The sequence below is a fragment of the Sneathia sp. DSM 16631 genome (assembly GCF_014892235.1).
Classification (GTDB): domain Bacteria; phylum Fusobacteriota; class Fusobacteriia; order Fusobacteriales; family Leptotrichiaceae; genus Sneathia; species Sneathia vaginalis.
Genome location: NZ_JADBHL010000008.1, coordinates 1 through 55,635 on the forward strand (window position 1 = coordinate 1; position 55,635 = coordinate 55,635).

Sequence of the window (55,635 nt, forward strand, 5' to 3'; positions counted from 1 at the left end):
CAGTAATGGTGCAGAAGTATCATTAACTTCAAAGACTACATTCCCATTCGAAAAGAAAGATGGAGAATATGGTAAAGCAGCTTCATCAGAACACACATTAAAATTAGGAGCAAAGAAATTAAATAAATTTGAAGACTTAGAAGCAAGCTTAAAATTAAATCATACATATGCAAAAGAAGAAGCATTTAAGTTTGTTGATCTTTTGGCAAAAGGAACATATGCAGGATTAAAAGATACTAAGTTAACAGGTAAAGTAAACTTCAGATACCAAGTAAATGGAACATCAGATGTTAAAGACTTATTAACAGATGGAAAAATCAAATTAAACAAAGACGCATATGCACACTCATATGAATTAGATGGTAAATACACAGGAGTAAAAGACCTAGAATTAACAGCAGGAGCATTCGTACAACATATACACTTTGATGAAGGTGGAGTTAATGAAAATTCTTTAGAAAAACTTTACACTCAAAGCTTAATATCAAATGATCCTAATTTCATAACTAATTCACAATTAGAATTAGCTGAAATCGAAAAAGAATACAAAGAAGCTTTAAAAGATCTTGAATCAAAATCATCTACGAAAGAACAAGTATATAGAGATGCAAATACTAAGTACGAACAAGAATTAAATGTCCTAAAAACTGAATCAGATAATGAAGATAAAAAAATTAAAAAAGATTACAACGACTTCAATGATGAAAAAGAAGATGTAAAAAAAGGATATGACATTCAAGTAAAAATTAATAATCTAGAAAAAAAAGCAGAAGAATTAGAATCAACAAAAAGAAAACTTGAAAATGACCATACTTTCTTAAAAACAAAAGTAAAATCTGAATACATAAATGAAGAAAAATATCAAAACGAAATAAGTAGAATCAATGAAGAAATAGAAGAAACTAGAGCACAAATAGCAAAGCTAACATTCTCATTTTATGATACTTTTTCACAAGCTCTTTTTGGAGGAACAGTTACTGCAGGTAAAGATTTTGCTATAGCAGAAAATAACGTTAAAAAATTTGAGGAAAATAAAGAAAAATTTATAGCAGAAAAAATTATGACAACCGAATATGGAAAAGCATTAGATAAAGTAAAAAACCTTGAGAAAAAAATTGAACAAACTAGAAATGGAATAATAAATGCTGTAAATATACAAAAATATAATTCAGACCTAGTTAACTTTGGATTCAAATTAGGTGCTAAGTACACTGGTATTAAGAATCTAACATTAACTGCTGATGGTGTATTTGCTGGTAGACATCATTCATTATTCGATAAAACTATTAAGTACACAACAGGATATGTTAAATTACATACTGGTGCAAAATATGACTTCAAATTATTAAACGATAAGTTAGTTGTAAGTCCAGAAGCTAATGTTACAGCTACATTCACTGATATTTATGCTGGAATGGTTAACCCAAGCTTAGTATTAGCACCAAAAGTATCAGCTGAATACAAACCAACTGACACATTAACATTAAAAGGAAGTGTTGAAACTCCAGTTAAATTTAAGACAGTTGGAAAAGAATTTAAGTATACAGATACTCAAATTAAAACAAGTTTAAACTTAAAATATGAATGGAAATAACCCCCTTAAATTAGTGAGATTAGAAATAGTCTCACTTCTTTTTTTTGGTTAAAAAAGACTCTCACATTTTACCTGCACTTTATCTATCATACATATCACTTTGTGTTTTAGGTTAAAAAATTTTCTTTATCATCTCTAAAAACATCTTTCATTTCATCCGTATATGATTAAGATATAGTATATTAATGATAAGAGGCGATAATTATGAAAAAGTCACTACTGTCCTTTTGCTTGATAGCTTCAGTAATATCAATGGCTGCAACAGAAGGTCATATTACTTACACATTTAAAGGAGATTCCTCTGCAAAACCAGAAACTTTCATTGAAACAAAAGTTAAAGTCAAGGATACAGGTTTAAGCTTTGGTGGTAAATTTAGAGTTAAAGGCTTTAAAAAGAAAGCAAACTTTTTAAACCACTCTAAAGTTTTTGTTAAATATGAGATGCCTGAAACAAATGGTATCAATGCAAGTATTAAAACAACACTAAAACCTAAATTTGTAAAAGATGATGAATTTTGTTTTCATGGACTGGCTAAACTTTCTGGAAAATTAAGCTACAAACACAATGATTTAACAATGGGAATACATTCAAAAAATAATTTTTCTCTTGGAAAAGATAAAGAAATTACCTCAACTAACAAGCTATTTGTTGAAAGTGATAATGGTTCAAAGGCAAGTATTGAAGTAAAAAGTGAATCAAAAAACCCTATAGACTATGTTGAAGGAAAAATGATAGTAAAACGTGATAACATGAAAGTTAATGCAGGTTTCAAAGTTAATGTGTCTGAATTTAATGAATATTATGATGATTTTATAAAAGAAGATAGTGATCACGATGTTATTATAAGTGGAATCAAATTAAATGACTACCTCGATAACTTTCATTCAGAATGGATTAGGCAAGTAAAGGGTTTACATAGAGAATATGTTAATGTTAAATTGTATAACAAAACCAAAAACTTAAAACTATCAGCTACTCCGTTTATAGACTACACGAAGGGATATGCAAATGAAAGTAATTCTGGTTACTTACTTTTTTATGGAACTTCATTAGGTGCTAAATACACGTTATTAGACGATAAATTAACATTAAAAGGTAAATGCCTATTATCTAGTATAAGGTCAGTAAAAGACCAAAAAATTGTAAATAGTGGTATCTATGCACTAAATTTATATGCTAAATATGACTATACACCTAGTCCTAAATTAGATATATCGCCAGAATTAGAAATAGACTCAGCAATACTTACAAATGATTTTACAAAGAAAAAATCCATATTTAACACTATATGCAATAAAACAACAGTATCATATAGTGTAACTGATAAATTAACACTAAAAGGTATATTAAAATTAAAAGCTAAATTTTTAAATACCAACATTTTTGTAGTTAAACCTACTCTTTCATTTGAATATGATCCACTAGATAGCTTAAAACTTGATGGTAAAATTAGCTTTAAAAATTTCTCAACTGTTAAAACTGAATTTAATATGAACTATACTTGGAATTAATTAAAGTATCAAAATATTATACAAAACCGTTAAAAATTATAGTGAAAATCAAGACTTTATGGTATAATATAATTATAAATTTAAAAATTGTTGTACATTGATGTAATGGAAATTTCAAAGATGAAGTAAAAGTAAAAAAAGGAGGCATATCATGAAAAAAATGATAATATTCTCAACTTTATTAACAAGTCTATTAACAATTGCAGGTCCAAAAGCCGACCTTGAAAGAGCAAATAAACTATTCGATGAAAACAAACAAGAGGAAGCAATTAAAATTCTAAAGAAAAGTAAAAACGCTAAAGGTGAAGAAGAAATATATGAACACATTAACTATATTTTATCACTTCGATATTCAAGTTCACTTGAAGAAATGATTGGATATTTAAAAAAAGCTGTCGAAAATCCAAAATCAACTAGTCAAGACGCTGTAAATGCAAATTATAGACTAGTACATTTTGTTCTAAATGAAGAAAAAATTAAATATTTAGAAATTTTAATAAATAGAATTGCTCTAATGAATAAAAAAGATCCTTATATTGAAGGAGTGTTAGCTGGAGAATACAAAGTAAAAAACATGAAAGATAAATTTAATAATCTTCTAAAATCTATAGAAAATTCAAAAGATCAAATCTTCATTGATAAATTTAATTTATCACTTGGAAATTATTTATTAGTCCACTACGGTAACATAGAAGGACAAATATATTTATACAAAGCAATAGACTCAAAAGATATTAATGTTAAATCTGGAGTATATTTAAGTCTTGCAGACTATAATATACGAAACAACAATTTTGAAATGGCCTCTCGTCGTCTAAAGGAAGCTAGTATAAGTGAAGAAAAATACGCTAGTATAGCGAATAGATTTAAAGAAATAGGAGATTTTAAATCTGCATATATATATTCAGAAAAAGCATATAATTTCCAACCTGATAGACTACTGTATTTAGAAAATGCTTTTGCATTTGCATACAAAGTTAATGATAGTAAAGCTATAGAAAAATACCAAAATATGATGAAGAAAAAAGGTGCAAAAAATATTCATTTTGCATACGCACTATTTAATCAACAAATTTATCAAGGAGCAGAAGAATACGCCAAATTAGCACTTAAAGATGGGTCAAAAAATGCATCAAGCCTTTTGAAATATATAGAACAAGAAAGAGAAAGAGCAAAAAAAAGATAATTTTTTTCACAAAGATACATTGATCCATCTGTATCTTTTTTAGCTCATTTTCTGTACTTTTTTTCATTTTTTTTGTATAATAAGGAGAAAGGTGGGTATAAATATGAGAGTAATAATATTAAAAGACAAAGAAGAAATTGGAAAATGGAGTGCATACCTAATTGCAAAGCGTATTAATGAATTTAAACCTACTGAACAAAGACCTTTCGTATTAGGATTGCCAACTGGTTCTACACCACTTGTTACATATAGGGAACTGATAAACTTGTACAAAGAAGGATTAGTTTCATTTAAGAACGTTGTAACTTTCAATATGGACGAATACGTTGGATTAAGTCCTAGTCACAAGCAAAGTTATCACTATTTTATGTTCGAAAATTTCTTTAATCACATCGACATAAAAAAAGAAAATATCAATATACTTGATGGACTTGCAAGTGATCCTGATAAAGAATGTTTAAGATATGAAAACAAGATAAAAAGCTATGGTGGAATTAACTTCTTCTTAGGCGGTGTAGGTGAAGATGGTCATATTGCATTTAATGAACCTGGTTCTTCTCTTGCTTCAAGAACTAGAGATAAAGAATTAACACAAGATACTATTCTAGCTAATTCAAGATTCTTCGATAATGATATAACTAAAGTTCCAACTTTAGCACTAACAGTCGGGGTTGGTACAATAATGGACAGTGAAGAAGTAATGATAATGGCTAATGGTTACAAAAAATCACTGGCTGTAAGACATGCTATTGAAATGGGTGTTAATCATATGTGGACAGTTTCAATGTTGCAAATGCATAAAAAAGCTATACTTGTAATAGATGAAGATGCTGCACTAGACTTAAGACTTAAAACATACAAATATTTCAAAGACATTGAAGCAAAGAATTTAAATTTGGAAAATCTAAAAAAATTAATATTAGGAGGAAATTAGATGAAAAAGATTCTAATCGGTATAAGTATGCTAATAGCACTTAATGCTTTCTCTTTTACATTGCGTGAATTCTATCTTTCAAATACAGTTTCACAAGAAGCATTCGATCAAAATGCTAATGCTGTTAATAAGAAAATATGGGAAGAAGTTGAAAAAAAAGCAAAAGAAGTTAATGGTAATTTACAAGTTAAAGCTAATAATGACTATTTCAAAAGCTTTTTAATCACTTCTAAGGACAAGTATTATGGTTTAACTTTTGACAGCAAAACAGGAGAAAAAGTAAATCTTAAAGATTTATTTGTTAAGGGATATGCAGATCCTATAAACGGAATTATTAAAGAAAGAATTGCTGATTTAGGAATAACAGATTCTAAATTTAATGGTATTTCTACATGGTTTAACCAAGAATACTATTTAGAAGATTTTACTATAAATATTCTATTAAATAACGTTACAAGTTTAGCGGATAAAAATCTTTCTATTCCAATATATCCAATTGAAGTGAGAGGAATTATAAAATAGTATGCAAAACACTAAATGGAATTTAAGAGAAAAGGTATCTCGTATATCTACTCTTAACATCGATAAAGATGTTTTAAATATCCTTGCTTCTAGAGGAATTACAAAAAAAGAAGACATTATTAATTTTATACACCCTGATATTAAGGCCCTAAGCTCACCTAGTCTATTAGTAGATCTAGATAAAGCTGTGGATAGAATATTAAAAGCTATAGATAATAATGAAAAGATTTGTATATATGGTGATTATGACGTGGACGGTATTACTTCCACGTCTATTCTATACTTAGCCTTTAAAAAGCTAGGTGCTAAAAATCTTGACTTCTACATTCCAATAAGAGACGAAGGATATGGACTTAATAATCAAGCATTAGATCAAATAAAAGCTAATGGTACAGATCTTGTAATAACAGTTGACTGTGGTATTACATCATATAAGGAAATTAACTATGCTAATTCTATAGGTCTTAGTGTAATAATTACAGACCATCATAACTTACTAGATCCAGTTGTACCTAATGCATATGCTGTTATAAACCCTAAAAGGCTTGAAAATAAATACCCTTTTAGAGAACTAGCAGGTGTTGGTACAGCATTTATGGTAGTACTTGCACTATTTAAAAGAAAAGGTATATATGAAGAAGCTTTCTCATATATAGATTTGGTTTGTCTTGGTACTATTGCAGATGTTGTTCCATTAATTAAAGAAAATAGGATAATTGTTAAATACGGTCTTGAAAGACTAAAAAACACACAAAATCTAGGACTTAAAATGCTCCTTAAAAAAGTCTTTCCAGATAAGCTTGATGAATATTCTTCAGGTGATGTAGGATTTACAATATCCCCAATATTTAATGCAGCTGGTAGATTGCAAGATGCAAAACTTGTGGTATATCTTTTAATTTCTGACAATGAAAGAGAAATTAGCACTATAATAGACGAATTACTACTTAAAAACAAAGAAAGAAAAGAAATACAAAATAGCATCTTCGATTTAGCAAAAGAAGAAATAGAAAAGTATTCACAAACTGACTATGTATTAATTAGTTCAAGCCCTAAATACCATCATGGTGTAATAGGTATAGTGGCAGCAAAATTAGTAGATATGTATTACAAGCCTTGCATAATATTAGAAGAAAAAAGTGATGAAAATATAGCTGTTGCATCTTGTCGTAGTATACCTAATTTTGATATAACAAAGGCACTACAATATTGTGGAGACTTACTTGTAAGATATGGTGGGCATACTGGTGCTGCAGGTTTTACAATAGAAATACAAAATATACAAAAATTTAGAGAAAAAATTAATGAATACGCTAAAAAAACACTTAAGGAAGAAGATTTCTATAAGGTAATAGATATAGATAAGGTCTTACCTATACAAAAAATTTCATATGAATTCTTTAAAACCTTAGAATTACTTAAACCTTTTGGCTTTGGTAATCCTACACCAACATTTTTAACTAAAAATGTTATCGTAGAAAATGCAAAGTTAATAGGGCAAGATAAGTCACACCTAAGTTTTGACTTCTCAAAAAAAGGATTTGCTACAAAAGGAGCTATATGGTTTTCTAAAGGTGATAAAATTAATGAAATGAATTCTAGTATATTTTATGATATCGTTTTTAAGATAAATATTAATCTATTTAAAGGAAAGTTCTATACTAAAGTTTTAATAGATGATATGAAAGAATCTACACTTAAATCTAGTGATAAATTTACATTTTTAAAATCTTTATTTGAAACAAGTTTCCCTATGAAATCTGTATTCTATTCATATATTTATCTTGAAAAAGATAGTATGTTAAATATTGAATATACAAGTAATCGTGTTGTATTATCTAATACAAGAATCGTAGGTAAATTAGATGAAAATATTTCAAGACTTTTAACTTGCCTTCACACATTTTACGCTTTTAACTTCAAAGTTAAAGTTGAAAGTACCAATGTATATGATGGTGTTAATAACGTTGGGATTATTATCTACAGGGACTATGGAATAAGTACGTATAAGAAGAATGACAAGAACATTTTTAACTATATTAAATCTAATCTAATAGGTCCATTAGAATATGACTCAACAACAAAAAAAGCCTTATCTTGTTTGTATAAGGAAAATATGAATATACTTTTATCTAAAAAAAATATCACTGGCCCTATAAGTCACAATATATTACTTACTTTTTGTATGTATAACATGGTTAAAGGTTTTAAGACTCAAATTTTAAGTAGTGATAAAGATATCTTAAATGACAAAAGACTTGTGTTCTATATGTCTAAAGAAAAAAGTCCATATTTAATATTAGATAAGAATACGTATAAAGAAAAAGTAGACTTAACTAATTTTAAAAAAATAATACTCTTAGACGATAGTATTTCAGAAAAAGATAACTTTATGTCTGTTAAAAATGAGGTTATTTTACCTAAAAATGTGCTAGAACTTAATAATGAAAATATTAAAAAATATGGTATGGAAAATATATATACAAAATTTCTTCCACTAAAGGAAAAGAAGGAATTTGTAGATAAAATAAATAACAATGAGATTATACTATCAGATGATAGTATTTATGAGATAATATAAGGAGGGAAAATGTCTGTTGGAATTTTTTATGGGACAACAACTGGTGTAACTGAAGAAGTTGCACAAATATTATGCGATAAAATTGATGGTGCACAAATGTTTGATGTCGCAAATGGTATAGATAATATGAACGATTTTGATTTTTTAATTTTCTGTTCTTCAACTTGGGGTCTTGGAGACTTACAAGATGATTGGATGGCTGTAATTGATGACTTACCTAAATTTAACGGTAAACCCGTTGCTTTATTAGGTACAGGAGACTGTGTTGCATTTGCAGATACGTTTATAGACGCAATGAGATTGCTATATGATAAGTGTAAGAAAAATGGTGCAAATATTGTTGGAATGGTACCAACAGATGGTTATGATTTCGTTGCTTCACTTGCGATTATAGACAACAAGTTTATAGCTCTTCCTATAGACCACATGAATGAAGCAGAAAAAACAGAAGAAAGAATAAATAATTGGCTAGAAATATTAAATAAATATATACATTAATGAAAGGATAACGTATGAATACGAAAAGAATAAATTACAACCTTAGAACTTATGCGATAGATAAACTCTTTTATACTTCAAAAGAACTAGGCCCTATCTACACAAATAGTAAGACTACTTTCAATGCTTGGGCACCAACAGCAACAGAAATGAATTTAATTGAGTACCTAGACAATGGTCAAACTATACTGCATCCTATGAAAAAAGATAATGAGGGTGTGTTTAGTATAACAATAAAGGGAAATTTAGATGGTTTTGTGTATAATTACCAAATTAAATTTGATAATTTAGTTAATGAAGCTGTTGATCCATATGTAAAAGCTACTACAGTAAATGGAAAAAAAGGTGTAGTTGTAAACTTATTAAAGACTAATCCTAAAAAATTTACAAGATTAGCTCCTTTTACTAATCCTGTTGATGCCGTTATTTACGAACTAAGTATTAGAGATTTTACTGTTGATCCTAATGCAAAATTCAAAAACAAAGGTAAGTTTCTAGGTCTTTGTGAGAATAAGGCTATTAAATATTTAAAGTCTCTAGGTATTACACACGTACAAATGATGCCTATATACAACTTTAGTTGTGACTCAGTAGATGAACTTCACCCTTTTGATAAGTATAACTGGGGATACGATCCTGTAAATTACAATGTTGTAGAAGGTGCTTTTGCAACTGATCCTACAAAGCCTACTGTACGTATAAAGGAACTAAAAAAATTAATAAAGACTTTACACGATAATGGTATACGTGTAATTATGGATGTTGTTTACAACCACGTTTATGATGCAATGCAACATAGTTTTGAAAAACTTGTACCAGATTATGGATTTAGAAAAGATGAATTTTGTAACTTTTCTAATGGTTCTGGTTGTGGTAATGATGTTGCAAGTGATCACTTAATGATTAGAAAATACATAGTTGATAGTGTTGTGTACTGGGCAAATGAATACAAACTTGATGGATTTAGATTTGATTTAATGGGTATACTTGATGTTACAACAATGAATGAAATACGTAAAAAATTAGATGAAATTGACCCTTCTATTATCATGCTTGGTGAAGGTTGGCATCTAAATACAGATTTAGATAAAGATAATATGGCTACACAAACTAATGCTGGTAAAATGTCTGGTATAGCATTCTTTAATGATGACATTAGAAATGATTTAAAAGGTTCAACATACGAACAAATTACTACAGGCTTTGTTAATTCATGGAAGTCAAAAAAAGATAGTTTAGTAAAATCTATTATGGGAGGTATGGATCTTTATTCATACACTAGTCCAAATCAATTAGTACAATATGTAGAATCACATGATGACTATACCTTATTTGATCAATTAGGTATTTCAAGTGATAAAAACAAAATTAATGAAATTAAAAAAATGCATAAAATGGCTACTTCTATTGCACTTTTAGCACAAGGTATTAGTTTTATACACTCTGGTCAAGAGTTTTATAGAACGAAGTATAATATAGAAAATTCATATAAGTCTAGTGATAAGATAAATAAATTTGATTGGTCTAGAATGAAGAGTAATAAAAAGTACGTTAATTATGTTTCTGACTTGATTAAGTTTAAGAAAAACACTCCTGTATTTAGACTAAATACTTACGAAGAAATTAAAAAAGCCTTTAAGTTATTGAAATACTCAAAAAGCTTTATTGCATACCAATTAGGGGAATATTTAATACTTGCAAATACATCTAAAAAAACAAAAGTCTTTAATATATCTTCTAAATATGCTATTATTAGTTCAAACTATAAGTTTAACGATGAAAAAAAGATATTAACTGGAAATATTAATGTCACATCTCTAAACTTTATGATTTTAAAAAAGGAGAAATAGTTTATGAAAAAGATCTTATTAGCAATCTTTTTTGTAGCTCTGCTTTTTTCCTGTGCGAAAAAAGCCAAAAATGACCCAGATAGACCACTAAAAATAGGTGTAATACAATTTGTAGCACACCCTGCATTAGATAGATCATTGCAAGGGTTCAAAGATAGCTTAAAAAAAGATCACAAAAACATTACTTTTATTGTAAAAAATGCAAATGGTGAAATAAGCACAGCAAATATTATTGCAAGTTCATTTGAAAGAGAACATGTTGATTTAATATATGCAATAGCAACACCTAGTGCTCAAGCTGCAATGCATGCTACAACAAACATCCCCATAATTTTCTCAGCAGTTACAAATCCAAAAGATGCTGGAATTGTAGCCCCTAATATTACAGGTGTTAGCGATTATGTTGATATACAAGAACAACTATCAATGGTTAATAAAATAGATAAAAAGATTAAGACTATTGGTGTGTTATACAATTCATCTGAGGCTAACTCACTTGCAACTGTTACACTACTTAAAAAAGCTTGTGCAAATCTAAATCTTAATTTAGAATTAAAAAGTGTAACACAAATAAGTGAAGTGCCACAAGCAGTTAAATATCTTGTAACAAAAGTAGATGCAATTTATACACCTACTGATAATTTAATAGCTTCTGTTTTACCTATAATCTCAGATGAAGCAATAGCTCAAAAAAAGATAATTATAGGTTCAGAAAAAGCACACGTTGAAGCTGGTGCTTTAATAACTAAAGGTATAGACTACTTTAAGTTAGGTCAACGTGCAGGTAGTATGGCAAACGATATATTATTTAAAAACATAAAGGTCTCTAGCATACCTGTTGCTACTATGCCTTTATCTGATATATCTGTTAATAATGATACTCTTAAAAAATTAGGTATAACTCTACCTAGTGATTTGAAATAAGGTGAAAAATGAAAAAGTTAATATATCTTTTAATACTTATTCCTTTCTTTTTCACTTCATGTAAAAAGCAAGAAAAAGCTATTACAATAGGTATAGCAAAGGTTGTTGATCATCCATCAATAAATGAAATTGAAAAAGGAATAAAAGATGGTTTAAAAGATAAAAATATTAAAATTGAAGTTAAAAGTGCTAATGGAGAAATAGCTACTGCTGATTTAATCGCTAAAAGCTTTAAAATGAGCAATATGTCTGCTGTTATTGGTATAGGTACACTTCCTAGCCAAGCACTAAAAAGTGCAAATACAGATACACCTGTAATTTTCTCATGTGTTACAGATCCTGTTAGTGCTAACTTAAAAGGTGATAATATTACTGGTATTTGTGATAGACTTGATACTACTTATGATGAGTTAAAATTACTAAAAAAAGCTTTCCCTAAAGTAAAAAATATTGGTATTATTTATTCAACTTCAGAATTGAATTCTCTAGCACATATTAAAGATATTGAAACTAATGCTAAAAAGTTAAATTTAAATGTTATAAAACTGGGGGTAACTAATTCATCTGAGATTCCACAAGTTACAACTAATTTACTTAATAAAGCAGATGCAATATATGTACCTATAGATAATTTAGTTGTTGCTAATATATCTTATCTAATAACTAAAGCAAATGAAAAAAGAAAACCTTTAATTGCTTCTGATAGTTCATCAGTTAAATTAGGTGCTCTATTTTCAATAGGACTTGATTACTATGAATTAGGTAAACAAACTGCTAATATCTTACTAGAAGTTTTAAATGGTAAAAAAACTAGTGATATCCCAGTGCAAATGGCAAAAAATACAAGACTTTTTGTAAATAAAGAAACAGAAAAATTATTAAACGTTAAAATAGGAGACTAGCATGAAGAAAATATTTATTATTCTATTACTTCCCTTATTAGTATTATCGTGCCTCGGTAAACCTAAAAAAGATACTAAAGTAAATGGTGTTATAAAAATTGGAATATCTAAAGTTGTAGCACATCCATCACTAGACTTAGTTGAAAAAGGTATAAAAGATGTTTTAGAGGGAAAAAATGTACAAATAGAGGTTAAAACTGCAAATGGAGAACTTGCAACAGCTGATTTAATAGCTAAAAACTTTAAAATTAGTGGTAAAAACGCTGTCATTGGTATAGGTACATTATCAAGCCAATCGCTTAAAAATATTAATGACACTACACCAGTACTATTCAGTGCTGTATCTAGTCCTGAAGATGCCAACTTATTAGCTAAGAATGTAACTGGTACATCTGATAAATTAGTTTGTGTTGACAAACAATTAAAACTACTTGTAAAGTGTTTTCCTAATATAAAGAAAATAGGGGTACTTTATTCAAACTCTGAATTGAATTCTGTATCACAAGTAAATGAAATAGAAAAACAAGCAAAGAAATTAGGACTTAGTGTTGTACGTGGAGGTGCAACAAATTCTAGTGAAATACCTCAAGTAGCAAAAAATGTATTAGAAAGAGTTGATGCTTTATACATTCCAACAGATAATCTAATGGTTGCTAATATATCTTACTTAATAGATGAGGCTAATAAAGTTAAAAAACCATTAATAGCTTCTGAACCATCATCAGTAAAACAAGGTGCATTATTCTCTTATGGTGTTGATTATTACGAATTAGGTAAAAAAACTGGTTCTATGTTATTAGAAATATTAAATGGTAAAAAGCCTTCTGATATACCTTATGTAACTGCAGAACCTAAGCTATATGTCAATAAAGAAACAGAAAAATTACTAAACGTAGTCATACAAGAATAGAAGGAGGATAAAATGAATGAACTATTAATTTTTATTAATGTCATCCCTGAGTCAATAAAAATTGGATTAATCTATTCAATTATGGCTATGGGGGTGTACATAACATACAAGATACTTGATTTCCCAGATTTAACAGTTGATGGATCATTTCCATTGGGAGGGTTTGTATTTGCATACTTTGCACTTAGTTCATATTCTCCCTTTGTAGGACTTGTATTCTCAATTATAGCAGGTGCTATTGCTGGGCTTCTTACTGGTGTTTTCCATGTTAAATGTGGTATAGACAAGTTGTTAGCTGGTATCTTAACAATGATAACTCTTTACAGTGTTAATGCAAGAATTGTGGATAAACCTAGTGTATTTATTGATGCAAATAAGAGTATTTATGGAGTCATTTCATATGAACAACATTTCTTATTATTCTTTATAATAAGCATAGTCTTATTAGCTTTAAAAGTCATATATGATTACAATATTAAAAAGAATAAATATGTTATTAAAAGCTTTTTAATCTATGTTGTCATACTATTAGTTCTTTGCTATTACACATATTATACAGAAGACATTAGTATGTATCTAACTGTATTAATCGTATTTATCATTAAACTTGTAATGGATTACATACTAACATCAAAGTTTGGATTCATTTTAAGAGCTTTAGGTGATAATGAAAACATAGTAACAGGTCTTGGTGTTAACAGTGATAAATTAAAGATTTTAGGTCTTATGTTATCTAATGCCTTAGTTAGTTTATCAGGTGCCTTATTCACACAATACATACGTGTTATAGACCTATCTTCTTCAGTAGGTACTATGGTTATTGGACTTGCCTCTATAATCTTTGGACTAGGTATAATTAAAAAATCTAATATTATTAACCACATATCTATAGTAATTGTTGGATCTATTGTTTACTATATTGTAATTAACTTTGCACTTAACTCATCAGGAATAACAGAAATATTACTTACAACATTACACTTTAGCGAACAAACAATATCTAAATTCTCAGTTAAACCGACTGATGTTAAGATAATAACAGCACTGCTATTAGGTATAATACTTGCAATAGATAACAAGAAAAAGAAAAAGAAGGTGAAGTAGATGTTAGAATTAAAAAATATTAATAAGACCTTTTATACAGAACTCGGCCATTCTAAAACTGTTTTTGATAATCTAAGCCTTGTAGCAAATAAGGGAGAATTTATAACAATAATAGGAAGTAATGGTGCTGGTAAATCTACTCTACTTAACATTATTAATGGAAATGTAGAAGTTGACTCTGGTAGTATAGAGTTAAATGGTGTTGATATAACTACCCTAAAACCTCATAAAAGAGCTAAGTGGATTTCACAAGTATATCAAGACCCTACTCTAGGTACATCTCCTTCTATGGTAGTTTTAGAAAATTTATCTATGGCTATGAATAAAGGTAAACCATTTAATCTACATTTTGGTCTTGATATTAAACACATAGACTATTTTAATGAACAACTAAAAGACTTAGGTTTAGGTCTTGAAAAACAACTTTATACAAGAGTTGGTTCATTATCTGGAGGTCAAAGACAATGCTTATCACTTTTAATGGCTACATTAAAAAAACCTGATATACTTTTACTAGATGAACATACAGCAGCCCTTGATCCACAAACTAGTCAAATAATATTAGAAAAAACAAAAGAAATTATTGAAAAGAATCATCTAATTGCCTTTATGATTACTCATAATATGCAAGATGCTATTAAATATGGTAATAGATTAATAATGTTCCATAAAGGAAAGATAATATTCGATATTAAAGGTGAAGAAAAGGAAAACTTAACAGTCGAAAAATTGCTTAACCTATTTAAACAAAAAGAACTTAAATTATCAGATTTATCTGATAAAGATTTATTCTAATAAAAATGCTATCAAAATGGTAGCATTTTTTCAGTTATATATTTTTTTTCACTTAAAAACCCTTTATTTTCAATGTTTGTACAAACACGCCCAGTTCAGTTATCAATTAAAAATCTTTTGTAGGCTTTTATTTCAGGGCTTTTTAGTTTTGTTATAAAAGCATTTTTAACTTGAAAAATATAAATCAAAGTGATAAAATTATTAAGGATTGGTGGTGATTATAATAAAAAAGGAACTTATAAAACCTGCTAGCCCGAAGTCGGAAACTATAAATATTATTATTACAATAATTTTATTGATTCTCTTCGCAGGTATTTTATTACATTTTACAAACACAAAGCATTATACTAAATCTGTGACTAGTGCTCAGATATCTAGTATAGATTTAAATAATGAAGAAATTTCGATATTTACGAATTTAGGACTTTTCGCACAAGATTACAAAGATCTAAAGAGCGATAATAAGGACCTAAGTCCTAAGGTATTGGATGAACAGTTATTCTACGCACCTTTTTGCAAAGATGCGTCATGGGAAGATTCTGGTAAACACAAATGGACCATGTTTACACATGAAAATTATGTGTACTATGTGGGTATCAGTTCTGATAAGAACATTGCTGGAGATTTCTTCTTGGTTATTAACGCCAAAACCTTTGAATACAAAATTAGATACACAAAAAACTTTAAAGATTATGACAAATTAAGTAACAATAAAGAAACCTTGGCACATGCTATTAATCAATTTAAAGAAATTGTCGCCTACACTGGTGATGATTTAGCAAAGGAAACGAAAGGAAATTAAAATGAAATCATTCAAATCAACTGTGCTTATTTTGTTAGGAACATTTCTATGTTCTTTTTTAGGATTTAGTAAATATAGGGTTGGAATAACTCTTTTACCTTATTATAGTTATACAAAGAATATAGTAAAAGATAAGATGGATGTAGTTCCAGTTATACCTAGTAATGTTGATGTACACACATATCATCCAACAGCAAATGACATGAAAAAAATAACTAACTTAGACTTCATAGTAGTAAATGGTATAGGACATGATGAATTTGTAAAACCAATGATACGTTCTGCTATGAAAAATAATAGAAAATTAAAGATAATAAATGCAGACACTGAAACTTCTATAATGAACGTTGCAGGTCAAAAAAGAGGTTCTACAAAGAATCCACATACCTTTATTTCTATTACTCAAAGCATACAACAAATTAGATATATTGCCAAAAGATTAGGTCAATATGACCCAGCTAACAAGGCATACTATAACAAAAATGCAATGCAATATATTTCAAAATTAAGAAGTATAAAAAACCAAGAATTACGTAAAGTTAGAGGATGTAATCTATCTAATATTAAAGTTGCAACTACACATGCTGGTTATGACTACTTGTTAAATGAATTCGGTTTAACAGTTAGCCTAGTTATAGAACCACACCACGCACAAGCACCAAATGCTAGCGACCTTGCATATGCAATTAATAAGATTAAAAAAGATCATATAGCTGTGCTATTTGATGAAGAAGGTGGAAACCCTAAAAATGCTATGACTTTACATAATGCAACAGGTATAAAGATTGCAAAACTTTCACACATAACAAAAGGTAATTATACTGCTGACTCATTTGAAAACTTCATAAGACATGATTTATCAAATGTAGCTACTGCTTTAAAGAGCATTTCGAAAGGTAAAAGATGATAAAAGGAATACAAATTGAGATAAAAAATCTTTCATTAAATTTAGGTAATACTCATATATTAAATAACATCAATCTTTTAATAAAGCGTGGAGAAATTAACTGCATTGTTGGTCCAAATGGTGGTGGTAAAACTTCTCTTATCCGTTGTATACTAGGACAAGTTCCTTATGATGGTGAAATTTACCTAGAATATGAAGAAAACAAAAAAATAGGTTACGTACCTCAATTTATAGAATTTGAAAGAAGTCTACCTATAACTGTTGAAGATTTCTTAATGTTATGTTATCAAAGAACTCCAGCATTTTTAGGTGTTACAAAGAAAAATAAGTCATATTTTGACGAAATATTAACTGAAGTTGGACTTCAAGATAAAAGAAAAAGACTTTTAGGTAATTTATCTGGTGGTGAATTACAAAGATTGCTATTAGCACAAGCAATTAATCCTCGTCCAAATCTATTAATACTAGATGAACCATTCTCTGGTATAGATGCTATTGGTGAGGAATACTTTATGAAAGTTATTAAAAAATTAAAAAAAGAAGGAATTACTATATTATGGATACACCATAATATAAAGCAAGTACGTGAAATGGCTGACACTGTAACTTGTATAAAAAAAGAAGTATTCTTCTCAGGAGATCCAAAAACTGAATTAACTGATGAAAGATTATTAGATATTTACGTATAAGAAGGAGGAAAAATGTTAGATTCAATTAGAAACTTTTTTATGCACCTTGCTGAAATAGGAGCTCTTCCCGATTATTTTAAATATGCTTTCGTAATTAATTCATTACTATCAGCATTATTCATTGGGCCCATCCTTGGAGGTCTAGGTACTATGGTCGTAACAAAAAGAATGGCATTCTTTTCTGAATCAATAGGGCATGCTGCTTTAACTGGTATAGCACTAGGTGTATTACTAGGAGAACCATATGAATCTCCATATATTATGCTATTCACATACTGTGTTGTTTTTGCTATACTAATCAATTTTACAAGAAATAGAACAAAGATGTCATCTGATACTTTGATAGGTATATTCTTATCTATCTCAATAGCACTAGGTGGTACACTTATCATCTTTGTTTCATCAAAAGTTAATTCACATATGCTAGAAAGTGTATTGTTTGGATCAATACTAACTGTATCAGATAGAGACTTATTAGTCCTATTCTTCTCAACTATACTACTAATACTTATTGTTATTCCAAACTTTAATAAAATGCTTTTATCAAGTTTCAATACAAATGTAGCTGTAGTTAAAGGTGTTCGTGTTAAATTATTAGAATATCTATTTATTCTTTTAATTACACTTGTTACTGTATCATCAATTAAAATTATTGGTGCATCTTTGGTCGAAGCTCTGTTTTTAATACCTGCTGCTTCTGCTAAAAATCTGTCAAAGTCTATTAAAAGCTTTTTTGTATATAGTATCATTTTTGCACTAATTAGCTGTATATTAGGTATATTACTTCCACTATACTTCGATGTTACTATACCATCTGGTGGTTCAATTATACTAATAGCAGCAGTAATTTTCTTTATTACAGTAATTATTAAAAATTTAAAAAGGAGCTTAATATGAAAAAATTATTCTTACTTTTAATATTTTCATGTTGCCTTGCATTTTCAGAAAATTTAGTTTTGACTAACACACAAGTTGCATATACTATTGGTAGTATGCTTACTAAAGATACTAGTATAACAGTAAAAGATGTATATGGAACTAATGGGAATATGGCAAGTGATCAATTAAATACATTTAAAAGTGCAGAAGTAGATAAGAATCTATTAAAAAATGCTAAAGCTGTTATAGACCTACAAAGAGTATGGAATGATGATGTTCTATACGAACAAGCAAGAAGAGAAAATATACATGTAGTAGAAATAGATGCTACATACTCTTATCAAAATGTATCTAGTCTTGCACTATTAACTGCAAATTACAATGAAGGAGAAAACAAGGGAGTAAGCAATCCTTATGCATATCTTAATTTAAATAACTTATCTAAGATGTATAAGATTGTTGCACACGACCTTATAGCCCTTTTCCCGCAAGATGCAGAAAAGATAGAAAAAAATCTTGATAGTAGTTTGAAAACTTTAGATAGCATCATTGATGATTACAATGATATTGAAGGATTAGATGGTGTAATATCAACAAGCGAAGATTTAAACTACTTAATTGAATATTTGAATATATATAACACATATGTAGAATATGAAAATATTACAAAAGATACTGTTAAAAAGATTATGAAAGATACTGGTTTAAAGATATTTATGACTACAAGACCATTTAAAAAGGATATTATGGATGTAATAAGCAAAAATGGTGGTAGAGTTATATTAATTCAAACTGGTTACTTCCCTCTTGAAGATGAAAATAACGATGAATTAAGTCAAAAAGATGGATTAATTAATATGTTAAAAGATAATTTAAAACAACTTAAAAATAGATAGGAGAATGTATAATGAAAAAAATACTTTTAATTATTGCAACACTATTATCTTCATTACTATTATTCGCACACGCACCTTTACTTGATGTAAATGATAATAATGATGGATATATATATCTATACCCAGGATTTTCAAATGGGGCACCTACAGATAATGTAGATTTAATTGTTGTAAAAGATAAGAACTATAACGGAACTGAAGAAACTTATGATGGTAAAATGGTAATACTACACTCTACATTTGGTAAAATGGGATTAAAAAATGGTGAAGTAAAATTACCTAAACCAAATGTTGGTAAGTACCTTGTAATCTTTGATGCAGGTCCTGGACACGTATTAGAAAAGAAAGGTCCAAAATTAACTGAAAAAGAAATGGATGCTTGGAAAGTTGCCATAGAAAAAGATACACACTTAGGTAAATGGAAAGACCAATGGACAGGAAAAGTTAAATAACTTAAGAAAAAGGCTTAGTTTATCTAGGCCTTTTTTTATTTGACTGCAAAAAGGATAGGAATAATTTTGAAATTCCTGCAAAATCCATAGGAATATTTTGGAAAATATTGCAAAATCCATAGGAATAAGACAAAATACTATTGTGGAGGTTTTTATGAAACGTGAAATAACGAACTTGTATCTCAAGGATACAAAACATATTTTTGGAGATCAGATAATAGTGCAGAATTAGATTTTTTAATTGAAAATGATAATAAGATTATTCCTATTGAAGTTAAGGCAAATATGAACACAAAAGCTAAATCATATGATGTATTCGTAAAAAAATACAAACCAGAAATAGGCTTTAAGTTTTCATTGTTGAATATAGGGGTTAATAAAAAGAACGATAACACATCATATAGCTTACCTCTTGCATTAGCATATGAAATAGGTAAATATATAGCCAAATAAATCCTTATATAATTGAATTTAATATAAAAATCATATATAATATATTTATATTAATTTCCAAAACGGAAATAATTCTAAATAGAAAGTGGTGTATTTCATGGAAATAACACGTAATCATTATTTAAATAAACTAATAAGAAAAAAGCATAATGGATTTATTAAAATTATCACAGGAATTAGAAGAAGTGGAAAATCATATTTACTTAACAACCTATTCTATAATCATTTAATAGAAAGTGGCGTAGATGAAGACCATATTATAAAATTCGCATTTGATTCAGGAAGGGATCTATTGAAAATTGGAGAAGATTTAATAGATTTAGACTTTTTAAGTGGAAAACGATTAGTTAATCCTAAAAAGTTTTTAAAATATATAATGAATAGAACAAATAACAGCGATAAATTCTATATACTTCTAGATGAAGTTCAATTATTAGCATCATTTGAACAAGTTTTAAATGGATTTTTACGTCAAGACAATTTTGATGTTTATGTTACTGGTAGTAATTCTAAATTTCTATCTAAAGATGTAATAAGTGAATTTGCAGGTAGAGGTGATGAAATACATATAATGCCACTAGTATTTTCTGAATTCATACAAACTTATGGTAATGATAAAGAAGATGCTTTTGCTGAGTATCAAATATATGGTGGATTACCAGCACAATCTTTAATGAATAATGATGAAGACAAAATGAATTATCTAAAAGGACAATTGGAAAATGTATATTTACGTGATATTGTAGGCAGATATGATATACGCTTAAAGCTTGAATTAGCAGATTTACTAAATATTTTAGCATCTGGTATTTCAACTCTTACTAATCCAACGAAAATAGCAGCTACTTTTTCATCAGTTAAAAAATCAAAAATTTCTGCTAATACAATTGATAAATTTATAGAATATTTTGAAGATTCATATATATTAAAAAGGGTTTATAGATATGATGTAAAAGGAAGAAAATATATAGATACACCTTACAAAATATATTTTGAAGATATAGGGCTTAGAAATGCAAGATTAAATTTTAGACAAATAGAACCAACACATATTATGGAAAATATTATATATAACGAACTAAGATTTAGAGGATATACGGTTGATGTCGGAATGGTCGTTAAAAGAGAAAGTGATAAAAGTAAAGATATTAAAAAACACCTAGAAGTTGATTTCATTGCTAATCTTGGAAGTAAGAAATACTATATCCAATCAGCATATAGTCTTCCAACTACAGAAAAAATAAATCAAGAAAAAGCTTCCTTATTAAACATTAATGATTCATTCAAAAAAATCATAATCACAAAAGACCGAATAAAACCTTTCTATGATGAAAATGGTATACTTACAATTAATCTATTCGATTTCCTATTAGATAAAAATAGTTTAGATGTATAATGCTACTTTATAGTAGCATTATTCACCCTCATTTAATGTATCTATAGCTTTTCTAATGTTCAATAGTGCTTTTCTCACTTCCTCGTTATTTCTTGTCTTAAGACCACAGTCTGGATTTATCCATAAAATATTAAAGTGTTTTTTAGCTTCCAATATGTTGTCCCTTATCTCTTCTACACTAGGTATTCTTCTTGAATGTACATCATAAACACCTAATCCTAATACAAAGCTTATCTTCTTATCAATAATATTATTTGACTTCTTAGACTCTATTAAAAAGGCATCAACACCTAAACGATTTAAGACCCACATATATTTTGATACATCGCTGTAACAAAGATGAGATAAAACTTTTGTCTTCTTTCTCTTGTCCCTTATTACCATCCTAAAACCTTTAATGGCATTAGATATATATTCTTTTTGTTTTTCCTTTCTTATTGGCATCTTTTCTATTAATGCTGGTTCATCTATTTGTACATAATCACTAATATTTCTAACTTCATAATTTAATACTCTAGATATTTGAAACAGTGCCTTTAGCATATCTTCTTTTCTTACATAAGACCAAGCTATTATGGTATTAGGCCCTGTTAATATTGCTTTAACCTTCTTTTTAGTTAAAGATTTAGTATAGTCTAATATAGGTCGCAATATTTCTTCTCTTCTTTTAATATCACCATAAATTATTGGTGGTTTTACGCATCTAGTACCGTAAGATTGAACCCATGAATTTTCACCAATTAAAAAACCATCCAGTTTTTCTGCAAAGTAGCAAACCATATCAGATCTTTCAAATTCACCATGGACTAATATATCAACGCCTACATCTTCTTGTAATTTAACACAATTTTTAATGCATTTTTGTATAAATTCTACATAATCTCTTTTTGATATATCGCCATTATTCCACTCTCTTCTTTTATCACGTACTTTCTTAGTTTGAGGAAATGATCCTATGGTAGAAAAAACTAAATCCTCTTTTATCTTACTTGTATATTCAGTATATTTTGTTATCCTTCTTTTTGACTTATCTTTTTTAGGTACATACTCTTTTGCCTTTTTATCCTGTATATTCACTAATATATCTATCTTTTCTTTGGCAAATGCAAGATTTTTAAATCTATCATCTTTTTCATTTTTAGTTGTATATGGTAAATGTATTAGAGATGTAGATGAAGATATCAGCATATCGCTTGCATACTTTCGTATAGTTGCAATTTTTTGCTGTATTAGGTGTATATCATCACGAAATACTGTTTGAGTATCTACAAGTCCACAGAATAGCTTCTTTGTATTTTTTTCTTTTTGTATCACAAAAAAATTCTCATCCGTATTAACAAAATCTAGACCTATTGCATCTATATTTGTTTTTAATAGTTCATGATAGTTTAAACCTAGACCCTCATAGTATGTTTGAACCAGTATATCCAAACTACCTTTATCTTCTGCAATTTTGTTATACACCTCTTGTATACTAGAAAACTTTTTCATAGTTAATACAGGCTCTTCTAATTGAACTAATTTTACTCCCATATCACTTAATTTTTTTATCATTTCAGCATATTTTTCAATTAATCCATCTATCTTATCTAAATTCATGCAATAAAGAAAGGTATATGGACCTATTACTGTTACCTTAGGTTCTATACCCAAACTCTTAGCTTCTAAATATTCTTTTTCTATCTTATGTGTATTAAGTTTTAATTCTGTTTTCTTGTATTCTGGTTGAATGTAATGGTAATTAGTGTTAAACCATTTTTTCATGGGCATTTTATCTGCACAAGAAAAATATTCTTTCATACTTGACCCTATTATCCCAAACAAGACAGCAGTATCTAAGACTCTATCATAGTATGAGAAGTCATTTATAGGGATATATTCTAATTTACAAGACTTTAAATACTTTAGCTTTTCTATCCTTAAAAGACTAGCCTTTTCTTCTAGTTCTCCTTCAGTAATTTCACCATTAATATATCCCTCAATTAAAAATTTTAATTCTCTATTTTCTCCTATTCTAGGATAAGCTATTATTGTCTTTAACATTTTTCACTTACAATTGCAATGTATGATATATCATTTTTCAATTTCATAAATGTCTTTCTCATAGCTATAAATTGTCCCCTATTTTCTTTCTTTAATCCATTTTTAATTATTCTTAATGTTCCTAATAGTCCCTCATCTTTTATCATACCTATTGGATTCATTAATGTTAATTTACCACTTAAACTGTCTACTACGTTAAATCCATTGTCTGAAAACATTGTAAACCAACCTGACTTTGTCAATGGACTGACGTTTATATTTATCCCATTAGATAAGATTTTAATTGCTTGTTCTTCGTTATTAACTATACATACATCATGTGTTAAAAGTAGTCCGCCTTTTTTTAATACCCTAAAGTATTCTTGTATTGCTTTCTTTTTTGTTTCATTAGGTAACATAGTTAACATCGCTTCATTTATTACATAATCCATACTTTCATCTTCATATGGTAATTTAACTGCATTTGCTTTTACAAACTCTACATTTTCTAGGTTTCTTTCTTTTGCTTCTTCTATCATTTTTGCATCTAAGTCTACTCCAAAAAATTGAGTATTAGGATGCATTTTAGAAAGCATTTCCAAATTAACCCCATTATTACAAGCTACTTCTAAAACCTTTGTATTTTCATCCAATTTCATATGATTTAAAAGGAAATCTGTAGCTTTTTTTCCACCTGGTCTTAGTCTTTTCTTACCTAATTTTCTTAAAAATATATGTCCCATTTCTTTACTCATATTTAAACACCACCGTAAGTATCATTTTAAACTTTTCTTTTGCATATACACTATGAGGTAGTCCATTTTCCATAACTATACTCATACCTTTTTTTAATATATGTTCTACACCATCTACTGTAATCAACGCCTCTCCGTCTATAACCTGTATTATGGCATCTCCACTTGATTTGTGTGTAGATATTTCTTGACCTTTATCAAAAGAAAAGATAGTAATTGATTTTTGCTTATCTTGCACTATTGTCTTTGAAACTATTTGATTTTCTAAGTATGTAACTTCTTTAGTAAAGTCAATAACTTCATTCTTCTTAATATTTTTTACTATTTCCATTTTTCACTCCTTCACATTCATGATGAAAAATTGGGCAACCATTGCAACCAGTTTTTCCTCTAATTTCCCTTATTTGCGTAGGTTTTAATCCCTTATACCTCTTAAAGAGAAGACTAAATCTACTATTTGACGTATAACCTACATATTCCGAGATTTTTGACATACTCATTTTAGTATTTAAAATTAAACTTTCTGCAACATTTATTCTCTTTCTTTGTATATATTCCGTTATACTCATATTAAACTTTTCTTTAAATTTAGTTTTAAGTTTAGTCCCACTCATCATCGCTATTTGTTCTAGTAGCTTTTGCGTTATTTGCTTATTGTAATTCTCAGCTATATACCTGCCAACATTTATTATCCCCATTTCATCGTCAGCATTCATGCTCGCCCTATAATTATCAATACAAATTTTTTTCATAACATCTAGCCACTCTCTAGCCTTTTTATCCATGAATTTTTTAGCATCGTCCTTTTCCATATGACAGTGCATAATCTCATTAGCTATCTTAAAAAGATCTTTTGAGAACTTTTCTTTCATCTCGAAAAATACCCTGTACATATTACAATTACCTCTGTTATTCAATATATCCTTCTTGAACCTTATACTAACAGATATGAAGGGACGATTACCGTATAGTAAATAGTGAGCCACTTCTTTATGGTTATTGATAAAGATAACGGTATTAGAGCTTAAACTTTGGTATGGATCAAACCATTCACCATCACCTGTTAGGATGTATACACAATTGTATAAGTAGTTTTGTAGGATATAGTCTGTATTGATAACAACATCTCTTTTTACATAAAGATCCGATATGTCTATAATATATTCATCTGTTTCATAAAACCAATAGATACCTTTAAAATTTTTATCATCTATTTGATAAGTTCTACCTATGTCAGAATATTTATGACAATATCCAGATAAAGAATAACCAAAATTATCTTTTAATACCTTTTCAAATTCACTCACCATTTTTCTCCTATCTCGATTAGACACTCGTATGTTGTATATATTGTACTATAAAACAAAAAATAGTACAATTAATTTATCTAATTAAAATAAAGTGGAGGTCATATGTTTAAAATATACAAAAATATTTTACACTATGTAAAAGAACTAAGTTATCTCACATACCTTAGTATTTTTTCGTCATTTGTATCTAGCTTCTTTACAGTTGGAGCATATTTTTTTATGTACAAATTTTTCAATAACCTAATAATTAACACTGATACATCTATGACAAAGTTTTATGCACTGATGGTTTCTGTTCTGTTGGTTATAGGGTCTATACTGCAATATATAGCGAATATGCTATCACATAAGTTAGGATTTAGACTAGAAACAAATTTACGTAAAAGGGGTATAGATATTTTAACTAATGCAAGTTTTAAATTCTTTAACTCTAATGCTTCAGGTAATATACGTAAAACAATAGATGATAATGCAAGCCAAACTCATGCAATAATTGCACATTTAATCCCTGATAATGCTAATGCTTTTATGACCCCAATATTGATTTTGGTAATAGGATTTTTAATTAGCTACCGTGTTGGTATACTACTAATACTTTCATTAATAGTTACTTTCCTCTTCGTTTTCTTAATGATGGGAAAAAGAAAATTTATGGACTATTATCAACAAGCACTAGATGATATGAGTGGTAAAACTGTAGAATATATACGTGCTATACAGGTTATTAAAATATTTGGTATAGATATTACAAGTTTTAAAACACTACATCAAGCAATACTTAGCTATTCAAAAAATGCATTAAAATACTCAAAGACAAATAAGATGCCTTTCGTACTTTACCAATGGGTATTCTTTGGAATAGGTGCAATAATTTTACCATTTGTTGTTCTATTTAACTTTTTTAATACAGTTGAAATTGTGTTCATACTATTTTTAACTGGTGTACTTTATTCTACTATGATACGTATTATGTATGTGTTTATGTACTCATTTAAAGGAAGTTATGCAATAGAAAAATTAGAAGACTTGTTTAACAACATGAAAAAGGACACTCTAAGCTTTGGTAATATTGATACAATGGAAGGGTTTGATATAGAGTTTAAAAATGTTAGCTTTAGTTATGATGAAAAAAATATGGTTTTAGATAACTTATCATTTAAATTGGAAGAAAACAAAGTTTATGCACTTGTAGGTGCATCTGGTGGTGGTAAAACTACAATAGCAAAATTAATTTCTGGTTTTTTCAATATACAAAAAGGAGAAATTTTAATAGGTGGTAAAAATATTAAATCATATACCAAAAATGCTTTAATACAAAATATATCATTCGTCTTTCAAAATCCTAAACTATTTAAAATTAGTATTTATGACAATGTTAAAGTTGCTAAACCTACAGCAACAAGAGAAGAAGTTATGAGAGCATTAAAACTTGCTAGTTGTGAAACAATATTAAATAAGTTTAAGGATAGAGAAAATACAATAATAGGTTCTAAAGGTGTCTACTTATCTGGTGGTGAAATTCAAAGAATAGCAATAGCTCGTGCTTTACTTAAAGATTCTAAGATTATACTCCTAGATGAAGCAAGCTCAGCAATAGATCCTGATAATGAATATGAATTGAAACTTGCAATAAGTGAGTTAATAAAGGACAAAACGATAATAATGATAGCTCATAGACTAACAAGTATTACTAACGCTGATGAAATACTTGTTGTAGAAAACGGAAAAATTGAAGAACGTGGGAATAATATGCAATTGATGGAAAAGAATCAAAAATATGCATACTATATGAACCTTTATCATTCTGCTAATAATTGGAGGGTAAATAATGAAAAAATGGATTAAGAAAAGCTTTTCTGTAACAAATATGGGAGCATCAAATATATTTAAAGCTATCTTTGCATCACTATTAGTAAACATATCAAGTTTTTTACCTCTAATATTAATCATCCTTTATTTAAACAAAATTATTAGTAATATATATGTTTATGTAATTTTATCTATTATCCTACTTATCTTGCTATACATCTGCCTAAGTAATGAATACGATAAGTTGTATAACATTACATACAATGAAAGTGCTAATTTGAGGATAGATATAGGGAAAAAATTAAGTAAATTACCTCTCGCATATTTTTCTAAAAAGAATTTATCAGATTTATCTCAAACAATTATGAGTGATATTGCAAAGATGGAGCATGCTATAAGCCACAGCTTGGCACAAACTATTAGTTTTATCATCTTCTTTGTTGTTACAACAATAGGTATATTTTTCTTTAATATTAAAATGGGACTTGCTTTAAGTTTTCCATTTGTAATTAATGTTATACTGCTTTTCATGTCAAAAAAAATACAGGTTAAAAAGCATACTAAATACTACAATATATTAAGAGAAAATGCACAAGCTTTCCAAGAAACCATTGAATTACAACAAGAAATACAAAGTATGGGTATGCAAGATGAGGTTAATAAGGGGTTATACAAAAAAATGGATGATACGGAAGTTGTACACTTTGATGTAGAAGCTTCTATTACTGCCCTACTTTCAGCTATGAATCTACTTATGTTCATTTCATTAGGGGTAATAATCCTAGTTGGAACTAATCTTTACTTAAATCATGAAATTAGTATAATGTCTATAGTTTGTTTAATGATAATTGCACTTAAATTAAATGAAGGTGCAATACCTGTTACTCTTAATATATCAGAACTTTTCTATATTGACGCAAGAGTTAAAAGACTAAAAGAAATTAGAAATACAAAGATTCAAGAAGGTGAAGATAAAAAACTTAAAACATTTGATGTTACTTTAAAAAATGTTTCATTTAGATATGAGGATAAAGAAAAGGAAGTATTAGAAAATATTTCATTTACTGCTAAACAAAATGAAGTTACAGCTTTAGTAGGAAAATCAGGTTGTGGTAAATCTACACTATTAAAATTAATAGCAAGACTTTATGACTATGACTCAGGTGAAATATTAATTGATAATTACGATATTAAAAAGATATCAACTTCTTCCTTATTTAAACATATATCAGTTGTTTTCCAAGATGTTATGCTATTTAATTCTTCAATATTAGAAAATGTTAGAATAGGTAATTTATCAGCAAGTAATGAAGAAGTAAAAAATGCATTAACCCTTGCTAATTGTGATGAATTCATACAAAAATTACCTCAAGGTTACAATACAGTAATAGGGGAAAATGGTGTAAACTTATCTGGTGGTCAAAGACAAAGAATCTCTATTGCAAGAGCATTCTTAAAAAATGCAAGTATTATACTTCTTGATGAAATTTCTTCTTCACTAGATGTGTATAACGAAACAAAAATACAAGAAAGCTTACAAAGATTGATAAAGGATAAGACTGTAATCATTGTTTCTCATAGAATAAAATCAATAGAAAATGCTGATAAAATATTGGTTCTTGATGAAGGGAAAGTTGTAGGCGAAGGAAAACATAATGAACTTTTAAAATCTTGTAAAACTTACAAGAACTTAGTAGATAAAGTTAATCTAACAGAAAAATTTAAGTATTAAGCTTGTCATTTTTCCATATTTATTATATACTATTTTTATGGATTTATATTTTTACTTTTAATATAGCTTTCTGTATAAAAATAGCCCTAATGAATTTATGCTTCACTAGGGTTTTTTTATTATCTTTTCAATAATTTATATAATTCTTTTACTTGATTCTTTAAGTTTTCAACATCAGATTTTAGCTTCATATTTTCTTCTTGAAGTCTATTATTAACACTACCAAGCATAAATCCAGCACCAACACCAAAGGCAAGATTACCCTTGCTATTAACTGCTCCACTTAACTTGTATGTAAAGTTTTGCTTGTCATTTATACCACTAAATCCAACAGCAACTGCATGTGATCCACCATAATAGCCATATGATGCTGCAAGATTAAATTTTCTATCTCCTGAAACATTAGGTAAATTAGCCATAGCCACAGCATTAGAAACACCTCTTAAGGCTAGGTCTGATTTTTTATCTACTATCTTTACATTATCTTTTATTTTAGATATATCTTCTGAAATACCAGTTAACTTTGTATCGTTTGTTTGAATACTAGCTTTAATTGCATCTATTTTATCTTCGTATTCTGTTCTAACTATAGCCTTATTTACTATTTCATCTTTACTTACTTCTTTTAAACCAGTTACAAAATATTTATTATTATAATAAACACTACCTTTTATATCTTTTGCTCTATAAAATTTACCATCTTTACCTTTAACTACTTTGTTACCATTTTTATCTTGCATTTCAAAAACACTTATATTATCTATATATGATTTCAAATCTTTTAATTGTGCTAAATTGACTGCATCAGTATCTTTACTACCTGCACCAACATTAGTTATTTGTCTTGTGAATGCTTTTTTATCTACATTTTTTTCATTTATATATAAAGAATTGAACTGATAATTTCTCTTTTTGTAATCTTTCTCAACACCGACTGAAACTTCACTTTGCGCCTTATACCGTATATCATTATCATTCCATATTTGTGTTCCAGTAGAAATATCATAACCACTTCTTCTATAGGCTATTCTTTGATATCTTGTTACTGCTTTTTCTAATTTATCATAATCTTCCTGTTTTGCTTTTCCTTTTGCCATTTTTGTAAATATATCTTGTTTTTCCAAAGTATATTCTTTCATATCACCAGCAACTGAACCAAAACCTAATGCAACAGATCCTTGTTCTAGAACAGATGTTTCTCCTCCAATTCCAACAGATTGTGTATAATTATTAAAATTATTATCTCCTATTAAAATTGCAGCACTAGAATCTGAAACATTCCCATGTCCATAGACATATGATGAACTAGGAGATTTAATATAATTTCCTCCACCATATCCTCCTAGATTTATATAATTTGTCGAACCATCTGCATTTCTTTGATAAGGATCGGTTATTTGAGCAGGATCACTAGGATTACCATACATAACATTTGTTAGTGAAAATAACAAAGTTAAAATCATTGATATTTTTTTCATTTTTTTCATCTCTTTTCTTAATTAACATTTGATTACAACATAATATTACTCCAAAAAAAAAAAAAAAAAGTGGTTTTTTTATAAATTTCAGTTTATTTTTTAACCTAAATGTAAAATGGTTCTTCTTTTTTAGTAATTTTAACATATCTACAAAACATATTTTTTTAACTTGACTTTTAATTTATTCAAGGTAATATATATTATAAATATTCAAAAAAATGAAAGTTGGCTTATGGAAAAAATTAGAACTTTAAACAAGGTTGATATAGCTATAATAACAGTAGCTAGAGATATAATGGGGCTTAAAATAGGTGATAGGTTAAAATCAGTAAAAGAATATTCGGAAGAATTGCAAATGTCTGTAGGTAGTGTGCAAAAAGCTTTTGAAATTTTAGAAGGTGAAAAATGTATATCTCTATCAAAAAAAGGCGTATTTGGAAAAATTTTAGAAGCAAAATATGACGACAAATTAATAAAAAAAGCATTCATTAATTCAATAGTTGGTGTTATGCCTCTACCTTATTCAAAACGTTATGAAGGTTTAGCTATGGCTATAAAGAATTCATTTGAAAAACATGGTATAACCTTCTACTTTGCATATATGCAAGGATCTAGGGTAAGACTAAAACTACTTGAAAGTGGAATTTATGATTTTGCTTTAATGTCTAATTTGGCATTTAAAAATTCTGATAAAAAAAATATTAAAAAAGTTTTTAGTTTAGGCCCTGAAAGTTACGTATCAAAGCATGTACTACTTAAGGTCCCTACAAAAAGCAAGAAGATAAGAGTGGGTATAGATAAAAACTCTGAAGACCAATATTTTTTATCAAACCAATACTTCAGTGGTAAAGATTATGATGTTATTGATGTTAACTCTGATAACATTGTTAAGGATATGCAGAATTCTCTTATAGACCAAGCAATATTAAGTTTAGATGAAATAGAAGAAAAACTGATTAACGGTATAGAAGTTCAAGATATCTTTGATAAGGAATATATAAATCTTGCAAACGAAGCAGTTATAGTGATAAATAAATCCGACAAGTTGATGGAAAGTTTAGTAAAAAATATATTAGACATTAAATATATTAAAAAAATACAAAAAGATGTTTTAGAAAAAATTATAGTACCTCGGTACTAATAATTTTTTTAAGTTAAATATTCAAAAAAATGAAAATTTAGGAGATGCTATGAAAGAACTAATTAACAGATTAAATTTACTTTTAAAATCTGGCGTTTTACATGAAGAAAACATGAAAACTGTACTTAATATGCTAAATTATTTAAAAGAAAAATACAACTTAAATCTTACAGAGGAAAATTCTTCTATGTTAGTAACGCATATTGCTATGTACTTAGAAAGAAAAAACAAGGAAAGTATTGAAGGTTTAGATATAGATAGTTTAAATGAATTAAAAGAATCTAAAAAATATACTTTAGCATTGCAGATTATACAAAATTTAGAAAAGGACGTTCTAGGTCCAATTAATGATAGTGAAAAAACATTTATTTTAGCACACTTAATTAATTTTTTAGAAGGAGTGGATAGGGTATGAAAATTGTTGTAGGTGGACAAATTGACAAAGAAAATGTCAAAAAATTTTTAAATGCTGAATTTCCTGATGCTAGTGTTGATGTAAAGTCAGATATAGACGCTGCTATGGGATTAAAATCAGGAAATTATGATTATTATTTTGGTGCTTGTAATACAGGTGGTGGAGGTGCTCTGGCAATGGCTATAGCTATCGTTGGTGCAAATAAATGCTTGACTGTTGCAAGTCCTGGAAAAGTTTTAACTGAAGATGAAGTGAAAAAAGGTATTGAAGATGGAAAAATTGCATTTGGTTTTACTCCAAATGCTACAGAAAAATCTATAAAAATGATAAAAAAATTTATTGGAGGTAAATTATGATAGCAAGAATTATTGTAATGGCTTTATTAGCTGGACTAGCTTCAATTTTAGCTAACCAAAGTATTGCTGTATTTAATGATGGTTTAAGACCATTAATACCAGAATATTTAGAAAAAAGAATGGATAGAAAATCATTACTTGCAACCAGCTTCGCATTAAGCTTCGGACTAGTTATTGGTTTTGGTATCCCATTTTCTATCGGTAAAAGTGTTATATTAATACATAGTATATTGCTTGGAACTGATATAATAGGAACAATGTGCCCAGACGATAAAAAAGGTATGGCTATATCAGGAATAATAGGTGCCTTATATGGTATTGGATTAGTATTAGGATTAAAGGTTATTGTTGATGTATTTGCAAAATTACCTGTTAATTTCTTACCTAATTTAACTAGCATAGGTAGCCCTATAATCGTTGCATTTGCAATCTTCCCTGTATTAGTAGTTGGTTACCAATATGGTGTTAAAAAAGGTGCTTTCTCTTTAATTATCGTTTTAATTATTAGACAATTAATTTCACTATTTGGTAAATTTACATTTGGTGAAGCTAAAATTGCATTAAATGCTGATGGTATAGCACTATTTGCAGGTATAGTTATTATGTTAATATTCGCAGTAATGGATAAGACTGAAGTAACAAATTCAAATGAACAATTAATAGGTATTTTCTCTGAAAGAGTTGCTAGAGTAAAGAAGAATATATTAATACTATCTATTATGGGTGGATTAGTTGCTGCTGCTGTTAGTTTAAATATGTTAGCTGGTGACCCTATTTCATTAAACTTAATGCAAGAAGGTAAATTATCTGATGCAGGAATAGTTGCACTAGCAAGAACTATAGGATTTATACCTTTAGTTGCTACAACAGCTATAACTACAGGGGTATATGGTCCTGCTGGTTTAACATTCGTATTTGTTATAGGTATATTTGTTAGAAATCCAATAATCGCCTTTGTTTTAGGTGCTATCGTTTTAGCAATAGAAATTTTACTACTAGAACAAATTGCTAAATTATTAGATAAATTCCCTGGTGTTAAAGCTTGTGGTGATCAAATAAGAACTAGTATGACAAAGGTTTTAGAAGTTGCAATCTTAGTTGGTGCTATGATTGCATGTAATGATATGGCTGGTAAAAATGGTTTAGGATTCCTATTTGTTATAGGTGTTTACTTATTAAACAGAGCTGCTAAGAAACCATTAGTTGATATGGCAGTAGGTCCAATTGCAACAATAGGATTTGGAATAATACTAAACATATTATTCTTACTTAAATTATTTGTCCCAGTAGTAGCTAAATAGGAGATTTAAAATGTTACAAAATGGTTATACACTTATGCACGAACATATGACAATAGATTTATCTGGTCAAAAACATAATTTGGATTGCAAGGTAGACTGCATAGATGAAATTACAAAAGAAATGAAAAAACTATACTCTAAAGGTGTTAGAAATATTGTAGAAGTTACCAATAGAGGTATGGGTAGAAATGTAAAAAATATTGTTAAAATATCAAAAGAAAGTGGAATAAACTTCATTTGTTCTACAGGATTCTATAAAGAACCTTTTTTACCTGACTATGTCTATGAAATGGATAAAGAAGAAATTGCTGAACTTTTGATAAATGATATAGAAATAGGTATCGATGGTACAGGCATAAAAGCACAATTATTGGGTGAAATTGGTACAAGTAAAGATCATATGACAAAAGAAGAAGAAAAAATATTTGAAAGTGTTGTAATTGCACACAAAAAGACTGGTGTACCTATTAGTACACATACTACATTAGGTACAAACGCTTTAGGACAAATTGAATTTTTTGAAAAAAATAATGTTGATTTGTCAAAGGTAAATATAGGGCACGTTGATTTAAGTGGAGATATACAATATATTATAGAAATTTTATCTAAAGGTGTATATATTTCATTTGATACTATAGGGAAAAATAACTATTTATTAGACTCTAAAAGAGTTGAAATGTTAAAAATATTACAAGATATGAATTTACTTAATAAAGTGTTCTTATCACAAGATATTTCAAGAAAATCTAATATGGAATTTATGGGTGGAATAGGTTATTCATATATATTTGATTCATTTATACCTATGCTAAAAGAAAAAGGTATAACAGATGAATCTCTTGATTTAATGTTACATAAAAACCCTATGAATTTCTTCAACAAATAAAGGAATAAAAATGAAAAAGATAATATTAATTTTTTGTAGTATATTATTTAGTGTCTTTACTTTTACAAAAAGCTTAAACGATATACAAACTATAACCGAAAAATATATAAGTAATAAGACAATGCCTGGTGCTGTTGTTTTGGTTTCCAAAAATGGTCATATTCTTTATAACAAAGCTTTTGGTTATGCACAAGTTTTAGAAGATGATAAAGAAAAGTTAAGACCAATGAAAACAGATACTATATTCGATTTAGCTTCACTTACTAAAATATTTGCTACAACACAAGCAATTATGAAATTAGTTTCTGAAGGTAAACTAAGTGTAGATGATAAAGTTAGTAAATATATACCTGAATTTGCTAAAAATGGTAAAGAAGATGTTAAAATTAAAGACTTATTAACTCACACATCTGGTTTAACTCCATGGTTACCTACATACTATCATGTTAAAAATAGTGATGAAGAATTAAAATATATTTGTAATCTACCATTAGAATACAAAACAGGAAGTAATAGAAAATACAGTGATTTTTCATTCATGACTTTAGCATTTATTGTTGAAAAGGTTACACATAAAAAGCTTAATGATTATGTATTAGAAGAAATATATAAGCCTCTACATTTAAAGAGAACAAGATTTTTACCTCTTGAAGTGTTTAGTCAAAATCAAATTGCTTCAACATCTCATGGTAATCCTTTTGAACAAAAAATGATTTATGATGATAATTTTGGGTATAAGATAAATGAAGAATATAATTCTTTCAGATACTGGAGAAGACATACATTAACTGGTTTAGTAAATGATGGAAATTCATATTATGCAAATAATGGTGTAGCAGGACATGCTGGATTGTTTTCAACTGCTCATGATCTATATGTTTTAGGTGAAGTCTTATTAAATAACGGTAAATATAGATCAGTAAGACTATATAATAAAAATGTAGTAGATGAGTTTACAAAAATTGAAAGTAAATTTGGACATGGTTATGGTTATGAAATAAATAGAGGTGGTTTAGATAAAGGATATATGGGAAAATATGCAACTAATAGATTTGTAGGTCACACAGGGTTTACAGGTACACAAGTTGTATATGATTTAGATAATAAAATACAAGTAATTATTTTAACAAATAAACAAAATTATGGAGTTGATTCTGACGGAAGCTATAAATCAACTTGGAAATATGCAAGAGAAATAATGAATTTAGTTGGCGATGTATTATATAAGAAATGAGGTAAAGATGAAAACATATCCCTTACAATCTATAACTTTAGAAGAAGCTATGGAAAAACAATTTAGATTAGTAGATTTAATAGGAAAATATATTAATGGTAAAGAAATATTAGATTTGGGCGACTTAGGTGTGGAAAGAACAAATAATATGCCTATTAGAACAAGAACAATAGAAAAAATTCTAGCAAACTTCTTTAATGCTGAAGATGCATTTTTAGTTAGGGGATCTGGAACAAATGCCTTACGACTAACTTTCTTTGAATTTTTAAAAAATGAAAATACTATACTTGTTCACGATGGTCCAATATACAAGACTAGTGAATTTAGTTTAAACTCAATGAAAGTAAATATTAAAAAGTACAACTTTAATGATCTTTCTACTTTAAGAGAATATATAGTTGAAAATAATATTAAAGTTGTACTATTACAACATACACGTCAAAAATTAGATGATAAATATATTTTAAAAGAAGTAATAAAGAAAATAAAAGAAATTGATAATAACATTAAAATCGTTGTTGACGATAACTATGCCGTACTTAAAACACCAGAAAATGGAGTAGAAATGGGTGCTGATATCTCTGCTTTTTCTTGTTTTAAACTATTAGGACCTGTTGGTATTGGATTAATAATCGGAAAAAAAGAAATTATAGAAAACATGAGAAAACATAATTATTCTGGTGGTTCACAAGTTCAAGGATTTGAAGCTATGGAAGTACTAAGAGGTTTAGTTTATGCACCAGTTGCTTTAAGTATTCAAGCAAAACAAATAGAAGGTTTATATAATATTCTAAAAGATAAAAAAAGATTTCCATATATAAAAGATGTATATATAGCAAATTCTCAATCTAAAGTTGTTTTAGTTGAATTTTGCGAACATATAGCTAAAAATATTTTAAAACAAACTGTAAAATTAGGTGCTCTTTCTCACCCTGTTGGTGCAGAATCTAAATTCGAAATGAACCCTTTGATTTATAGGGTATCTGGTACTTTCATAGATACTGATCCTAGTCTAGCAGAAAGAATGATTAGAATAAATCCTAATAGAGCTGGAGCTGAAAATATAGCAAGAATTTTAGAAAAAGCATATTTTATAGAAAGAGGTGAATGATATTGTTTTTAAAAAGACTTTTAGATACAAATAAAGCTTTTGTAGACGCCTCTCTAAACTTATACAAAAAAGGACTAATTCTTCCAGATTCTTATTGTATAGATGTTGATATGTTTTTGGAAAATGCCAAAAACATTTTAAATGAAGCTAAAAAATACAATATTAATCTCTTCTATATGTTAAAACAAGTAGGTAGAAATCCTTATTTAGCAAAAAAACTAGAAGATTTAGGGTATAAAGGTGCAGTCTGCGTAGATTTTAAAGAAGTTGAAGTTATGATGAAAAATAACCTTAAACTTTGTAATATAGGGCATCTTGTTCAAATACCAAAGAATATGCTATCACGTGTAATAGAATATGGTGTAGAGATAATAACAGTATATTCTTATGACATGATAAAGGAAATTTCTAATATCGCTTTATCTTTAAATAAGACACAAGATATTATGTTAAGAATATTAGATGAAAATTCTGAAATTTATCCTGGACAAGAAGCGGGATTTTCTGTAAATGAAGTTAAAGAACTTATACCAAAATTAAAAGATTTAAAAGGTGTTAAGTTAAATGGAATAACTTCATTCCCTTGTTTTTTGTACTCCCCTGATGAAAAATGTATAAAAGAAACAAATAATCTTTTTTCAGTACTAGAAGTAAATGAATTTTTAAAAAAACAAAATTTGTATGTTAAACATATAAATTTACCATCTGTATCTACAGTTGAAAATATAAAGAAAATTTATTCTTATGGGGGAACAGATGCTGAACCAGGACACGCTTTAACTGGAACAACACCTTTAAATATAGATAGTGGAGTTGAAATTCCAGCCTATTTATACATTTCAGAAATTTCTCATGTTTTTAAAAATAATTCACACTTTTATGGTGGTGGATATTATCCTAGAGGACATATGAAACATGGATATATTGATAATAAAATAGTAAACGTTAATAATTTTAATGCAACAAATATTGATTATTACCTATCATTAGAAGGAAAATATAATATATTTGATCCTATAATACTTTGCTTTAGAACACAAATGTTTGTTACAAGATCAGATATTGTTTTAATTGAGGGTATACATAGTAATAATATACATATAGTTGGTATATATAACACACAAGGAGATAAGAAAAATGTCTAGATTTTTAATAATAGTATTAGATGGATTTGGAGTTGGATATATGGATGATGTCTTAAAAGTTAGACCAAGAGATTTTGGTTCAAATACTGCAAGACATATATTAGAAAAACTTCCAGATTCTAAATGGGAAAATCTTGAAAAATTAGGATTAATGAATATTTTGGATTTTGAAACACCTTTTATGAAAAAAGTTAATGTCAAAATTGCTGGTAAGTCAAAATTACAACATCACGGAGGTGATACTTTCTTAGGACACCAAGAATTGATGGGAACTAAAACTGAAAAACCTTTAAATAAGCCTTTTTCATTCTATATCGATACTGTTGAAAAAAAACTTTTAGAAAAAGGGTATAAAGTTGAAAGAAAAGGTGTAAATGTTAATTTCTTATGGGTTAATGATTGTGTTGCAATAGGAGATAATTTAGAAACAGACTTAGGACAAGTATACAATGTTACAACAACATTTAAAAATATATCATTTGAAGATGAATTGAAAATAGCACAAGTTGTTAGAAATATTGTAAAAGTTGAAAGAGTTATTGTCTTTGGTGGAACAAAAGCCACAACCCAAAGTATATTAGATGCTGCTAGAGAAAAAGAAGGAAAATATATGGGAATAGATGCACCATTATCTAAGGTTTATGAAGAAGGATATATGGTTAGACATATGGGATATGGTGTAGATCCAAATAATCAAGTACCTACAATATTAACTAAAAATAATATAGATGTTATGTTAATAGGTAAAGTAGCAGATATAGTGTACAATAAGAACGGAGAAAGCTTTATGAATTTAGTTGATACTAAAACTATCTTCGAATTAACCCTTAAGAAATTAGATGATTTCCACAAAGGATTTATGTGCATTAATGTTCAAGAAACTGATTTATCTGGACATTCTCAAAATACAAAAAGATATGCAAATGTTTTGAGCATTGCTGATAAATATATTGGAAAGATTATAGAAAAATTAAATGACGATGATATTTTAGTTATAACAGCAGATCATGGAAATGATCCTACAATAGGTCATTCACAACATACAAGAGAAAATGTACCATTATTGGTATATAATAAGAGATTATTCAATCAAAAGAAAAATATAGATTTAGGAATAAGAGAAACTATGTCTGATTCTGCAAATACTGTTCTAGAATACTTTAATATACATGAAAATGTTGAACAAGGTAAGAGTTATCTTGACTTATTGAAATAAGAAGGAGTATGTAAGCTATACTTACATACTTTTTTTATAAAGTAAAAAAAAATCTCCTTTAGGAGATAACAATGGTGCCCAAACGCGGAATCGAACCACGGACACAGGGATTTTCAGTCCCTTGCTCTACCGACTGAGCTATCTGGGCATATATAATGGCGGGCAGACTGGGATTCGAACCCAGACGACTGTTACATCTTCGCCGGTTTTCAAGACCGGTTCCTTAGCCAGTTCGGACATCTGCCCATAAAAAAAAGCACCTAATGGTGGCTATAATGGTAGACCCTAGGAGAATCGAACTCCTGTTGCCGGGATGAAAACCCGATGTCCTAACCACTAGACGAAGGGTCCATTCACTAATGGTGGATCCGACTGGGATCGAACCAGTGACCTCACGGTTATGAGCCGCGTGCTCTAACCATCTGAGCTACGGATCCAAAAGGATATGGCGTACCTGAAGGGATTTGAACCCCTGGCCCACAGCTTAGAAGGCTGTTGCTCTATCCAACTGAGCTACAGGTACATATAATTATTACTGGTGGGCTATACTGGGGTCGAACCAGTGACACCATGATTAAGAGTCATGTGCTCTACCAGCTGAGCTAATAGCCCATTATTATATCATTATAGTTTACATTAGTATGAATGAATGGTGAGCCATACTGGAATCGAACCAGTGACACCATGATTAAAAGTCATGTGCTCTACCGACTGAGCTAATGGCTCATACTTAATGGAGCGGGAAACGAGGGTCGAACTCGCGACATTCAGCTTGGAAGGCTGACGCTCTACCATCTGAGCTATTCCCGCATATTTTTGGTTGCGGAGATTGGATTTGAACCAATGACCTTTGGGTTATGAGCCCAACGAGCTACCTGACTGCTCTACTCCGCGATACGTCATTGGTGCCTCGGGCCGGACTCGAACCGGCACGGAATAAATTTCCACAGGATTTTAAGTCCTGTGCGTCTACCGATTTCGCCACCAAGGCACTTCTCTATCAGAACAAGATTGATTATACACTAATCCAATTTCTTTGTCAACTACTTTTTTTTTATTTTTTATTTATATATATGTTTTACCTTGTTTTATATGGTGTATAGGTATATTGTCTTATACTTATACATCTTGTACCCTTTCTACCAACCTATCAAAAAAAGATCTCATATTGAGACCTTTTTAAGCTTAATTTTCAAAACTTACATAATCTCCTATGTCTTCTTTTTTTAGTGACTCTTTGGGTATTTCTAATACTTTTGCTTTTATAGTATTATTAAAGTATTTTACAACTAATTCATCACCTTTTTTAATGCTATATGATGGTTTTTGTGCCTTACCGTTAACTAGTACATTATCACTATCACATAATTGTTGTGCTATAGTTCTTCTCTTAATTATTCTTGTTATTTTTAAAAATTTATCTAATCTCATTACTTACTCCAATTATTTAGAACTCTTGATATTGCCATAGTATATGACTTTGTATTTGTTTCTTTTATTACTTTATGTATTTCCTTTAACAATTCTGCTGGTGTTATATTCTTATTAGTTTCTTTTCTTAATCTTGTTAAACCTTCAACAGTCTTTCTTTCTATATCATCATTAGATTCTACTAGGTTATAGTCTTTTTTTATGGCTCTTAAAATTTCTTTTATGTCCCTTGTTAATACTACTGGCTTTATAGGTTCTTCTTTTTTTACTGATATTATATTATCCAAACTTTCTACCTTTGGTTTAGGTTTCGGTTCTTCTTTTTTCACTACTATCATTTTACTTATATCATTATTACGTGGTTTTTCTACCTTTTCTGTATGTTCCAATTTTTTTCTTAATACTACGTTTTTATAAGGATCGTTGGGAGAAATTACCCCTTTAAATCCTGTACATGATGTTATAGACAATATTAATACTAATAATACTAACTTTTTATTCATCTTTTTCACCTTCCAAAACTTCTTTCTTACTTAATTTTAACACATTATTTGTAAAATAGAAATAAAGGAAATCATCTTTTTCTTCGACTTTACTTATTTTATGTTTTTGACAATATATCTTTATTTTAACACTATCTAAAAATGTATTAACAACTTTAGGAATTTTACCAAATCTATCTTCTATTTCATCTTTAATATCGTCAACTTCGCTGATTTTTGTTAATTCAACTATACGCTTATATATCTTTATTCTTTCAGCTTCCTTTATGTATTCATTAGGTATATATCCCTTATCTTTTAGATCCATCTTGACTTCAAAATTATTAAATGTAATTTCACCTTTTTGTCTTTTAATTTCTTCATTTAGTAATTTAATATACAAATCATAACCGAAAGATTCTATAGCACCATGTTGCTTATTTCCAAGAATTTCACCAGCTCCCCGTATATTCATATCCTCCATGGCAATTACATAACCACCTGATGAAATATTTTCAATTTCACTTATACTTTCTTGTTTTTTTAAACCTTTTTGTGTTTGTTTTAATGATTTTAATAGATAGCAATATGCTTGCCTTTTTGATCTACCAACACGTCCTCTTAATTGATAAATTTGCGATAAACCTAGGTTATTAAAACCTTCTATAATTATCGTATTAGCATTTGCTATATCTATCCCATTTTCTATTATTGTTGATGCAACTAAAACTTGAAATTCTCCCTTTTCAAAGGCATCTATTTTCCCCTTTATCTCTTTTGCACTAAGTTGACCGTGTATATATTCTATGCCTATAAAGCTGGGAAGGAGAGTTTTTAAATATTTAACCTTATCTTCCATACCTTTTACATCATTTGAGATATAGAAGACTTGACCATCTCTTTTAATTTCTTCTAATATTACTTTTTTTAATTTTTCTTCATCATTAAAATTTAATATTTCTGTTTTTATTGGTAATTTTTGTAGAGGTGGTGTTGATATTACTGATATATCTCTAATACCTAACAAGGCTAAATTTAGTGTTCTAGGAATAGGTGTAGCAGTCAGTGTTAAAACATCAATATTCGTCTTTTTTTCCTTTATTTTTTCCTTATGTTTAACACCAAACTTTTGTTCTTCATCTATTATTAATAGTCCAAGATTATTGAAAATGACATTATCACCTAAAATTTTATGTGTGCCTATTAAAAGATCTATCTTACCACTAATTAAATCATCTAATACTCCCTTTCTAGTTGAAAGTCTTGAGTATGATGCTATATTTATTGGAAAGCCCTCAAATCGCTTTTTAAACCGTTCATAATGTTGATTAGCTAATATTGTAGTTGGTGCTAATAAAGCAACCTGATAACCACTTTCTATAGCCTTAAAAGCTGCTCTCATAGCTACTTCAGTCTTACCATATCCAACATCTCCGCATATTATTCTATCCATTATTTTATAGCTTTGCATATCTTTTTTTACATCTTCTATTGCTTTTTTTTGATCTTCTGTTTCTAAATATTCAAATTTTTCTTCAAATTGCTTTTGAAATACTGTGTCTTCCATAAAGCAAATACCATTATCTTTTTTTCTCTTAGCTTGAATTCTAATAAGTTCCTTTGCTACTTTTTCAATTTCTTCTTTATACTTCTTGTGCTTTTTCTTAAATCCCTTAGTACCTAATTTATATAGTTCTGGTTCCTTATTTGATATATTTATATACTTTTCTATACGATATAGCTTTTCAACAGGTACATAAAGCTCTCCATCATCAGCATACTGTATTAATAGGTATTCCTTGTCATACATCATTTTAAGCCCCATATACTTACCTATACCGTACTCAACATGAATTACATAATCTCCTTTATTTAATTCTGTTATAGAGCTATATTTCATTTTTTTCTTTAACTCTTTTTTTCTTTTTATTTCTATTTCTGATTGATAGTTTCTATTTTCACTTAATGCTACCTCTATTATTTCTGACTTTTCTTTTAATACCTCATATCTAGCAAGTATTTTTTCTTTATCGTTGTTATCTAAAAGTAACATAGTCTCAAGACTATGTTCTACAAGTTCTAGATTTTCTATGAAAAAACTAGTAGTTTTACCAGTTAATTCTGTTATTAATACCTTATCTCCTCTTAAAATATTAGAATAAATCTGTATTTCTTTTAAATTTTCATAAGATCTTTGTGTATCTATATCAAATATTTTAATCTTCTCTAACTCTACATCAAAAAAATCTAGTCTAATAGGGTTATCCATAGTTGCTGAATATACATCTATTAAATCGCCTCTTCTTGAATATTGACCCATTTCAGTAATTAAATAGTTTTTTTCATATGCATATTCTTGTAATTTTTCTTCTATTTTATTTAGGTTATAGTCTTTACCTACTTCCAAAGTAAAACTATCGTATTTATCAAAAAATATAGACATCGCTAATGAAAAGTCTATAAATATTATATTCTTCTTTTTTTCATTTAAGAGATTAATTAATCTTACATTAATATCTATTAATTCTTTTTTACTTCCTACATTAGTCTTAAAAAAAGTTACATTATATCCTTTTTTCCCTAATATGTATTCGTAATATTCCATATTTTTCAATGATGTACTAATGTAGATACAAGTATTTTCTATATTTTTAAAAATATCTTCTATCTCTTCTTTAAGTATTTTTTTCATTTCTTTCTCCACCAAAAAGTGTTTCCAATCGTTTTATAATCTTTCTACCTTCTAAGTTTAATACCAAATCATGAGGTGACTTTATATCCATAACAAGATAGTCTTTCAACTCTTTTTCATAATTCTTTCCACTTCTATACTTATCTTGTAGTTTTAAATAAAGTAATCTTAATACCTCATCTCTTGCTAGATCATAAGTTAATTCGTCATATGATAATATATTCAAAAAATATTCTTTTCTTAAATATGGATCATCTAGCATATATTTAATTATATCCTGAACATCTTTTTTTCTCTTTATATTTCTACAAATTATACAGATTTTATCAGGTCCTTTAAAGTAATCTCCACAATTTTCGCATCTTTTTTCCTTATTTTCCTTGCTGTAATATTCTTTTACCAATTTTAGTGCTAAACAAGAAACTAGATATTTCTTTTCATCAATGTCTTGTATATTAGAAAAAATTTTTTCTGCTTCTTTTTTCTTCTCATTTAATACACTTTCAAATTTCTTTTCACTTTTTCTTATTACAACTTTTTCTTCTTTAAATCTTTTAGGATTTACTATTATCTTTATACTCTTAACTTCTTTTGCTTTTTTTTGTATTGCATCTAGATATTCATCTTTAAAAAAACTTAATTCATTTGCATATATTTGATCTTTAGTATATATTATCGCAGTCTCTTTATCTATTACCAAACAAGTTTCGCTTAAAAATTCTTTAGGTACTAAAAAACTCCAAATATCACTACTATTTTCCTTAACAATATCCACTAATGACTTAAATTTCATCCTTTATTTCACCGTCACTTACATACATCTTTTTAGCACATATATCTATATCCTCAGTAGATGTAAAAATACACTGTATATCTTTTTCTTTAAAATATTCCAAAACTATTTTTTTCCTAATTTCATCAAAATATGCTGTTATATCATCTAATAGGACAATAGGTGTCTTTTTTGTGCTGTTTATTATATACTCAATTTGAGCTAATTTTAAAGAAAATATCACTGACTTTTTCTCTCCTTGAGATGCAAACGTCTTAACCTTCTTGTTATCTATTAAAAAACTATACTCGTCTTTTTGTGGTCCATATATACTAAATCCTATGAACAATTCTTTTTCTTTCTTTTCTTCTAATATTTCCTTTAATTTATTGTAATCACAACTGGGTTCATATCTAATAATCAATTCTTTTTTATCAAATAGCTCCTTATACTTTTGATTAATATATTTAGATAAATCAGAAATATATTTTTTTCTAAATTCATATATTCTTTGTGATAAAAAAATATACTTATCATTGTATATTTTAAATATTTCGCTGTCCATCTTTTTTTCTTTTATCAGCTTATTTCTCACCTTTAATACTTTTTGAAAATTTATTAAATCATTTAAATAGAGCTTACTTATCTGAGACATCTCATAATTAAAAAATCTTCTTCTATTCTCAGGTGTATCCATTATTAATGAAATGTCTTCTGGACTAAAAGAAATAGCAAGCAATTTACCAATATATTCCTTGTATTTAACCTTGTTTTTGGAAATATAGAAATCCTTTTTTTCTTTATTTAGCTGTATAGAAAAATTATCAACACTAGTCTTACTAAAAAGTGTTAGAGTTTTTTCACCTTCTTTTATTTGCTCTAACACTTTTCTTGTTCTAAAACTTTTTCCTGTTGATAAAAAATATATTGCTTCTATTACACTAGTCTTACCTTGTGCATTTTTTCCATAAAGAACATTAAAATTCTTAGATAAAGTTATCTTATTAGTTCTAATATTTCTAAAATTATTAAATACAATTTCTTCTATATACATTATTTTACTACTACTTTTTCTCCTCTGAATTCAACTACATCTTCTTTTCTTATCTTCTTACCTCTTCTGGTTTCAACCTCACCATTAACAAAAACTTCGCCATTTTGTATAACTTCTTTAGCTATACCACCTGTATCTGCTAATCCAGAAAATTTTAATAGTTGATCTAATTTTATATATTCAGTATCTATTTTAACTTCCATATTATTCACATATCCTTTTTGTAATTTCTTTTACATCATTTGCAATATTATCATCTTTAGCTATCTTAGAAGCTATTTTTTCTACAGCGTTATACACAGTAGCGTGGTCTTTATTAAAAATTTTACCAGTTTCATGTAAACTAATTTCTAATTTTTCTCTCATAATATACATTGCAATTTGTCTTGGTATTAATATTTCACTCTTTCTTTTTTCAGACTTCATTTCTTCTTCAGACACATTAAAATACTGTGCAACTGCTTGCGTTATTTTCTCAGCTGTTATAGAGGCTCTAAGTTTTTCTGCTTGTTCTCCTATAACGCTTTTAGCAAGATCTATTGTAATATTTTTCTTTAATAATAGGGCTTTGGCTGAAATAGATTTTAATATACCTTGCATTTCCCTTACGTTTTTTGTAACGTTATCTGCAATATATTCTAGTATAGTATTATCCATGTGCATATTATTTGTTTCGCATAAAGTTTGTAGTATTGCAACTCTTGTTGAATAATCTGGTTTTTTTATCTCAGCATTAAGACCTGATAAAAATCTTGACTTTAATCTTTCTGATAAACCTTTTATCTTTTTAGGATTTCTATCGCTTATAAATATTAGTTGTTTGTCTTTTATTAAAAGAGAATTTAATGTGTTGAAAAATTCTTCTTCCACACTACCGTCTCCTTTACCAAATACCTTTTCAAAGAATTGAATATCATCTATTATTATCATATCTAAACTTCTGTACTTTTGTCTAAAATTCTCAGCTGTATCTATATTATTTTTCAAATTACCCTTTCTTATTGCACAAAGGTACTCATTATTGAATTCTTCAGCTGTTAAGTATCTAACTTTTTTATTAAAATCTTTTTTTATCAACTCATTACCTGCAGCTTGTGCTAAATGGGTCTTACCTAAACCTGAATCACCATAAATTAATAGCGGATTATATGGAGGTGTTCTTTTATCAAGTAATGCTTCTATAGTTGCCATACAACATTGATAAGGATATTCACTATTTTGACCTACAACAAAACTATCAAAAGTAAACTTTGGACTAAGACCTGTTTCTAGAACTTCTTCTTTATCAGTTTCATTTTCATTACTTTCTGTAACTTCAAATTCTAACATATCTGTTGAAATTTCTTTTTTTATTACAACTTCAACTGCGTATCCTTTAAGTTTTAAAACTTGATTTATTGCATCTTGTATTTTTTCTTTCATTTTCTTTAATTCATCAACTACATAATTACTTGATGAGTGTAAGTAGCAAAATCCATCTCTAATATCATAAATATCTACTTGATTCAATAGATGCTGATGTTCTATTCCATTAGAATTTAAAAACACCATTTTTGCTAAATTCCATGTAACCGTTAATTCTTCTTGTGTCATAAATTTTCCCTCTTTTTTTTGTTACCTCAAATATACCATATGATTTTAAATTTATCAAACGACAAAGTTTTCAACTTTTCAACAGAGTTTCCAACAAAAAACCATAGTAAAATCAATGCAAAAAAAAGTTTTCAACAGATTTTAGAGTTTTCAACAATAGCCACAACCCCTTTATTTTCAATACTTAAAAAGAAAAAATCAACAAAAAAATTTTTTTTCAAACAGCAAAAAGTTTTCAACAAGTTATCAAAAGCATATCAACACGTTTTCAACAAAAAAATCAAACTCAAACCCTTTAATTTCAGATATATCAACAAATTAACAGTGCATAATAATAATAATATTTAAAATAAGGAATAATATATATATGAAAAAGCTAAATTTTTTTTTAAGTCTACAATAAATATACCTTGACATTTCTCGTTTTTTTTATTATCATATATTGTACTAAACTAACTTTAAAGAAAGGAACAAATATGAAAAGAACATTTCAACCTAATAATAGAAAAAGAAAAAAAGATCATGGCTTCAGATTAAGAATGAAGACTAAATCAGGTCGTAACGTATTAAAAAGAAGAAGAAATAAAGGTAGAGCTAAATTATCTGCTTAGTAAAATCGGTGGCCTATAATTCACCGATTTTTTTAAAAATTTAAGGAATAATAATGGAAACAATAAAAAAATCAGAAGTGTTTTCTGTAATTTACAATAAAGGAGAAAAAATACATACAAAATACACATTGATATTCAAATATACCTATACACCAACATTTGGTTTTGTTGCTAGTAAAAAAATTGGTAATGCAGTTGTTAGAAATAGGCTAAAAAGAATATTTAGAGAAGTTGTACGTTTGAATATGAATAAGTTTTCTCCTTATTGTGCGTATGTTATAGTGGCAAAAAAAACTTGTAGCCAAGATTTTGAAACACTAAAATATGAAAAGATTGAAAAAGATATTCTTTTAGGACTCAAAAGACATGAAAAAAATTTTAATAAAGATAATAAGAATATATCAAAAAGTCACAAAAAGCAATAGAAGAGTCTGTAGATTTTATCCGACTTGTTCTACATATGCGATACAAGCATTAGAAAAATATGGTATAATAAAGGGGACAGTATTAACAATTTTTAGGATATTAAGATGTAACCCTTTATTTAAAGGTGGATACGATCCATTAAATTAACGGAGGAATAATGAAAGGTATAATAGCATTAGCTCTTTTTAGAGTAAAATTTTTAGAAACAATTGCAGTAGAGATACTTAAATTTTTTAATTCATTAGTTGGAAATTATGGAGTAGCAATAATACTAACAACGCTTTTAATAAAACTAATTCTTTTCCCACTATCATTGAAACAAGAAAAATCAATGCAAAAAATGAAAGAATTACAACCAGAAATAGAAGCAATACAAAAGAAATATAAAGATGACAAGGCAAAATTAAATGAAGAAACAGCAAAATTATACAAAGAAAAAAATGTAAATCCTTTTTCAGGATGTTTACCATTAATAATACAATTACCTATTTTCGTTGCCCTATATTATGCATTTATGAGTAATGAAATACCACAAACAGCAACATTCTTATGGTTCAACCTAAAAAGACCAGATGCAATCTATACTATAGGTAAATTTTCATTAAACATTTTACCTATAATCAGTGCATTATTAATGATAATTCAACAAAAATTAATGACTCCACAATCAGGTGAAGGGGAAAATAGCGTAATGCAATCAACAATGCTATTAATGCCAGTTATGATGTTATTCATATTCTATAAATTCCCTTCAGGATTAAACTTATACTACGTAGTCAATACAGCTATATCTATATTAATTCAAATTTATGTCGTAAAGAAGGCGAGAAAATGAACAAGATAATTTTACAAGCTAAAAACAAAAAAGAGCTTGAAGATTTGATTAAAGTAAATATTTCATTACAAGATGATGAAACATATGTAATCAAAGAAATTAAAAAACCTATAGATTTTCTTTTCTTAAAAATTAAAGGAAAATACGAAATAACTATACTAAAAAAAGATGAACTAGATAGAATAGAAAAAATAGATGAAGAAATTGAAGAAGAAGTTAAAGAAGAAGAGTTACCTGTATCTGAAAAGTTAACTAGTCTATTTACAAAATTTGTAAAAAATGCAGAATTAGATGTTCAAATTGAAAGTATAAGGGTCGAAAAGAATGTTGTAGTATTAAATATTACAGGTAAAGATGTTAGATACCTAATAGGTGAAAAAGGGATAGCTTTAAATGCGACTGAATGCTTACTAAATTCAATAAAAGAATTTAGGGGTTATAGAATACAAATAGATTCAAATAATTATAAAGAAAAAAGAGAAGAAACATTAAGAAATATAGCTAGAAAGAAAGCTGAAAAGGTTTTAAAAACAAAGAGTAATTGCAAATTAAGTCCTATGTCAGCAAGAGAAAGAAAAATAATACATGAAGAAATTTCTAATTATGAAAATTTAAAGACTGAAAGTTACGGAGAAGAACCTAAGAGATTTCTAGTTATTAAATACAGAGAAGAAAAAGAGGATTAATATGTTGTTTGATACAATAGCAGCTGTTGCTACAGCTAAAGGTGATGGTGGAGTTGCTATAATCAGAATATCTGGTGATAAATCATTCGAAATATTAGATAAAATATTTACACCGATAAATAATACAAAAATAGGGTACTATAGACTTAAATATGGTAATTTACATGATGGAGATAAGATAATAGATGAAGTAATGGCTGTTAGAATGAAAGCTCCACGATCATATACATGTGAAAATGTAGTTGAGATAAATTGCCATGGTGGACAATTAATGACAAATAGAGTCTTGCAATTGGTATTAAAAAATGGTGCTAGAATGGCACAACGTGGTGAATTTACAAAAAGAGCTTTTATGAATGGAAGAATAGATTTATCACAAGCAGAAGCTGTTATAGATATAATAAACGGGAATTCTGAAAAAGCCTTAGATGTATCTTTAAATCAATTAAGAGGAGATTTAAAAGATATGGTTAAAGACTTTAAAAAGACTCTTCTTGATATTGCAGCACACGTTAATGTGGTGCTAGATTATCCTGAAGAAGGTATAGAAGATCCAATACCACAAGAATTACTAGACGATTTAAAAAAAGTACATGAAAAAGCTACAAGACTTATAGAAAGTTATGATAAGGGTAAAGTCCTAAAAGACGGTATAAAGACCGTTATAGTAGGTAAGCCTAATGTAGGTAAGTCAACTCTCTTAAACGCTCTTCTACGCGAAGATAGGGCTATTGTAACGGAAGTTGCAGGTACTACTAGAGATACCATTGAAGAGAAAATTATGATCAAAGGAATTCCTTTAATCTTAGTTGACACTGCGGGTATAAGAAAAACAGATGATATAGTAGAAAGTATTGGTGTTCAAAAATCAAGAGATTTAATCTCTAAGTCAGATTTGGTATTAATGCTTTTAGATATTACAAAAGACATTAGTGAAGACGATAAAGAGATCATAGACTACATAAAGAAAAATAATAAAAAGGTAATATATATATTAAATAAAAATGATAAGCCTGGTGCAAAAGACTTTAGCTACTTAGGTAATACGGTGTCTATTTCAGCTATGAAAAATATTGGTATAGATGAAATGGAAGAATATATATATAGATATATTGCAGGTAATAAGGTTGATAATACAGGGCAAGAATGTATATTAAATAACGTAAGACATAAAGCAGCATTAGAAAAAACAAAACAGGCTATAGAAAATATGTTTTTAACAATAGATAATGAAATGCCTTTAGATCTAATATCAGTAGATTTAAAAGAAGCATTGGATTCTTTATCAGAAATAACAGGAGAAATAACATCAGAAGATATATTAGATCATATATTTAAAAGCTTCTGTGTTGGGAAATAAAAAAGTTGGTATTAAATACCAACTTTTTTTAGTAGGGAACGAATTCCCTTAGTTATTATTTCGAAGAATGTATATGATCTAACTAGTTTATCCTTAGATATATATTTACTTATAGTTCTTAATACCAACTTATTATCTCTTGTAGAAAAAGATAAATTGTGACCATCTTTTAAAAATATTGCAAAACGGCTAATAATTTTTCCTTTGAACATAACGCTTGCTGCAATATAGTTAATTTGTGTCCAAGGTATTTGAATATAGTCATTTGTATTCTTTTCGTTATAATACTCAAAAGCTTTATCACCTATCAAAACATCTCCGTAACTAGTAATTCTAAAAAACGAAGTTGCTTTAATACTTAAATCCACTTTTGTATTCATTGATTTAACCATTACATTAATCCTATTACCCTAGCAACAATACCTACTACGAATAAAGCAATAATTATTGTTATAGGTGAAACTTTCTTCTTTAATAATTTACAACATAGTAATGTTAGTAATAAAGCAGCAAGCCCTGGTATTAATTGATCTAAGTTTTGTTGTAAAGTAGTTACTTTTACAGCATCAAGACCATTAGCACCTAATGCACTATATTGAGCAAGTGCACTTTTTATTCCTTCTGCTCCTTGAGGAAGTTTATCCCATTCAATGTATGCTCCTTGAGATTGAGTAACTTTTGAAACGATAGGAGCAAATGATATACTAACCCATCTTTGAACCAATGCACCGATAATGAACATACCAAGTATTGAAGCACCAGTTGTAATCTTATTTAATAATCCACCAGATAAGTCTTGTGTAATCTTAGTTCCAACCTTGTAACCAAATTCTTGTGTATACCACATAAATGCAAAACGAATAACGTTCCAAACTACGAAGAATAGTAATGGTCCCATAATACTTCCACTAAGTGCAAGTGAAGCACCTAATGCACCAAGTATAGGTCTTGCTGTGAACCAGAATACTGGGTCTCCAACACCTGCAAGAGGTCCCATCATACCAACCTTAACACCTTGTATAGTAGCATCATCAATTTTAGCACCATTTGCTTTTTCTTCTTCTAATGATAATGTAACTCCCATAACTGGTGATGAAACGTAAGGGTGAGTGTTATAGAATTCTAAGTGTCTTTTTAGAGCTTTTATTCTATCTTCTTTATTTGAATATAGAGCTTTAATTGCTGGAATAATTGAGAATGCCCAACCACCATTTTGCATACGTTCGTAATTCCATGAACCTTGAAGGTATTGGTGACGTAATGCAACTTTAAAACGTATATTTTTTGTTAATTTAATCTTTTTGTCCATAATTTACCTCCTTCAAGTATCAATAATCGTTTAAGATATCACCAAGTGGGTCACCAGATACGTTACCATTATTAGATGAACCAGCTGATTCTTTTAATCCTAAATAAACTAATGCCAAGCTAACTCCTATAGCACCAAGAGCTATTAATGTTAATGAATTGATTGCTGCAAACACGAAACCTAAAACAAAGAAAGGCCAAACTTCTTTTGTTGCCATCATGTTTATAACCATTGCGTACCCAACGGCTGCAACCATTCCACCACCAACTGCCATACCACCTGCAAGCCATGAAGGCATAGCTTGTAATGCACTTTGAACAGCATTTGATGGAATGAAACATAAGATAGCAGCAGGTATTGCAATACGAACACCTTGCATTAAAATAGCAACTATGTGCCAGAATTCTACACCAGCAATATTACCTTTTTCTGCAGCATTATCCATTAAGTGTACTAAAGGTATAGCTATAGTACGACATATCATTGTTAAGAATAATCCAGCAACTGATAAAGGTATTGCTAATGTTATAGCTGTATTTATCGCAGTTGTAGTATCAGTAGCATTTGTTTCAAGTGCTAATACCATAATAATACCAGATGCAACAGAAGCAAGTGCAGCATCTGGAGCTACAGCTGCCCCTATATTAGCCCATCCAAGAGCTATCATTTGAAGTGAACCACCTAATATGATCCCTTCTTTTAAATGCCCTGTTACTAAACCTATTAGAGTACATGCAACTACAGGTTGATGGAATTGGAATTGGTCTAAAATTCCTTCCATACCAGCAAGTAGGGCTACTATAATAATTAACACAATTGTTAATCCGCTCATATTTCCTCCTAGTTTTTATTCTTTAATTCATTTTCAGCTTTTTCTAAAATATGTTCAATATTTTCAGGACTATCACTTGGAACTTTTCTTACATCCATTTTAACACCTAAGTCCATAAGTTTTCTAAGTGAAGAAATATCTTCATTATCCATAGATAAAACTTTTGTAACGAAAACTTTTCCGTTAGCGTGTGCAATAGAACCAACGTTTAGAGTGTCAAATTTAACACCCATATTGTATGCTTCTAGAGCATCAGATGGTTTTTCAAATAATAGTAAAGCCTTTGTATTACCAAAACGAGTATCTTTTGCAACCTCAGCCATCTTTTTAACAGGCACAACATGTGCTTTAACCCCTGGAGGTGCAACTTGTTCTATCATACTCTTTCTTAAAGTATCTTTTGAAACTGTATCAGAAACTACGATAATTCTATTTGGTTTTGTTTCTTTAACCCAACCAGTAGCGACTTGACCATGTAATAATCTTGTATCTACACGTGCAAGTACATATTTAATCTTACCATCTCCTATAACAGTTCCATAAGGTATTTTACCTTTAGGTTCATCAGTAGCAGAAGACGTAGTTTTTTCACTCTTCTTTTCTAATTCTTCAGGGTAAACCTTAATTTCTTCACGAGAAGTAGCTAATACGCTAGATGCAATTTCATGAGCAGAAGAATCGTCTAAACGTGCACTTAATACCTCTATTAGCATAGGTAAGTTAAGTCCAGATATCATTGCCCATTTATCTTTGTGCTCAGCCATTAATAATGCTGATTGATTGAATGGAGTACCTGACCATAGATCAACCAAGAATAATATTTCATCACAATTATTAAATGAATTGATAGCTGTAACAATTTTGTTCTTAATATCTTCAGGTCCTTCACCAGGTAGGAAAGTACAAGCCGCAACATTGTCTTGTTCACCAAAAACCATGTTTGCAGATTGAAGAATTCCTTTAGCGAACTCACCATGAGTTGCTAGAATAATTCCAACCATACATCCACATCCTTTCTAATAAAATATGTTACCAAAATGTAACTTAATCAATAAATTATATAATGAAAAAAGCAAAATGCAAACGATTACAATAAAAAAAACATATATAATGGATTAGTCTATTGCCTTGAATATTTGATTTTTCTAAGGATAATGCTTGTTATATAATTAAAATTTTTTATCTTGACTAGTGTTGTATAATATATTGATATTTTATGTAGTGGTGTTTTATGGTATTATCAATAACTAAATCAAAAAATTCTGCTAACTTTTACGTAAGAAAATCAGTTAGAAAAGGAAAGAAAAAGAAAAAATAAGGAGATTTATAGCAGTCTTTCTGAAGGTAAATTAATAGGTCTTAATGAAAGAAGGATTTGTAATATAGGGTACATTTTTTGAAAAAGATTTTTAAAACAATAGAAGATAGAGAATCTCATTATTTAGTTTGCCTATTAGCAGTATTGGTTTATAGGGTATTGGAAAAGAAGTTAGATAATGAGTATAAGTATAAGGAATTATCAAATACATTAAAAGGTATGAAATTACAAATTCAAAAAGAAAAAGTTACAAACTTACCTAATTATATTAGAACAAAATTAACTGATGCTTTACATGAAAAATTTAATTTTAGAACTGATTATGAAATATTAGAATATTCATACTTAAAAGGACTATTCACATTTTAGTGAGTAGTCTTTTTTTTGAATTTATTATACTACAAGGTATTTAAATAAATGAGGAAAGAAAAAAATAAAAAAAAGATATTGACAAAGGTGCTTAAATTTGGTAATATAGTGATTGTCAATAAAGACAAGGACAATGGAAGAAAAAAATAGCAAACAAGATGTTAAGAA

55 protein-coding genes, 10 tRNA genes and 1 pseudogene are annotated in these 55,635 nt (G+C 28.3%); 40 read left to right on the forward strand and 26 right to left on the reverse strand.

What is annotated here, in order from left to right; all coding sequences use genetic code 11:
* The 22 genes and pseudogenes from IMK15_RS04040 to IMK15_RS04140 all read left to right on the forward strand — a co-directional run.
* The coding region (locus IMK15_RS04040) for a hypothetical protein (protein WP_192941985.1) at positions 1-1,594 on the forward strand (1,594 nt) is incomplete at its 5' end.
* Positions 1,595-1,798: 204 nt separating this feature from the next.
* Entirely contained in the window at positions 1,799-3,106 is a 1,308-nt protein-coding gene (locus IMK15_RS04045; protein WP_192941986.1) for a hypothetical protein, read from the forward strand.
* A 151-nt stretch (positions 3,107-3,257) separates the two neighbouring features.
* The gene (locus IMK15_RS04050) at positions 3,258-4,292 is read left to right on the forward strand and encodes a hypothetical protein (RefSeq protein WP_192941987.1); all 1,035 of its coding nucleotides are present in this window, start codon (positions 3,258-3,260) and stop codon (positions 4,290-4,292) included.
* Between the two features lie 103 nt (positions 4,293-4,395).
* On the forward strand, positions 4,396-5,226 hold the full coding sequence (nagB, locus tag IMK15_RS04055; RefSeq protein ID WP_192941988.1) for a glucosamine-6-phosphate deaminase: 831 nt from the start codon (positions 4,396-4,398) through the stop codon (positions 5,224-5,226).
* The gene (locus tag IMK15_RS04060) at positions 5,227-5,748 is read left to right on the forward strand and encodes a hypothetical protein (RefSeq protein ID WP_192941989.1); all 522 of its coding nucleotides are present in this window, start codon (positions 5,227-5,229) and stop codon (positions 5,746-5,748) included.
* Between the two features lies 1 nt (position 5,749).
* Positions 5,750-8,329: a single-stranded-DNA-specific exonuclease RecJ gene (gene recJ, locus IMK15_RS04065; RefSeq protein WP_192941990.1), complete on the forward strand. Its 2,580-nt coding sequence runs from the start codon at positions 5,750-5,752 to the stop codon at positions 8,327-8,329.
* 9 nt (positions 8,330-8,338) lie between these two features.
* Complete coding sequence (locus IMK15_RS04070) at positions 8,339-8,827, forward strand: flavodoxin (RefSeq protein WP_192941991.1); 489 nt, start codon at positions 8,339-8,341, stop codon at positions 8,825-8,827.
* Between the two features lie 14 nt (positions 8,828-8,841).
* Positions 8,842-10,677: a type I pullulanase gene (gene pulA, locus IMK15_RS04075; RefSeq protein ID WP_192941992.1), complete on the forward strand. Its 1,836-nt coding sequence runs from the start codon at positions 8,842-8,844 to the stop codon at positions 10,675-10,677.
* Positions 10,678-10,680: 3 nt separating this feature from the next.
* Positions 10,681-11,601 carry an ABC transporter substrate-binding protein gene (locus IMK15_RS04080; protein WP_192941993.1) on the forward strand — a complete coding sequence of 307 codons (921 nt, stop codon included), beginning with the start codon at positions 10,681-10,683 and terminating at the stop codon, positions 11,599-11,601.
* Between the two features lie 8 nt (positions 11,602-11,609).
* On the forward strand, positions 11,610-12,503 hold the full coding sequence (locus IMK15_RS04085) for an ABC transporter substrate-binding protein (protein WP_192941994.1): 894 nt from the start codon (positions 11,610-11,612) through the stop codon (positions 12,501-12,503).
* A 1-nt stretch (position 12,504) separates the two neighbouring features.
* Positions 12,505-13,413, forward strand: a complete 909-nt coding sequence (locus IMK15_RS04090) for an ABC transporter substrate-binding protein (RefSeq protein WP_192941995.1) — start codon at positions 12,505-12,507, stop codon at positions 13,411-13,413.
* A gap of 12 nt (positions 13,414-13,425) precedes the next feature.
* On the forward strand, positions 13,426-14,517 hold the full coding sequence (locus IMK15_RS04095; RefSeq protein WP_192941996.1) for an ABC transporter permease: 1,092 nt from the start codon (positions 13,426-13,428) through the stop codon (positions 14,515-14,517).
* The gene (locus IMK15_RS04100; RefSeq protein WP_192941997.1) at positions 14,518-15,312 is read left to right on the forward strand and encodes an ABC transporter ATP-binding protein; all 795 of its coding nucleotides are present in this window, start codon (positions 14,518-14,520) and stop codon (positions 15,310-15,312) included. It begins immediately after the preceding gene.
* A gap of 214 nt (positions 15,313-15,526) precedes the next feature.
* Positions 15,527-16,114: a DUF6162 family protein gene (locus IMK15_RS04105; RefSeq protein ID WP_413469365.1), complete on the forward strand. Its 588-nt coding sequence runs from the start codon at positions 15,527-15,529 to the stop codon at positions 16,112-16,114.
* A gap of 1 nt (position 16,115) precedes the next feature.
* The gene (locus IMK15_RS04110; protein ID WP_192941999.1) at positions 16,116-17,021 is read left to right on the forward strand and encodes a metal ABC transporter solute-binding protein, Zn/Mn family; all 906 of its coding nucleotides are present in this window, start codon (positions 16,116-16,118) and stop codon (positions 17,019-17,021) included.
* The gene (locus tag IMK15_RS04115) at positions 17,021-17,710 is read left to right on the forward strand and encodes a metal ABC transporter ATP-binding protein (protein ID WP_192942029.1); all 690 of its coding nucleotides are present in this window, start codon (positions 17,021-17,023) and stop codon (positions 17,708-17,710) included. The genes IMK15_RS04110 and IMK15_RS04115 overlap by 1 nt, the downstream gene beginning before the upstream one ends.
* A 12-nt stretch (positions 17,711-17,722) precedes the next feature.
* Complete coding sequence (locus IMK15_RS04120) at positions 17,723-18,607, forward strand: metal ABC transporter permease (protein ID WP_046328124.1); 885 nt, start codon at positions 17,723-17,725, stop codon at positions 18,605-18,607.
* On the forward strand, positions 18,604-19,485 hold the full coding sequence (locus IMK15_RS04125; protein WP_192942000.1) for a metal ABC transporter solute-binding protein, Zn/Mn family: 882 nt from the start codon (positions 18,604-18,606) through the stop codon (positions 19,483-19,485). The genes IMK15_RS04120 and IMK15_RS04125 overlap by 4 nt, the downstream gene beginning before the upstream one ends.
* A gap of 11 nt (positions 19,486-19,496) precedes the next feature.
* The gene (locus IMK15_RS04130; protein WP_226869198.1) at positions 19,497-19,937 is read left to right on the forward strand and encodes a hypothetical protein; all 441 of its coding nucleotides are present in this window, start codon (positions 19,497-19,499) and stop codon (positions 19,935-19,937) included.
* Between the two features lie 180 nt (positions 19,938-20,117).
* Positions 20,118-20,210 (forward strand): annotated as a pseudogene (locus IMK15_RS06725) (DUF4143 domain-containing protein); the annotation flags it as partial.
* 12 nt (positions 20,211-20,222) lie between these two features.
* Positions 20,223-20,390, forward strand: coding sequence for a hypothetical protein (locus IMK15_RS06525; protein ID WP_226869199.1), 168 nt, complete (start codon positions 20,223-20,225; stop codon positions 20,388-20,390).
* A gap of 97 nt (positions 20,391-20,487) precedes the next feature.
* A complete protein-coding gene (locus IMK15_RS04140) occupies positions 20,488-21,786 on the forward strand; it encodes an ATP-binding protein (protein WP_192942001.1) in 1,299 nt (432 codons plus the stop codon).
* 18 nt (positions 21,787-21,804) lie between these two features.
* On the opposite strand, the gene IMK15_RS04145 is transcribed toward IMK15_RS04140, so the two are convergent.
* From IMK15_RS04145 to IMK15_RS06665, 4 genes are read right to left on the reverse strand one after another with little or no spacing between them, the layout of a single operon-like run.
* Positions 21,805-23,829, reverse strand: a complete 2,025-nt coding sequence (locus IMK15_RS04145; RefSeq protein ID WP_192942002.1) for a hypothetical protein — start codon at positions 23,827-23,829, stop codon at positions 21,805-21,807.
* Positions 23,823-24,563, reverse strand: coding sequence for a class I SAM-dependent methyltransferase (locus IMK15_RS04150; RefSeq protein ID WP_192942003.1), 741 nt, complete (start codon positions 24,561-24,563; stop codon positions 23,823-23,825). Before IMK15_RS04150 ends, IMK15_RS04145 begins: the two co-directional genes overlap by 7 nt.
* Positions 24,556-24,894 carry a cupin domain-containing protein gene (locus IMK15_RS04155; protein ID WP_046328118.1) on the reverse strand — a complete coding sequence of 113 codons (339 nt, stop codon included), beginning with the start codon at positions 24,892-24,894 and terminating at the stop codon, positions 24,556-24,558. The genes IMK15_RS04150 and IMK15_RS04155 overlap by 8 nt, the downstream gene beginning before the upstream one ends.
* Positions 24,872-25,870, reverse strand: a complete 999-nt coding sequence (locus IMK15_RS06665; RefSeq protein WP_192942004.1) for a helix-turn-helix domain-containing protein — start codon at positions 25,868-25,870, stop codon at positions 24,872-24,874. Before IMK15_RS06665 ends, IMK15_RS04155 begins: the two co-directional genes overlap by 23 nt.
* A 105-nt stretch (positions 25,871-25,975) precedes the next feature.
* Here IMK15_RS06665 and IMK15_RS04165 point away from each other — a divergent pair, with 105 nt between their 5' ends.
* Both IMK15_RS04165 and IMK15_RS04170 read left to right on the forward strand, forming a co-directional pair.
* Positions 25,976-27,718, forward strand: coding sequence for an ABC transporter ATP-binding protein (locus IMK15_RS04165; protein WP_192942005.1), 1,743 nt, complete (start codon positions 25,976-25,978; stop codon positions 27,716-27,718).
* Positions 27,702-29,414, forward strand: a complete 1,713-nt coding sequence (locus IMK15_RS04170; RefSeq protein WP_192942006.1) for an ABC transporter ATP-binding protein — start codon at positions 27,702-27,704, stop codon at positions 29,412-29,414. The genes IMK15_RS04165 and IMK15_RS04170 overlap by 17 nt, the downstream gene beginning before the upstream one ends.
* Positions 29,415-29,533: 119 nt before the next feature.
* On the opposite strand, the gene IMK15_RS04175 is transcribed toward IMK15_RS04170, so the two are convergent.
* The gene (locus IMK15_RS04175; protein ID WP_192942007.1) at positions 29,534-30,892 is read right to left on the reverse strand and encodes a YadA family autotransporter adhesin; all 1,359 of its coding nucleotides are present in this window, start codon (positions 30,890-30,892) and stop codon (positions 29,534-29,536) included.
* 232 nt (positions 30,893-31,124) lie between these two features.
* On the opposite strand from IMK15_RS04175, the gene yhfZ reads away from it, so the two are divergent.
* From yhfZ to IMK15_RS04220, 9 genes are read left to right on the forward strand one after another with little or no spacing between them, the layout of a single operon-like run.
* Positions 31,125-32,033 (forward strand): GntR family transcriptional regulator YhfZ, encoded by a 909-nt coding sequence (gene yhfZ / locus IMK15_RS04180; RefSeq protein ID WP_192942008.1) that lies wholly within the window; start codon positions 31,125-31,127, stop codon positions 32,031-32,033.
* A gap of 49 nt (positions 32,034-32,082) precedes the next feature.
* Entirely contained in the window at positions 32,083-32,448 is a 366-nt protein-coding gene (locus IMK15_RS04185) for a PRD domain-containing protein (protein ID WP_192942009.1), read from the forward strand.
* Complete coding sequence (locus IMK15_RS04190) at positions 32,445-32,804, forward strand: DUF2620 domain-containing protein (RefSeq protein WP_192942010.1); 360 nt, start codon at positions 32,445-32,447, stop codon at positions 32,802-32,804. Before IMK15_RS04185 ends, IMK15_RS04190 begins: the two co-directional genes overlap by 4 nt.
* On the forward strand, positions 32,801-34,105 hold the full coding sequence (locus tag IMK15_RS04195; protein WP_192942011.1) for a YhfT family protein: 1,305 nt from the start codon (positions 32,801-32,803) through the stop codon (positions 34,103-34,105). The genes IMK15_RS04190 and IMK15_RS04195 overlap by 4 nt, the downstream gene beginning before the upstream one ends.
* Before the next feature lie 10 nt (positions 34,106-34,115).
* Positions 34,116-34,991 (forward strand): phosphotriesterase, encoded by an 876-nt coding sequence (locus IMK15_RS04200; RefSeq protein ID WP_192942012.1) that lies wholly within the window; start codon positions 34,116-34,118, stop codon positions 34,989-34,991.
* Positions 34,992-35,001: 10 nt separating this feature from the next.
* Positions 35,002-36,225, forward strand: coding sequence for a serine hydrolase (locus IMK15_RS04205; RefSeq protein WP_192942013.1), 1,224 nt, complete (start codon positions 35,002-35,004; stop codon positions 36,223-36,225).
* A 7-nt stretch (positions 36,226-36,232) separates the two neighbouring features.
* Complete coding sequence (locus IMK15_RS04210; protein WP_192942014.1) at positions 36,233-37,336, forward strand: aminotransferase class V-fold PLP-dependent enzyme; 1,104 nt, start codon at positions 36,233-36,235, stop codon at positions 37,334-37,336.
* Positions 37,333-38,481, forward strand: coding sequence for an alanine racemase (locus IMK15_RS04215; RefSeq protein WP_226869200.1), 1,149 nt, complete (start codon positions 37,333-37,335; stop codon positions 38,479-38,481). Before IMK15_RS04210 ends, IMK15_RS04215 begins: the two co-directional genes overlap by 4 nt.
* Entirely contained in the window at positions 38,474-39,697 is a 1,224-nt protein-coding gene (locus tag IMK15_RS04220) for a phosphopentomutase (protein WP_192942015.1), read from the forward strand. The genes IMK15_RS04215 and IMK15_RS04220 overlap by 8 nt, the downstream gene beginning before the upstream one ends.
* 72 nt (positions 39,698-39,769) lie before the next feature.
* Here IMK15_RS04220 and IMK15_RS04225 read toward each other — a convergent pair.
* The 17 genes from IMK15_RS04225 to dnaA all read right to left on the reverse strand — a co-directional run bounded on the left by IMK15_RS04225 (position 39,770) and on the right by dnaA (position 47,721).
* Positions 39,770-39,845 (reverse strand) — tRNA-Phe (locus IMK15_RS04225).
* 8 nt (positions 39,846-39,853) lie between these two features.
* Positions 39,854-39,943: transfer RNA gene (locus IMK15_RS04230), tRNA-Ser, on the reverse strand.
* 30 nt (positions 39,944-39,973) lie between these two features.
* Positions 39,974-40,048 (reverse strand) — tRNA-Glu (locus IMK15_RS04235).
* 9 nt (positions 40,049-40,057) lie between these two features.
* Positions 40,058-40,134: transfer RNA gene (locus IMK15_RS04240), tRNA-Ile, on the reverse strand.
* Positions 40,135-40,143: 9 nt separating this feature from the next.
* Positions 40,144-40,220: transfer RNA gene (locus IMK15_RS04245), tRNA-Arg, on the reverse strand.
* A gap of 13 nt (positions 40,221-40,233) precedes the next feature.
* Positions 40,234-40,309, reverse strand: a tRNA-Lys gene (locus IMK15_RS04250).
* Positions 40,310-40,347: 38 nt separating this feature from the next.
* Positions 40,348-40,423, reverse strand: a tRNA-Lys gene (locus IMK15_RS04255).
* Between the two features lie 8 nt (positions 40,424-40,431).
* Positions 40,432-40,507, reverse strand: a tRNA-Gly gene (locus tag IMK15_RS04260).
* 7 nt (positions 40,508-40,514) lie between these two features.
* Positions 40,515-40,591: transfer RNA gene (locus tag IMK15_RS04265), tRNA-Met, on the reverse strand.
* A gap of 9 nt (positions 40,592-40,600) precedes the next feature.
* Positions 40,601-40,688, reverse strand: a tRNA-Leu gene (locus tag IMK15_RS04270).
* Positions 40,689-40,882: 194 nt separating this feature from the next.
* Positions 40,883-41,128, reverse strand: a complete 246-nt coding sequence (locus IMK15_RS04275) for an RNA-binding S4 domain-containing protein (RefSeq protein WP_046328107.1) — start codon at positions 41,126-41,128, stop codon at positions 40,883-40,885.
* A complete protein-coding gene (locus IMK15_RS04280; protein ID WP_192942016.1) occupies positions 41,128-41,631 on the reverse strand; it encodes a hypothetical protein in 504 nt (167 codons plus the stop codon). Before IMK15_RS04280 ends, IMK15_RS04275 begins: the two co-directional genes overlap by 1 nt.
* Positions 41,624-44,302 (reverse strand): DEAD/DEAH box helicase, encoded by a 2,679-nt coding sequence (locus tag IMK15_RS04285; RefSeq protein WP_192942017.1) that lies wholly within the window; start codon positions 44,300-44,302, stop codon positions 41,624-41,626. Before IMK15_RS04285 ends, IMK15_RS04280 begins: the two co-directional genes overlap by 8 nt.
* Positions 44,286-45,095: a hypothetical protein gene (locus IMK15_RS04290; protein ID WP_192942018.1), complete on the reverse strand. Its 810-nt coding sequence runs from the start codon at positions 45,093-45,095 to the stop codon at positions 44,286-44,288. Before IMK15_RS04290 ends, IMK15_RS04285 begins: the two co-directional genes overlap by 17 nt.
* Positions 45,085-46,128 (reverse strand): DNA replication/repair protein RecF, encoded by a 1,044-nt coding sequence (gene recF, locus IMK15_RS04295; RefSeq protein WP_192942019.1) that lies wholly within the window; start codon positions 46,126-46,128, stop codon positions 45,085-45,087. Before recF ends, IMK15_RS04290 begins: the two co-directional genes overlap by 11 nt.
* On the reverse strand, positions 46,128-46,331 hold the full coding sequence (gene yaaA / locus IMK15_RS04300) for a S4 domain-containing protein YaaA (protein ID WP_192942020.1): 204 nt from the start codon (positions 46,329-46,331) through the stop codon (positions 46,128-46,130). Before yaaA ends, recF begins: the two co-directional genes overlap by 1 nt.
* Before the next feature lies 1 nt (position 46,332).
* Entirely contained in the window at positions 46,333-47,721 is a 1,389-nt protein-coding gene (gene dnaA / locus IMK15_RS04305; protein WP_052727729.1) for a chromosomal replication initiator protein DnaA, read from the reverse strand.
* A gap of 476 nt (positions 47,722-48,197) precedes the next feature.
* Between dnaA and rpmH the strand changes: the two genes are divergently transcribed.
* From rpmH to mnmE, 6 genes are read left to right on the forward strand one after another with little or no spacing between them, the layout of a single operon-like run.
* Positions 48,198-48,332 (forward strand): 50S ribosomal protein L34, encoded by a 135-nt coding sequence (rpmH, locus tag IMK15_RS04310; protein ID WP_046329207.1) that lies wholly within the window; start codon positions 48,198-48,200, stop codon positions 48,330-48,332.
* Between the two features lie 53 nt (positions 48,333-48,385).
* Positions 48,386-48,757 (forward strand): ribonuclease P protein component, encoded by a 372-nt coding sequence (gene rnpA / locus IMK15_RS04315; RefSeq protein WP_192942021.1) that lies wholly within the window; start codon positions 48,386-48,388, stop codon positions 48,755-48,757.
* On the forward strand, positions 48,699-48,905 hold the full coding sequence (gene yidD / locus IMK15_RS04320) for a membrane protein insertion efficiency factor YidD (protein WP_046329205.1): 207 nt from the start codon (positions 48,699-48,701) through the stop codon (positions 48,903-48,905). The genes rnpA and yidD overlap by 59 nt, the downstream gene beginning before the upstream one ends.
* 10 nt (positions 48,906-48,915) lie before the next feature.
* Positions 48,916-49,593 (forward strand): YidC/Oxa1 family membrane protein insertase, encoded by a 678-nt coding sequence (locus tag IMK15_RS04325; RefSeq protein WP_192942022.1) that lies wholly within the window; start codon positions 48,916-48,918, stop codon positions 49,591-49,593.
* On the forward strand, positions 49,590-50,279 hold the full coding sequence (locus tag IMK15_RS04330; RefSeq protein ID WP_192942023.1) for a protein jag: 690 nt from the start codon (positions 49,590-49,592) through the stop codon (positions 50,277-50,279). The genes IMK15_RS04325 and IMK15_RS04330 overlap by 4 nt, the downstream gene beginning before the upstream one ends.
* Before the next feature lies 1 nt (position 50,280).
* Complete coding sequence (gene mnmE, locus IMK15_RS04335) at positions 50,281-51,639, forward strand: tRNA uridine-5-carboxymethylaminomethyl(34) synthesis GTPase MnmE (protein WP_192942024.1); 1,359 nt, start codon at positions 50,281-50,283, stop codon at positions 51,637-51,639.
* An 11-nt stretch (positions 51,640-51,650) separates the two neighbouring features.
* Here mnmE and IMK15_RS04340 read toward each other — a convergent pair whose 3' ends face one another.
* The 4 genes from IMK15_RS04340 to IMK15_RS04355 are packed head-to-tail and all read right to left on the reverse strand — an operon-like array spanning position 51,651 to position 54,781.
* On the reverse strand, positions 51,651-52,031 hold the full coding sequence (locus IMK15_RS04340) for a DUF956 family protein (RefSeq protein ID WP_046329201.1): 381 nt from the start codon (positions 52,029-52,031) through the stop codon (positions 51,651-51,653).
* Complete coding sequence (locus tag IMK15_RS04345) at positions 52,031-52,948, reverse strand: PTS system mannose/fructose/sorbose family transporter subunit IID (protein ID WP_192942025.1); 918 nt, start codon at positions 52,946-52,948, stop codon at positions 52,031-52,033. Before IMK15_RS04345 ends, IMK15_RS04340 begins: the two co-directional genes overlap by 1 nt.
* 19 nt (positions 52,949-52,967) lie before the next feature.
* Positions 52,968-53,780 carry a PTS mannose/fructose/sorbose transporter subunit IIC gene (locus IMK15_RS04350; RefSeq protein ID WP_192942026.1) on the reverse strand — a complete coding sequence of 271 codons (813 nt, stop codon included), beginning with the start codon at positions 53,778-53,780 and terminating at the stop codon, positions 52,968-52,970.
* An 8-nt stretch (positions 53,781-53,788) separates the two neighbouring features.
* Complete coding sequence (locus tag IMK15_RS04355; protein ID WP_192942027.1) at positions 53,789-54,781, reverse strand: mannose/fructose/sorbose PTS transporter subunit IIA; 993 nt, start codon at positions 54,779-54,781, stop codon at positions 53,789-53,791.
* Between the two features lie 395 nt (positions 54,782-55,176).
* Between IMK15_RS04355 and IMK15_RS04360 the strand changes: the two genes are divergently transcribed.
* The gene (locus IMK15_RS04360; RefSeq protein WP_192942028.1) at positions 55,177-55,467 is read left to right on the forward strand and encodes a hypothetical protein; all 291 of its coding nucleotides are present in this window, start codon (positions 55,177-55,179) and stop codon (positions 55,465-55,467) included.
* Positions 55,468-55,635: the final 168 nt, after the last annotated feature.

What these genes read in the sequence shown, in the direction of transcription:
- IMK15_RS04070 (WP_192941991.1), top strand. Translation starts at nt 8,339, where the DNA reads ATGTCTGTTGGAATTTTTTATGGGACAACAACTGGTGTAACTGAAGAA.
- IMK15_RS04120 (WP_046328124.1), top strand. Translation starts at nt 17,723, where the DNA reads ATGTTAGATTCAATTAGAAACTTTTTTATGCACCTTGCTGAAATAGGA.
- IMK15_RS04165 (WP_192942005.1), top strand. Translation starts at nt 25,976, where the DNA reads ATGTTTAAAATATACAAAAATATTTTACACTATGTAAAAGAACTAAGT.
- IMK15_RS04175 (WP_192942007.1), bottom strand. Translation starts at nt 30,892, where the DNA reads ATGAAAAAAATATCAATGATTTTAACTTTGTTATTTTCACTAACAAAT.
- IMK15_RS04345 (WP_192942025.1), bottom strand. Translation starts at nt 52,948, where the DNA reads ATGGACAAAAAGATTAAATTAACAAAAAATATACGTTTTAAAGTTGCA.
- IMK15_RS04140 (WP_192942001.1), top strand. Translation starts at nt 20,488, where the DNA reads ATGGAAATAACACGTAATCATTATTTAAATAAACTAATAAGAAAAAAG.
- IMK15_RS04215 (WP_226869200.1), top strand. Translation starts at nt 37,333, where the DNA reads ATGATATTGTTTTTAAAAAGACTTTTAGATACAAATAAAGCTTTTGTA.
- IMK15_RS04085 (WP_192941994.1), top strand. Translation starts at nt 11,610, where the DNA reads ATGAAAAAGTTAATATATCTTTTAATACTTATTCCTTTCTTTTTCACT.
- IMK15_RS04290 (WP_192942018.1), bottom strand. Translation starts at nt 45,095, where the DNA reads ATGAAATTTAAGTCATTAGTGGATATTGTTAAGGAAAATAGTAGTGAT.
- IMK15_RS04330 (WP_192942023.1), top strand. Translation starts at nt 49,590, where the DNA reads ATGAACAAGATAATTTTACAAGCTAAAAACAAAAAAGAGCTTGAAGAT.
- IMK15_RS04205 (WP_192942013.1), top strand. Translation starts at nt 35,002, where the DNA reads ATGAAAAAGATAATATTAATTTTTTGTAGTATATTATTTAGTGTCTTT.
- IMK15_RS04145 (WP_192942002.1), bottom strand. Translation starts at nt 23,829, where the DNA reads ATGTTAAAGACAATAATAGCTTATCCTAGAATAGGAGAAAATAGAGAA.
- pulA (WP_192941992.1), top strand. Translation starts at nt 8,842, where the DNA reads ATGAATACGAAAAGAATAAATTACAACCTTAGAACTTATGCGATAGAT.
- IMK15_RS04125 (WP_192942000.1), top strand. Translation starts at nt 18,604, where the DNA reads ATGAAAAAATTATTCTTACTTTTAATATTTTCATGTTGCCTTGCATTT.
- IMK15_RS04170 (WP_192942006.1), top strand. Translation starts at nt 27,702, where the DNA reads ATGAAAAAATGGATTAAGAAAAGCTTTTCTGTAACAAATATGGGAGCA.
- IMK15_RS04150 (WP_192942003.1), bottom strand. Translation starts at nt 24,563, where the DNA reads ATGAGTAAAGAAATGGGACATATATTTTTAAGAAAATTAGGTAAGAAA.
- IMK15_RS04100 (WP_192941997.1), top strand. Translation starts at nt 14,518, where the DNA reads ATGTTAGAATTAAAAAATATTAATAAGACCTTTTATACAGAACTCGGC.
- IMK15_RS04280 (WP_192942016.1), bottom strand. Translation starts at nt 41,631, where the DNA reads ATGAATAAAAAGTTAGTATTATTAGTATTAATATTGTCTATAACATCA.
- IMK15_RS04340 (WP_046329201.1), bottom strand. Translation starts at nt 52,031, where the DNA reads ATGGTTAAATCAATGAATACAAAAGTGGATTTAAGTATTAAAGCAACT.
- IMK15_RS04220 (WP_192942015.1), top strand. Translation starts at nt 38,474, where the DNA reads ATGTCTAGATTTTTAATAATAGTATTAGATGGATTTGGAGTTGGATAT.
- mnmE (WP_192942024.1), top strand. Translation starts at nt 50,281, where the DNA reads ATGTTGTTTGATACAATAGCAGCTGTTGCTACAGCTAAAGGTGATGGT.
- nagB (WP_192941988.1), top strand. Translation starts at nt 4,396, where the DNA reads ATGAGAGTAATAATATTAAAAGACAAAGAAGAAATTGGAAAATGGAGT.
- IMK15_RS04285 (WP_192942017.1), bottom strand. Translation starts at nt 44,302, where the DNA reads ATGAAAAAAATACTTAAAGAAGAGATAGAAGATATTTTTAAAAATATA.
- IMK15_RS06525 (WP_226869199.1), top strand. Translation starts at nt 20,223, where the DNA reads ATGAACACAAAAGCTAAATCATATGATGTATTCGTAAAAAAATACAAA.
- IMK15_RS04110 (WP_192941999.1), top strand. Translation starts at nt 16,116, where the DNA reads ATGAAATCATTCAAATCAACTGTGCTTATTTTGTTAGGAACATTTCTA.
- IMK15_RS04210 (WP_192942014.1), top strand. Translation starts at nt 36,233, where the DNA reads ATGAAAACATATCCCTTACAATCTATAACTTTAGAAGAAGCTATGGAA.
- IMK15_RS04045 (WP_192941986.1), top strand. Translation starts at nt 1,799, where the DNA reads ATGAAAAAGTCACTACTGTCCTTTTGCTTGATAGCTTCAGTAATATCA.
- IMK15_RS04095 (WP_192941996.1), top strand. Translation starts at nt 13,426, where the DNA reads ATGAATGAACTATTAATTTTTATTAATGTCATCCCTGAGTCAATAAAA.
- rnpA (WP_192942021.1), top strand. Translation starts at nt 48,386, where the DNA reads ATGGAAACAATAAAAAAATCAGAAGTGTTTTCTGTAATTTACAATAAA.
- IMK15_RS04190 (WP_192942010.1), top strand. Translation starts at nt 32,445, where the DNA reads ATGAAAATTGTTGTAGGTGGACAAATTGACAAAGAAAATGTCAAAAAA.
- rpmH (WP_046329207.1), top strand. Translation starts at nt 48,198, where the DNA reads ATGAAAAGAACATTTCAACCTAATAATAGAAAAAGAAAAAAAGATCAT.
- IMK15_RS04050 (WP_192941987.1), top strand. Translation starts at nt 3,258, where the DNA reads ATGAAAAAAATGATAATATTCTCAACTTTATTAACAAGTCTATTAACA.
- yhfZ (WP_192942008.1), top strand. Translation starts at nt 31,125, where the DNA reads ATGGAAAAAATTAGAACTTTAAACAAGGTTGATATAGCTATAATAACA.
- IMK15_RS04275 (WP_046328107.1), bottom strand. Translation starts at nt 41,128, where the DNA reads ATGAGATTAGATAAATTTTTAAAAATAACAAGAATAATTAAGAGAAGA.
- IMK15_RS04325 (WP_192942022.1), top strand. Translation starts at nt 48,916, where the DNA reads ATGAAAGGTATAATAGCATTAGCTCTTTTTAGAGTAAAATTTTTAGAA.
- recF (WP_192942019.1), bottom strand. Translation starts at nt 46,128, where the DNA reads ATGTATATAGAAGAAATTGTATTTAATAATTTTAGAAATATTAGAACT.
- yaaA (WP_192942020.1), bottom strand. Translation starts at nt 46,331, where the DNA reads ATGGAAGTTAAAATAGATACTGAATATATAAAATTAGATCAACTATTA.
- IMK15_RS04155 (WP_046328118.1), bottom strand. Translation starts at nt 24,894, where the DNA reads ATGGAAATAGTAAAAAATATTAAGAAGAATGAAGTTATTGACTTTACT.
- dnaA (WP_052727729.1), bottom strand. Translation starts at nt 47,721, where the DNA reads ATGACACAAGAAGAATTAACGGTTACATGGAATTTAGCAAAAATGGTG.
- IMK15_RS04195 (WP_192942011.1), top strand. Translation starts at nt 32,801, where the DNA reads ATGATAGCAAGAATTATTGTAATGGCTTTATTAGCTGGACTAGCTTCA.
- IMK15_RS04185 (WP_192942009.1), top strand. Translation starts at nt 32,083, where the DNA reads ATGAAAGAACTAATTAACAGATTAAATTTACTTTTAAAATCTGGCGTT.
- yidD (WP_046329205.1), top strand. Translation starts at nt 48,699, where the DNA reads ATGAAAAAAATTTTAATAAAGATAATAAGAATATATCAAAAAGTCACA.
- IMK15_RS04200 (WP_192942012.1), top strand. Translation starts at nt 34,116, where the DNA reads ATGTTACAAAATGGTTATACACTTATGCACGAACATATGACAATAGAT.
- IMK15_RS04080 (WP_192941993.1), top strand. Translation starts at nt 10,681, where the DNA reads ATGAAAAAGATCTTATTAGCAATCTTTTTTGTAGCTCTGCTTTTTTCC.
- IMK15_RS04060 (WP_192941989.1), top strand. Translation starts at nt 5,227, where the DNA reads ATGAAAAAGATTCTAATCGGTATAAGTATGCTAATAGCACTTAATGCT.
- IMK15_RS04130 (WP_226869198.1), top strand. Translation starts at nt 19,497, where the DNA reads ATGAAAAAAATACTTTTAATTATTGCAACACTATTATCTTCATTACTA.
- recJ (WP_192941990.1), top strand. Translation starts at nt 5,750, where the DNA reads ATGCAAAACACTAAATGGAATTTAAGAGAAAAGGTATCTCGTATATCT.
- IMK15_RS04355 (WP_192942027.1), bottom strand. Translation starts at nt 54,781, where the DNA reads ATGGTTGGAATTATTCTAGCAACTCATGGTGAGTTCGCTAAAGGAATT.
- IMK15_RS04350 (WP_192942026.1), bottom strand. Translation starts at nt 53,780, where the DNA reads ATGAGCGGATTAACAATTGTGTTAATTATTATAGTAGCCCTACTTGCT.
- IMK15_RS04090 (WP_192941995.1), top strand. Translation starts at nt 12,505, where the DNA reads ATGAAGAAAATATTTATTATTCTATTACTTCCCTTATTAGTATTATCG.